Source organism: Kitasatospora cinereorecta (genome assembly GCF_024172095.1).
In the GTDB taxonomy this organism is placed as follows: domain Bacteria; phylum Actinomycetota; class Actinomycetes; order Streptomycetales; family Streptomycetaceae; genus Kitasatospora; species Kitasatospora cinereorecta.
The window spans coordinates 760001-817671 of the sequence record NZ_JAMZDX010000003.1; the positions used below are offsets into that span (position 1 = coordinate 760001).

Annotated in this window: 43 protein-coding genes and 2 rRNA genes (1 of these 45 cut by a window edge); 33 read left to right on the forward strand and 12 right to left on the reverse strand. The window is 72.6% G+C overall.

Features of this window, described 5'->3' with window-relative positions; genetic code table 11:
• Positions 1-202 precede the first annotated feature (202 nt).
• From FHR36_RS17010 to FHR36_RS17060, 11 genes are all read left to right on the forward strand, one after another.
• Positions 203-3308 (forward strand): 23S ribosomal RNA (locus FHR36_RS17010).
• Positions 3309-3379: 71 nt separating this feature from the next.
• A 5S ribosomal RNA gene (gene rrf, locus FHR36_RS17015) occupies positions 3380-3496 on the forward strand.
• Positions 3497-3692: 196 nt separating this feature from the next.
• The gene (locus FHR36_RS17020; RefSeq protein WP_253798059.1) at positions 3693-5129 is read left to right on the forward strand and encodes a sensor histidine kinase; all 1437 of its coding nucleotides are present in this window, start codon (positions 3693-3695) and stop codon (positions 5127-5129) included.
• A complete protein-coding gene (locus FHR36_RS17025) occupies positions 5081-5743 on the forward strand; it encodes a response regulator transcription factor (RefSeq protein WP_253798060.1) in 663 nt (220 codons plus the stop codon). The genes FHR36_RS17020 and FHR36_RS17025 overlap by 49 nt, the downstream gene beginning before the upstream one ends.
• Positions 5744-5944: 201 nt before the next feature.
• Positions 5945-7537, forward strand: a complete 1593-nt coding sequence (locus tag FHR36_RS17030; RefSeq protein ID WP_253798061.1) for a DUF2637 domain-containing protein — start codon at positions 5945-5947, stop codon at positions 7535-7537.
• A gap of 100 nt (positions 7538-7637) precedes the next feature.
• The gene (locus FHR36_RS17035) at positions 7638-8927 is read left to right on the forward strand and encodes a DUF6986 family protein (RefSeq protein ID WP_253798062.1); all 1290 of its coding nucleotides are present in this window, start codon (positions 7638-7640) and stop codon (positions 8925-8927) included.
• A gap of 88 nt (positions 8928-9015) precedes the next feature.
• Complete coding sequence (locus FHR36_RS17040; protein ID WP_253798063.1) at positions 9016-9642, forward strand: YigZ family protein; 627 nt, start codon at positions 9016-9018, stop codon at positions 9640-9642.
• Between the two features lie 186 nt (positions 9643-9828).
• Entirely contained in the window at positions 9829-11643 is a 1815-nt protein-coding gene (locus tag FHR36_RS17045) for a hypothetical protein (RefSeq protein WP_253798064.1), read from the forward strand.
• A gap of 141 nt (positions 11644-11784) precedes the next feature.
• Positions 11785-13539, forward strand: a complete 1755-nt coding sequence (locus tag FHR36_RS17050) for a restriction endonuclease (RefSeq protein ID WP_253798065.1) — start codon at positions 11785-11787, stop codon at positions 13537-13539.
• 104 nt (positions 13540-13643) lie between these two features.
• On the forward strand, positions 13644-14171 hold the full coding sequence (locus tag FHR36_RS17055) for a DUF6278 family protein (RefSeq protein WP_253798066.1): 528 nt from the start codon (positions 13644-13646) through the stop codon (positions 14169-14171).
• 307 nt (positions 14172-14478) lie between these two features.
• Entirely contained in the window at positions 14479-15189 is a 711-nt protein-coding gene (locus FHR36_RS17060) for a ZIP family metal transporter (protein ID WP_253799353.1), read from the forward strand.
• Between the two features lie 171 nt (positions 15190-15360).
• On the opposite strand, the gene FHR36_RS17065 is transcribed toward FHR36_RS17060, so the two are convergent.
• The 3 genes from FHR36_RS17065 to gabT all read right to left on the reverse strand — a co-directional run bounded on the left by FHR36_RS17065 (position 15361) and on the right by gabT (position 18393).
• Entirely contained in the window at positions 15361-15939 is a 579-nt protein-coding gene (locus FHR36_RS17065; protein WP_253798067.1) for a MarR family winged helix-turn-helix transcriptional regulator, read from the reverse strand.
• Positions 15940-16036: 97 nt separating this feature from the next.
• Positions 16037-16657: a phosphatase PAP2 family protein gene (locus FHR36_RS17070; RefSeq protein WP_253798068.1), complete on the reverse strand. Its 621-nt coding sequence runs from the start codon at positions 16655-16657 to the stop codon at positions 16037-16039.
• A 395-nt stretch (positions 16658-17052) separates the two neighbouring features.
• The gene (gene gabT / locus FHR36_RS17075) at positions 17053-18393 is read right to left on the reverse strand and encodes a 4-aminobutyrate--2-oxoglutarate transaminase (protein ID WP_253798069.1); all 1341 of its coding nucleotides are present in this window, start codon (positions 18391-18393) and stop codon (positions 17053-17055) included.
• Between the two features lie 228 nt (positions 18394-18621).
• Between gabT and FHR36_RS17080 the strand changes: the two genes are divergently transcribed.
• From FHR36_RS17080 to FHR36_RS17115, 8 genes are all read left to right on the forward strand, one after another.
• The gene (locus FHR36_RS17080) at positions 18622-20643 is read left to right on the forward strand and encodes an ATP-binding protein (protein ID WP_253798071.1); all 2022 of its coding nucleotides are present in this window, start codon (positions 18622-18624) and stop codon (positions 20641-20643) included.
• 213 nt (positions 20644-20856) lie between these two features.
• The gene (locus FHR36_RS17085) at positions 20857-22422 is read left to right on the forward strand and encodes a PucR family transcriptional regulator (RefSeq protein WP_253798073.1); all 1566 of its coding nucleotides are present in this window, start codon (positions 20857-20859) and stop codon (positions 22420-22422) included.
• Positions 22423-22563: 141 nt separating this feature from the next.
• The gene (locus FHR36_RS17090; protein ID WP_253798075.1) at positions 22564-24006 is read left to right on the forward strand and encodes an aldehyde dehydrogenase family protein; all 1443 of its coding nucleotides are present in this window, start codon (positions 22564-22566) and stop codon (positions 24004-24006) included.
• Positions 24007-24148: 142 nt separating this feature from the next.
• Entirely contained in the window at positions 24149-24556 is a 408-nt protein-coding gene (locus FHR36_RS17095) for a hypothetical protein (protein WP_253798077.1), read from the forward strand.
• 86 nt (positions 24557-24642) lie between these two features.
• Complete coding sequence (gene dxr, locus FHR36_RS17100) at positions 24643-25872, forward strand: 1-deoxy-D-xylulose-5-phosphate reductoisomerase (RefSeq protein WP_253798080.1); 1230 nt, start codon at positions 24643-24645, stop codon at positions 25870-25872.
• 37 nt (positions 25873-25909) lie between these two features.
• Positions 25910-27214, forward strand: a complete 1305-nt coding sequence (locus tag FHR36_RS17105) for a M50 family metallopeptidase (RefSeq protein WP_253798081.1) — start codon at positions 25910-25912, stop codon at positions 27212-27214.
• Positions 27215-27368: 154 nt separating this feature from the next.
• Entirely contained in the window at positions 27369-28529 is a 1161-nt protein-coding gene (ispG, locus tag FHR36_RS17110; protein ID WP_253798083.1) for a flavodoxin-dependent (E)-4-hydroxy-3-methylbut-2-enyl-diphosphate synthase, read from the forward strand.
• Positions 28530-28656: 127 nt separating this feature from the next.
• Entirely contained in the window at positions 28657-29532 is an 876-nt protein-coding gene (locus tag FHR36_RS17115; protein WP_253799356.1) for a GNAT family N-acetyltransferase, read from the forward strand.
• Positions 29533-29556: 24 nt separating this feature from the next.
• On the opposite strand, the gene FHR36_RS17120 is transcribed toward FHR36_RS17115, so the two are convergent.
• The 3 genes from FHR36_RS17120 to FHR36_RS17130 all read right to left on the reverse strand — a co-directional run bounded on the left by FHR36_RS17120 (position 29557) and on the right by FHR36_RS17130 (position 32235).
• Positions 29557-30102 carry a GNAT family N-acetyltransferase gene (locus tag FHR36_RS17120; RefSeq protein ID WP_253798085.1) on the reverse strand — a complete coding sequence of 182 codons (546 nt, stop codon included), beginning with the start codon at positions 30100-30102 and terminating at the stop codon, positions 29557-29559.
• Between the two features lie 70 nt (positions 30103-30172).
• Positions 30173-31099 (reverse strand): aminoglycoside phosphotransferase family protein, encoded by a 927-nt coding sequence (locus FHR36_RS17125; RefSeq protein ID WP_253798087.1) that lies wholly within the window; start codon positions 31097-31099, stop codon positions 30173-30175.
• Between the two features lie 71 nt (positions 31100-31170).
• Positions 31171-32235: a ferritin-like domain-containing protein gene (locus tag FHR36_RS17130; RefSeq protein WP_253798089.1), complete on the reverse strand. Its 1065-nt coding sequence runs from the start codon at positions 32233-32235 to the stop codon at positions 31171-31173.
• A gap of 242 nt (positions 32236-32477) precedes the next feature.
• Here FHR36_RS17130 and rimP point away from each other — a divergent pair, with 242 nt between their 5' ends.
• The 8 genes from rimP (at position 32478) to truB (ending at position 40774) form a co-directional block, all read left to right on the forward strand.
• Positions 32478-33026 (forward strand): ribosome maturation factor RimP, encoded by a 549-nt coding sequence (gene rimP / locus FHR36_RS17135; RefSeq protein ID WP_253798090.1) that lies wholly within the window; start codon positions 32478-32480, stop codon positions 33024-33026.
• A 2-nt stretch (positions 33027-33028) separates the two neighbouring features.
• Positions 33029-34030, forward strand: coding sequence for a transcription termination factor NusA (gene nusA / locus FHR36_RS17140; RefSeq protein WP_253798092.1), 1002 nt, complete (start codon positions 33029-33031; stop codon positions 34028-34030).
• An 82-nt stretch (positions 34031-34112) separates the two neighbouring features.
• Positions 34113-34406 (forward strand): YlxR family protein, encoded by a 294-nt coding sequence (locus FHR36_RS17145; RefSeq protein ID WP_253799359.1) that lies wholly within the window; start codon positions 34113-34115, stop codon positions 34404-34406.
• A 183-nt stretch (positions 34407-34589) separates the two neighbouring features.
• A complete protein-coding gene (gene infB, locus FHR36_RS17150; RefSeq protein ID WP_308199399.1) occupies positions 34590-37682 on the forward strand; it encodes a translation initiation factor IF-2 in 3093 nt (1030 codons plus the stop codon).
• A gap of 121 nt (positions 37683-37803) precedes the next feature.
• Positions 37804-38100 (forward strand): DUF503 domain-containing protein, encoded by a 297-nt coding sequence (locus tag FHR36_RS17155; protein WP_253798094.1) that lies wholly within the window; start codon positions 37804-37806, stop codon positions 38098-38100.
• Positions 38101-38244: 144 nt separating this feature from the next.
• On the forward strand, positions 38245-38688 hold the full coding sequence (rbfA, locus tag FHR36_RS17160; protein WP_253798095.1) for a 30S ribosome-binding factor RbfA: 444 nt from the start codon (positions 38245-38247) through the stop codon (positions 38686-38688).
• 2 nt (positions 38689-38690) lie between these two features.
• The gene (locus tag FHR36_RS17165) at positions 38691-39782 is read left to right on the forward strand and encodes a DHH family phosphoesterase (RefSeq protein ID WP_253798097.1); all 1092 of its coding nucleotides are present in this window, start codon (positions 38691-38693) and stop codon (positions 39780-39782) included.
• Positions 39783-39862: 80 nt separating this feature from the next.
• Positions 39863-40774, forward strand: a complete 912-nt coding sequence (truB, locus tag FHR36_RS17170; RefSeq protein WP_253798099.1) for a tRNA pseudouridine(55) synthase TruB — start codon at positions 39863-39865, stop codon at positions 40772-40774.
• Positions 40775-40799: 25 nt separating this feature from the next.
• On the opposite strand, the gene FHR36_RS17175 is transcribed toward truB, so the two are convergent.
• A complete protein-coding gene (locus FHR36_RS17175) occupies positions 40800-41303 on the reverse strand; it encodes a GNAT family N-acetyltransferase (RefSeq protein ID WP_253798101.1) in 504 nt (167 codons plus the stop codon).
• Positions 41304-41561: 258 nt separating this feature from the next.
• On the opposite strand from FHR36_RS17175, the gene FHR36_RS17180 reads away from it, so the two are divergent.
• Together FHR36_RS17180 and FHR36_RS17185 are read left to right on the forward strand one after the other, a co-directional pair.
• Positions 41562-45254 carry a hypothetical protein gene (locus tag FHR36_RS17180; protein WP_253798103.1) on the forward strand — a complete coding sequence of 1231 codons (3693 nt, stop codon included), beginning with the start codon at positions 41562-41564 and terminating at the stop codon, positions 45252-45254.
• 63 nt (positions 45255-45317) lie between these two features.
• The gene (locus FHR36_RS17185; protein WP_253798105.1) at positions 45318-46262 is read left to right on the forward strand and encodes a bifunctional riboflavin kinase/FAD synthetase; all 945 of its coding nucleotides are present in this window, start codon (positions 45318-45320) and stop codon (positions 46260-46262) included.
• Between the two features lie 99 nt (positions 46263-46361).
• On the opposite strand, the gene FHR36_RS17190 is transcribed toward FHR36_RS17185, so the two are convergent.
• From FHR36_RS17190 to eccE, 3 genes are all read right to left on the reverse strand, one after another.
• Entirely contained in the window at positions 46362-48455 is a 2094-nt protein-coding gene (locus FHR36_RS17190; protein WP_253798107.1) for a nucleotide-binding protein, read from the reverse strand.
• 206 nt (positions 48456-48661) lie between these two features.
• A complete protein-coding gene (locus tag FHR36_RS17195) occupies positions 48662-49423 on the reverse strand; it encodes a hypothetical protein (protein ID WP_253798109.1) in 762 nt (253 codons plus the stop codon).
• Positions 49423-50667, reverse strand: a complete 1245-nt coding sequence (eccE, locus tag FHR36_RS17200) for a type VII secretion protein EccE (protein WP_253798111.1) — start codon at positions 50665-50667, stop codon at positions 49423-49425. Before eccE ends, FHR36_RS17195 begins: the two co-directional genes overlap by 1 nt.
• Positions 50668-50994: 327 nt before the next feature.
• Here eccE and eccB point away from each other — a divergent pair, with 327 nt between their 5' ends.
• The 4 genes from eccB (at position 50995) to mycP (ending at position 54846) form a co-directional block, all read left to right on the forward strand.
• The gene (gene eccB, locus FHR36_RS17205) at positions 50995-52590 is read left to right on the forward strand and encodes a type VII secretion protein EccB (RefSeq protein ID WP_253798113.1); all 1596 of its coding nucleotides are present in this window, start codon (positions 50995-50997) and stop codon (positions 52588-52590) included.
• Positions 52591-52770: 180 nt separating this feature from the next.
• Positions 52771-53073, forward strand: a complete 303-nt coding sequence (locus FHR36_RS17210) for a WXG100 family type VII secretion target (RefSeq protein ID WP_253798114.1) — start codon at positions 52771-52773, stop codon at positions 53071-53073.
• Between the two features lie 75 nt (positions 53074-53148).
• Positions 53149-53445 (forward strand): WXG100 family type VII secretion target, encoded by a 297-nt coding sequence (locus FHR36_RS17215; protein WP_253798116.1) that lies wholly within the window; start codon positions 53149-53151, stop codon positions 53443-53445.
• A gap of 117 nt (positions 53446-53562) precedes the next feature.
• On the forward strand, positions 53563-54846 hold the full coding sequence (mycP, locus tag FHR36_RS17220; protein WP_407660837.1) for a type VII secretion-associated serine protease mycosin: 1284 nt from the start codon (positions 53563-53565) through the stop codon (positions 54844-54846).
• A gap of 75 nt (positions 54847-54921) precedes the next feature.
• On the opposite strand, the gene FHR36_RS17225 is transcribed toward mycP, so the two are convergent.
• Both FHR36_RS17225 and eccCa read right to left on the reverse strand, forming a co-directional pair.
• Entirely contained in the window at positions 54922-56331 is a 1410-nt protein-coding gene (locus tag FHR36_RS17225; protein ID WP_253798120.1) for an APC family permease, read from the reverse strand.
• Between the two features lie 454 nt (positions 56332-56785).
• Positions 56786-57671, reverse strand: the 3' end of a protein-coding gene (eccCa, locus tag FHR36_RS17230; RefSeq protein WP_253798122.1) for a type VII secretion protein EccCa. 3062 nt of this gene lie beyond the right edge of the window; only the last 886 of its 3948 coding nucleotides appear in the window; its start codon lies beyond the right edge, outside the window; the stop codon is at positions 56786-56788.

The window sequence follows — 57671 nt, forward strand, 5'->3', positions numbered from 1 at the left end:
ACGTTGACTATTCGGCACAGGAAGTGAACAGAGAGCGCTAGTACTGCTTCGGCGTGGAACGCGGATTCTGGGATCGACTGTGTCGGGCACGTTGTTGGGTCCTGAGGGAACGGAAGTTGCCTCATGGAGTGCCGGTCCCATGCCTGTTCGGGTGGGTGTCTGGTCGTTGTTTGAGAACTGCACAGTGGACGCGAGCATCTGTGGCCAAGTTTTTAAGGGCGCACGGTGGATGCCTTGGCACCAGGAACCGATGAAGGACGTGGGAGGCCGCGATAGGCCCCGGGGAGCTGTCAACCGAGCTTTGATCCGGGGGTGTCCGAATGGGGAAACCCGGCAGTCGTCATGGGCTGTCACCCATACCTGAACACATAGGGTATGTGGAGGGAACGCGGGGAAGTGAAACATCTCAGTACCCGCAGGAAGAGAAAACAACCGTGATTCCGGGAGTAGTGGCGAGCGAAACCGGATGAGGCTAAACCGTCATGGTGTGAGACCCGGCAGGGGTTGCCGTGACGGGGTCGTGGGAGTGAGCTTGATCGGTCTGCCGGCCGGTCGGCGAGTCAGAAACCGTATGGATAGTCGAAGGACATGCGAAAGGTCCGGCGTAGAGGGTAAGACCCCCGTAGACGAAATCTGTACGGCTTGCTTGCTCATTTCCCAAGTAGCACGGGGCCCGAGAAATCCCGTGTGAATCTGGCGGGACCACCCGCTAAGCCTAAATATTCCCTGGTGACCGATAGCGGATAGTACCGTGAGGGAATGGTGAAAAGTACCGCGGGAGCGGAGTGAAATAGTACCTGAAACCGTGTGCCTACAAGCCGTGGGGGCAGTCTTCGGACTGTGACTGCGTGCCTTTTGAAGAATGAGCCTGCGAGTTTGCGGTGTGTAGCGAGGTTAACCCGTGTGGGGTAGCCGTAGCGAAAGCGAGTCCGAATAGGGCGTTTGAGTTGCATGCCCAAGACCCGAAGCGGAGTGATCTAGCCATGGGCAGGTTGAAGCGCGGGTAAGACCGCGTGGAGGACCGAACCCACCAGGGTTGAAAACCTGGGGGATGACCTGTGGTTAGGGGTGAAAGGCCAATCAAACTCCGTGATAGCTGGTTCTCCCCGAAATGCATTTAGGTGCAGCGTCGCGTGTTTCTTGCCGGAGGTAGAGCACTGGATAGGCGATGGGCCTCACCGGGTTACTGACCTTAGCCAAACTCCGAATGCCGGTAAGTGAGAGCGCGGCAGTGAGACTGTGGGGGATAAGCTCCATGGTCGAGAGGGAAACAGCCCAGAACACCGACTAAGGTCCCCAAGCGTGTGCTAAGTGGGAAAGGATGTGGAGTCGCAGAGACAACCAGGAGGTTGGCTTAGAAGCAGCCACCCTTGAAAGAGTGCGTAATAGCTCACTGGTCAAGTGATTCCGCGCCGACAATGTAGCGGGGCTCAAGCACATCACCGAAGTCGTGTCATTGCAGCAATAGGGCCAACGCCCGCTGTGATGGGTAGGGGAGCGTCGTGTGCCGGGTGAAGCAGCCGAGGAATCGAGTTGTGGACGGTTCACGAGTGAGAATGCAGGCATGAGTAGCGATACAAGAGTGGGAAACTCTTGCGCCGATTGACCAAGGGTTCCTGGGTCAAGCTGATCTGCCCAGGGTAAGTCGGGACCTAAGGCGAGGCCGACAGGCGTAGTCGATGGACAACGGGTTGATATTCCCGTACCCGCTTTGAAGCGCCAACGCTGAACCCTCTGATGCTAAGCCCGTGAAGCCGGCCCGGAGTCTTCGGACAAAGGGACGTGGTGGAGCCGGTGACCCGACGGGGTAGTAGGTGAGCGATGGGGTGACGCAGGAAGGTAGTCCAGCCCGGGCGGTGGTAGTCCCGGGGTAAGGGTGTAGGACGAACGGTAGGCAAATCCGCCGTTCACATAGTCTGAGACCTGATGCCGAGCCGATTGTGGTGAAGTGGATGATCCTATGCTGTCGAGAAAAGCCTCTAGCGAGTTTCATGGCGGCCCGTACCCCAAACCGACTCAGGTGGTCAGGTAGAGAATACCGAGGCGTTCGGGTGAACTGTGGTTAAGGAACTCGGCAAAATGCCCCCGTAACTTCGGGAGAAGGGGGGCCATTGCTGGTGACGGGACTTGCTCCCCGAGCTGGTGGTGGCCGCAGAGACCAGCGAGAAGCGACTGTTTACTAAAAACACAGGTCCGTGCGAAGCCGTAAGGCGATGTATACGGACTGACGCCTGCCCGGTGCTGGAACGTTAAGGGGACCGGTTAGTCACGATTCGTCGTGGCGAAGCTGAGAACTTAAGCGCCAGTAAACGGCGGTGGTAACTATAACCATCCTAAGGTAGCGAAATTCCTTGTCGGGTAAGTTCCGACCTGCACGAATGGCGTAACGACTTCTCGACTGTCTCAACCACAGGCCCGGTGAAATTGCATTACGAGTAAAGATGCTCGTTTCGCGCAGCAGGACGGAAAGACCCCGGGACCTTTACTATAGCTTGATATTGGTGTTCGGTTCGGCTTGTGTAGGATAGGTGGGAGACTGTGAAGCGGCAACGCCAGTTGTCGTGGAGTCGACGTTGAAATACCACTCTGGTCGTGCTGGATGTCTAACCTGGGTCCGTGATCCGGATCAGGGACAGTGTCTGGTGGGTAGTTTAACTGGGGCGGTTGCCTCCTAAAGAGTAACGGAGGCGCCCAAAGGTTCCCTCAGCCTGGTTGGCAATCAGGTGTTGAGTGTAAGTGCACAAGGGAGCTTGACTGTGAGACTGACGGGTCGAGCAGGTACGAAAGTAGGGACTAGTGATCCGGCGGTGGCTTGTGGAAGCGCCGTCGCTCAACGGATAAAAGGTACCCCGGGGATAACAGGCTGATCTTCCCCAAGAGTCCATATCGACGGGATGGTTTGGCACCTCGATGTCGGCTCGTCGCATCCTGGGGCTGGAGTAGGTCCCAAGGGTTGGGCTGTTCGCCCATTAAAGCGGTACGCGAGCTGGGTTTAGAACGTCGTGAGACAGTTCGGTCCCTATCCGCTGTGCGCGTAGGAGTGTTGAGAAGGGCTGTCCCTAGTACGAGAGGACCGGGACGGACGAACCTCTGGTGTGCCAGTTGTTCTGCCAAGGGCATGGCTGGTTGGCTACGTTCGGGAGGGATAACCGCTGAAAGCATCTAAGCGGGAAGCCTGCTTCGAGATGAGCACTCCCACCTCCTTGAGAGGGTAAGGCTCCCAGTAGACGACTGGGTTGATAGGCCGGATATGGAAGCCTCGTGAGGGGTGGAGTTGACCGGTACTAATAGGCCGAGGGCTTGTCCTCAGTTGCTCGCGTCCACTGTGTTGTTCTGAAACAACGACCGCCCTGCCGGCGGGTCGACAGTTTCATAGTGTTTCGGTGGTCATAGCGTGAGGGAAACGCCCGGTTACATTCCGAACCCGGAAGCTAAGCCTCACAGCGCCGATGGTACTGCAGGGGGGACCCTGTGGGAGAGTAGGACGCCGCCGAACAATTCTTCAGAAATAGCCCCTCCCGGGGAGACCGGGAGGGGCTTTTCGCATTTCCGGGCCTGTACCTCGTACCCGCCCCAAAGGTGGTCCTAGGTCCACCTCAAAGACGGGTGACACAGCCAGTGATTCCCCCTGGCGTTCCCGGAAGACTGTGGGAGCCGGCGGAGCGGTCCGCCCCGACAGTCAGGAGCACGCGGTGGCAGCGACCAGTCAGTTCGGTGGTCCCGGTGGGGGCAGGGCGGGCAAACCGTCGCTGACCGAGGGCATGGGGGTCCGTCTCCAGCAGTCGTTCGTCGCGGCCGGTCGGGCGGCGGCCGTCCTGGCGGGTGCGTTCGCCGGCGTCTTCGTGCCGGGCCTCGTCACGGTCCTCGCGGTGCTGTTCGTCGCCAAGCAGTACTGGTACGTCGATGCCCTGCCGCTGCTCGGCCTGTTGACCGCTGTCCTGGTCGGTGTTCCGACGGCGCTCTGGTGCGCGCGACGGTCCGCCCGGCTGACACGGTCGCAGGTCGGGCGCTGGTCGGGTGTTGCCCTGGAGCCGGGGTACATGCCGAGGCAAGCACTGGAGCAGGACGATCGCGGCCACTGGTGGACGGGGTACTCGTACCACCGGGACCAGACCGTCGCCCGGCTGTTCGGCTACGTGCACTGGGCGGTGCGCGACCGGGCCACCCGGAACGAGGCGGCGTGGCTGGCGGCCAATCCGGTGGTGGCGGGTTCGCTGCTCGGGCCGCCGATGGTGCTGATGGTCGGGGGCGCCGGCTTCCTGCTGACCATGGGCGTGGACGAGCGCACCTACGGCGCGCTCTCCAGCGAGAACCCCCTCGGCTACCTCTTCTCCATCCTTCTCGGGGGCACCGCGCTGCTGGCCGGCCTGCTGGCGATGCCGTACGCAGTGCGGGCGCACGGTGATGTGGCCTGCCGGGTGCTCGGTCGGGGTGTCCGTCCGAGCCACGCGCAGCTCAGCCGACGGGTCGAGGAGCTGACGGTGACGCGGGCGGATGCGGTGGACGCCCAGGCGGCCGAGCTGCGGCGGATCGAGCGCGACCTGCACGACGGTGCTCAGGCGCGGCTGGTCGCGATCGGGCTGACCCTGGGGACGATCGAGCACCTGATGGAGACCGACCAGCCCGCGGCGCGGGTGCTGCTGGCGGAGGCGCGGCAGTCCTCGGCCCAGGCCTTGCAGGAGCTGCGCGACCTGGTGCGCGGAATCCACCCGCCGGTGCTGGCCGAGCGGGGTCTGGCGGACGCGGTGCGGGAGCTGGCGTTGCGGAGCGCGGTGCCGACCGAGGTGACGGTGAGTCTGCCGGGCCGTCCGGAGGCGCCGATGGAGGCGGCGGCGTACTTCAGCGTGAGTGAGCTGCTGGCCAACGCGGGGAAGCACTCGGGTGCCGAGCAGGTCTGGGTGGACATCATGTTCCGGGCGGGCCTGCTGCGGGTGACGGTCACGGACGACGGCCGAGGCGGAGCCCACTTCGAGGGCGGTGGTGGGTTGCTGGGGATCGAGCGGCGGTTGGGTACCTTCGACGGTGTGCTCTCGCTGAGCAGCCCGCCGGGCGGGCCGACGACCATCACCATGGAGCTGCCGTGCGCGTTGTCCTCGCCGAGGATCTCTACCTCCTCCGAGAAGGGCTGACGCGGCTGCTGGAGGCGCACGGGTTCACCATCGCGGCAGCGGTCGAGACGGGTCCGGATCTGCTGTCGGCGCTGCTGGAGCACCGACCGGAGGTGGCGGTGGTGGACGTACGGTTGCCTCCGACCTTCACGGACGAGGGTCTTCAAGCGGCGCTGGCGGCACGCCGTCAGATCCGCGGGCTCCCGGTGCTGGTGCTCTCGCAGCACGTGCAGCAGCTGTATGCGCGTGAGCTGCTGGCCGACGGCTCCGGCGGGGTGGGGTACCTGCTGAAGGACCGGGTGTTCAACGCGGGGCAGTTCATCGACGCGGTCCGCCGGGTCGCGGCCGGCGGAACGGCGATGGACCCGGACGTGATCGGCACGCTGCTGCAGAGCAGCGCGCGGGCCGAGCCGCTGCAGCGGTTGTCGCGGCGGGAGCGGGAGGTCTTGGGGCTGATGGCGGAGGGATGCTCCAACTCGGCCATCGCGGGCCGGTTGACGGTCAGCGACGGGGCGGTCGCCAAGCACATTGCCAATATCTTCACGAAGTTGGAGCTGGCGCCCGACGAGGACGCCAACCGCCGTGTCCTGGCAGTCCTGGCCTACCTCAACGGGTCGCCGACGACCTCCCGATAGGCGCTCGAGCCGTCAGGCAGGGGAAATGGTTGAACGCTCGTGCGAGTAGTATCCGGTGGGCCGAGACGGTCCACAGCGCAGCTCTCCTGCGCCCGGCGGTGATCCCGCCCGGGCGGGAGAGCGGGTCGGAACTGGGCTCGGCGTCGACAGGTCGCGTTCGGCAGCAACGGCAGCAGCCGAGTCCCAGGGGTTGATCAACGAATGGCACGTCCATCCCTTACCCGAGCCCACCGGGCCCTGCTGGGCGTGGTCGCCGCCGGCGCCTGCGTGATCTCGGGCATCGGCTTCGCCGGCTCGTACAACGCGGTGCGGGAGCTCGCGCTGCAGAAGGGCTTCGGCGCCTTCTCCTACGCGTTCCCGATCGGTGTCGACGCTGGCATCGTGGTGCTGCTGGCACTCGACCTGGTGCTGACCTGGCTGCGGATCCCGTTCCCGCTGCTGCGTCAGACCGCGTGGCTGCTGACGGCCGCGACGATCGCGTTCAACGCGGCGGCGTCCTGGGGCGACGCGCTCGGCATGGCGATGCACGCGGTCATCCCGGTGCTGTTCGTGGTCGTGGTCGAGGCGTCCCGGCACGCCGTGGGCCGGATCGCGGCGATCACCGCCGACCGGTACATGGAGTCGGTGCGTCTGATGCGCTGGGTGCTCTCCCCGGTGCCGACGTTCCGGCTGTGGCGCCGGATGAAGCTGTGGGAGCTCCGCTCGTACGACGAGACGGTGCGACTGGAGCAGAACCGGCTGGTCTACCGGGCCCAGCTCCGGTTCCGGTACGGGCGGGGTTGGCGCAGGTCGGCGCCGTTCCAGGCGCTGCTGCCGCTGAAGCTGGCCAAGTACGGCGTGCCGCTGGACCCGGGCATCCTGGACCGGATCGACGGTCCGCTGGAGGCGAACCACGCGATGGCCGGTGCGGCGCTGGAGGCCGGCGGGCAGCAGGCGGTGTCGGCGGTGTCCGCCGCGGTGGCGGTGCCGACGCTGGCCAAGCTGGCCGCGGTGCGGCTGCGCGACGCGCAGGACCCGCAGGCGGCCGAGCCGGGGGTGGCGCACCCGGCGGCGGACGAGGTCAATGACGTGTGGACGTCGCGGGCCGTGCGGATGTCGGCGGAGCAGCCGTCGGGCGAGGAGTACGGCGCGCGGGTGCCGGGCCAGGCGTCCCCGTGGTTCAAGCCGCCGCGGGTCACTCGCCCGGGTGCGGCGCCGGTCGCCCCGGCCCAGAGCCCTCGCCCCCAGCAGTCTCAGCAGTCCCGTCAGAGCCAGCAGGCCCAGCTGCCCCGCCAGGCGCGCCCGGCCCAGCAGGAGCTGCAGGACCAGCAGGCTCAGCAGCGGCGGATAGCCCAGATGGTGCAGGAGCAGCAGCGCCGGATGCCGGAGCCGCCGCTGGGCGCGGTGGACGAGGTGGAGGCGGAGCCGATCCTGATCGGTCACCGGCCGATGAGGCTGGACGGCGAGATGACGATGGAGCAGGAGTTCCCGCTCCCGTCGTCGCAGGCCGCGCACGCGGAGCCGCTGCCGTTCGACGGGGCTGAGGGCGTCGACGGTGCGGATGACGCGGGTCAGGACGCTGCGGGCGGTCGGCGCGGTTCGGCCGAGCCGCTGGATCTGGACCTCTGCTACGACGCGCTGATCGGCTACATCGACACCTACGACCACCACCCGACCCCGGAGATCTTCGCCGAGTACCTGACCCACGAGGTGGGCATGGTCGGCTCCCGTCCGAACGGCTCGGTGGGTCCGCGTGACCTGGAGAGCGTCTGGACGAAGCTGCAGGATCGTTACGTCACCTCGGGCCGCGACTGAGCGAGTCCCACAGCCGGGCAGTCATTGACGGGCCCGGCGCGGCGCCACTACCTTCACATCAACAATTTGTTGAACGGTATGCCGCGGTGGAGGAGTCGGGATGGCGCAGGCCCAGGTGGACGGTAGCAAGCCCGAGGACGGGGCGTCCTTCTCGTCCGCCGCTCGGGCCGCGGTGGAGGCGCTGCTGGCCCCGGTCGACGCCGACCTGGCCCGCCGCTACCCGGGCGAGCCCGGGACCCGGCAGCCGGTGCACACGGTCTACGTCCCGGCCGACGCCTTCGACGCGGACACCGTCCGCAGCTGGGGCAGCCAGGCGTTGGAGGCGTTCGACACCCACGCCGCCACGCCGGAGCAGCTCGCCGCCGCGCTGGGCGTGCCCGCCGACGCGCTGCTGGCCGACGTCCACGCCCGGGTGCGCGCCAAGCTGGAGCGCGAGCCGATCGAGGACCTGCGCATCGACTTCGAGGACGGCTACGGCCCCCGTCCGGACGCCGAGGAGGACGCGGCCGCCGAGCGCGCCGCCCGTCTGGTGGCCGCCGCGGTGGCCGACGGGACGGCGCCGCCGTACATCGGCCTCCGGATCAAGTGCATGGAGGCGGCGGTCCGCGACCGCGGCATCCGCACCCTGGAGCTCTTCCTGGCGACCCTGCTGGCCGAGGGGAGCCTGCCGGACGGCCTGGTCCTCACCCTGCCCAAGGTGACCTACGCCGAGCAGGTCACCGCGCTGGTGCGTCTGCTGGACGACTTCGAGCAGCGGGCCGGCCTGCCGGCGAAGCGGATCGGCTTCGAGATCCAGATCGAGACCACCCAGGCGATCCTCGGCCCGGACGGCCGCGCCACCGTGGCCCGGATGATCGAGGCCGCCGAGGGCCGGGCCACCGGTCTGCACTACGGCACCTTCGACTACAGCGCGGCCTGCGGCGTCAGCGCCGCCTACCAGTCGATGGACCACCCGGTCGCCGACCACGCCAAGGCCGTGATGCAGGTCGCCGCCGCGGGCACCGGGGTGCGCCTGTCCGACGGTTCGACCAACGTCATCCCGACCGGTCCGACCGAGCAGGTGCACGCGGCCTGGAAGCTCCACCACGGGCTGGTCCGCCGCTCGCTGGTCCGTGCCTACTACCAGGGCTGGGACATGCACCCGGCCCACCTGCCCACCCGTTACGTCGCGGTGTACTCCTTCTACCGCGAGGGCCTGCAGGCCGCCGCCGCTCGCCTGGCGGCGTACGTGGCCAAGGCCGGCGGTGACGTGATGGACGAGCCGGCCACCGCCCGGGCGCTGAGCGGCTACGTGCTGCGCGGCCTGGACTGCGGCGCGGTCGACCTGGCCGAGGTCACCGGGCTCACCGGCCTGGACCGCGCCCGCCTGGACGAGCTGGCCAGCCGCTGACCGACCCGCCGACCTACCTGCCGACCGGCCGTTGACCGACCCGCCGACCGGCGCCGGGACGCGGCGCCGGCGGCGTTAGGGTGGCGGGGTGTACCTGACCATCCGGCGCCCCCTCTCGCACGAGATCGAGATCAAGAAGTCGCGGTTCATCTGCCACCTGGCCCGGGTCTCCGACGAGGAGGAGGCGCAGGCGTTCATCGCCTCGGTCCGCAAGCAGTACTGGGACGCCCGGCACAACTGCACCGCCTTCGTGGTCGGCGACGACCAGCGGCGCGAGCGCTCCAGCGACGACGGCGAGCCCGGCGGGACCGCCGGGGTGCCGATGCTGGAGGTGCTGCGCCGCCGCGGGGTGACCGACACGGTCGCGGTGGTCACCCGCTACTTCGGCGGCATCAAACTGGGCGCGGGCGGCCTGGTCCGGGCGTACGGCGGCGCGGTCTCCGAGGCGCTGGACGAGGCCGGCCTGCTGGAGCGGAGGCCGGTGGCGCTGCTGGCGGTCTCCACCGACCACACCAGGGCGGGCCGGCTGGAGAACGACCTGCGGGCCGCCGGGTACGCGGTGAACGGCATGGCGTACGAGCCGGACGGGGTGCGGATCGAGGTCGGCGTACCGGAGCCGGAAGTGACGGGATTTCACACCTGGCTGGCCGAGGCCACCGGCGGCGGCGCGCAGGCGGTGGCGGCGGGCCGGACCTTCGTCGAGGTCCCGGTCTGACACCGTCCCGCAGCAGGTGGGCGGCGCCCGGTCGGCAGGCAAGAACTTCGCCCGAGTAACACTCGAACGAATGAACAGCGCCCGGAGTCGGAACTTCCACTCCGGGCTGATTCGTCATTCCCCACAAGAACCCGACCCAGATGGAGGACTTCAGGCCCCACCGCCGCGCCACGGGAGGTATCGAGCATGACAACCGACCACACCCCGCCGCCCTACCGGATGACGGCCGCCACACCACGGCCGCACCGCGACACGCTCTCCCTGGTGGACGAGCTCCTGGCCGCCTGGCTCAAACAGGAGGGCCACGAGGAGCCGCCACCCCCAGCGGCGGACGCCCCGCCCGAGCGCCTCCGACTCGGCGAGCGCATCCTGCTCGACCGCGACTCCGGTCCCCTGACCACGAGCCTCGCGTCGGTCACACCCGCACCGCCCGCACTTCCGGTACAGCCGACACCGCTCGCATCTACCGCATCGACCGCCACCTCCGATGCCCTGGCGGCCCGTTTCAGCCGCCGTCGGCTGCGCACCCCCGCCCCGCACGGCACCGCCCAGCTGACCGTGACCGTCGCGTCCGAGCATGCCGACGGCCCCTCACTGGTCCGCCTGGAGGCCGAACACCTGCCCGCCGGCCAGGGCGTCCGGACGGCCGGCCGGGTCCACGTCCCCGAACTCGCCCACACCCTGCTGCCCCTGCTGGACGCCGCCGACGGCCCGGTCCTGCTCTCCACCGTCCCGCAGACCGTCCGGCCCGAGGATGTGGACGACCTGATCGACGAACTCTGCGACCCGGCGCGCCGGCTGCCGGTGGTGGTCGCCAGCGTCCCGCCGGCCGTGCCGGTGGAGACCTGGGCGGCCGAGGTCCTCCACCCGCTGCTGCGCCAACTGCCGGGCCTGGCCTCGCTCTACGTCCTCGGCCACACCGCGCTGCCCCGCTTCAACCTGGCGCTGGAGTACCACAAGGTCTACGGCGGCGCGGTCCGCACCTACCTGCCGGAGGTCGACCCGGCGTCCCGGTACGACAGCGTGCGCCACCCCGTGCTGCCCCGGCAGCGGATCGACGAGGACGTCCGCCGGGCCGCCGCCCTGCTGGCCCGCGAGCCGCGCCGGATCGCTGCCGAACTCCCGCTGCCCGCACTGCTGGCCGCCGTCCCGGTACTCCAGCTCCCGCCCGAGGCCCGGCGGCATCCGGCCGAGGGCCGTCGGCCGCACCCCGCGGCCGTGCCGCGGGAGGCCGCCGACACCCTCCGGTCGGCAGCGGACGGGTACGAGTGCACGGAGCTCGACCGCCGCGAGCGGCAGGCCAGGGCGGACGAGCTCCAACGGGCCCACCGCAGCCTCCACCGCGCCCGCCGCCGGGAGGTCCGGCTGCTGGCCGAGACGGACGAGCAGTACGCGGCGCTGCGCCACGTCAGCGCCCAGGTCCGGGTGCTGACCGGCCGGCTGCGGACGGTCGCCGGAGCGGATGCGGTCGACCTCGCCGGGCTGACCGCCGAGGCGCTGGCGGACGAGGGCTCGGCACCCGGCAGCTTCAACGAACTGGTCGGACGCTTCACCGAGTTCCCGCTGCTCGAATTCACCGGCGACAGCAAGGAGACCCTGGCGCTGGACGGCCAGTGCGACGGCGTCGGCTGGGCCCGGCTGACCTGGGAGGGCCTGACGGCGCTCCAGGAGTACGCGGCCGCCGCGGTCCGCGGCGAGGCGGGCGGCGATTTCAAGCAGTGGTGCGAGCACACCCCGCCGGGCTGTCACCGCTTCCCGCCGCGCAAGGCGGTGCGCGGCGAGTCCCGGACGGTCACCAGCCACGCCAAGTGGAAGCGGCAGCGGATGCTGCCCGTCCCCGCCTGCGTGGATTCCTCCCGGCGGGCCTTCATGGGAGCGCACCTGCGGATCGGCGGCGGCGGCACCGCCCCGCGTGTCCACTACCTCGACGACTGCTCCGGCAGCGGCCGGATCTACGTCGGCTACATTGGCCTGCACCTGAGCAACACCCGTACCAACTGAGGAGGCTGACCAACTGTCCGGCTTGGCTGACCCGGGTCGGCCGCACGGGGGACAATGCTGCACGGGGCCGCCGCGCGCGGACCGCGGACGACCGCGCGGCCCCGCCGACCAGCGCCGGACGAGCAGGGGGAGCGACCGCCGATGCAGTACGCAGCCGAGGACCGCCCGGACGGCACCGCCGCGGTCCTCCAGCCCGGCTTCCTGGCCTCGGTCTTCCGCGACCTCGGTGCCGAGCTGCCCGAGCACGCCCTGCCCGAGCAGGCCGCACGCGAGCAGGCCGTAGCTGCGGAGGTAGCGCCCGCGCCCGACGGCTCGGAGTCTCCGGCCGGGCAGGCTGGTCAGCCCGGGAGTCCGCCGGACGACGAGGTCGCCGCCCACGGCCGGGCCGCCGCGCTGACCCACCACCGCACCCTCACCGTCCGGGCCGAGCACGAGCACCTCGCCGACCTGCTGCGCCGGGCCGCCCTGCCGGTCTCCGCCATGGACTTCGAGAGCCAGCTGCGCCGCTACGAACCGCGCCTGTTCGCGGACGGTTCCGAAGGCGCGGCGGGCGCGGAGGACCCCGAGCCGGCCTGGGCCGACTTCGCGCCCGCCGAACCGGTCGACACCGACCCGGACCAGCCGCCCTCCCGCCGCCTGCTCGACTCCGGCTACCAGCGGGAGCTGGCCCAGGCCCGGCTGGGTCACCAGCGCGCCCTGCGTGAGTGGCGCACCCGCCGGGCGGAGGCCGCCGACAGCGGCACCCAGGTGGCCCGGGCCGCCCATGACGAGGCCGAACGGTCCCGGGCCCGGGCCGTCCAGGAGTACAACGAGTCGCTGGAGGAGTGCCGCCGCGCCTACCGGCTGGGCGAGCCGGCGGCCGTGGAGTCACTGCTGGAGCGGGCGCTGGCCGCCGCCGAGGGCTCCACCCAGGACCTCCCGGCCCCGTGCCGGGCACTGTTCCGCCCGCTCACCCGCACCGCCGTCCTCGACCTCGACCTGCCGCCGCTGGACGTGGCCCCCTCGCTCGACGGCTACCGCCTGGTCGCCGACGGCCGGATCGAGCCGGTGCCCCGTGCCGCGGCCGATCGGGCCTCCGACTACCTCCGGCTGGCCGCCCGGCTCGCCCTGCGCGCGCTCCAGGCCGCCGACGCGGTCGACACCGACGAGGTGTTGTCCGGCGTGGTCCTCAACGGTTGGCTGCGCGTCCTGGGAGCCGAACCGCTCTGCCTGCTCAGCGTGGACGCCGACCGCGACGCCCTGGCCCGCACCCGCCTGGTGCTCACCGCTCCGGACACCGCCGCTGGCTCTGCCGGCCCTGCTGGCCCCGCCGACCGCACCGACCCGACCCCCCACGGCGAGGAGGACGGCACCGGCCACGGCGTCTACGCCGACGCCGAGCAGGACGAGGCCCTGGTACGGCTGCGCGAACTCTCCGCCGTGGTCACCCCCGACCCGTACACCGGCGAGCCGGTGACCCCGTGCGCCACCGTCGGGGCAGCGGTGCCCGCCACCGCAGAGCTGTCGCCCAACGAGTTCGCCCACCTGGTCCGCACCGTCCTGACGGCAGGCGGCCTGACCGGCTGGAGCGTACGGCTGCGCGGCCCGGCCGGCCTGGTGGCCACCGCCGAGGGCGCGCGGGGCAGCGCGCTGCCCGGCCGTTGGGTGGTGTGGGCCTCGCGCGGGTCCGACGAGGTGGCCGCCGAGGAGGTGCGGACGCTGGCGGAGGCGGTCCGCGAGGAGGGTGCCGAGCGGGGGCTGCGGCTGACCACCGGCCGGTTCGCCGAGGAGGCGCTCGACCTGGCCGCCGCCGAGGGCTACCAGCGGATCCACCTGATCGACGGTCCCGGCCTGCGCGAGCTGGCGCAGACCCACCTCGGCCTCCCGCTGACCACCGCCGACCGAGCCGACGACTGAGCAGCCGACCGAGCCGACAACTGCCGTGTCGACCGCGGCGTCAACCGCAGTGTCCACCGTGGTGTCGGCGGGCGACAGCGGGCACGGGCTGTCAGTCTGGGGCGGTGGGAATCGGATTCATGGACCGCTGGCGGGCCCGGCACCGTGCCGGGGCCGCGCCCGACGCCGCGGCGCCACCCACCGGCCCGAGCGGCCACGCGGAATCGACGGCCTGGACCGCGGATCCGCCCGAGGAACCGGCCGGGGATGCCGTTGCGGGCACCGTCGCGGACCGGGAGCGGTCGATGGCCGAGCTGTTCGGCGAGTGCGGGCTGCTGCGCGAACTGGCCGAGGACGCCGGCGTGGCCCTCGACGACAGCGTCACCTCACTGACCGCGCTCGACCAGCTGCTCCCCGCGTGGCGGGACGATCCGCAGGTGTCGGAGTGGCTCGGCAACGACGCCGGCCTCTACCTGGGCACGGTGCTGCACCGCACCGTCCCCGGCGCCCACTGGCGGATCGGTGAGCAGGGCCGCCCGATGCTCGTCCTGCCCAGCGGGCGGGAGGTGGACGTCACCGTCCTCGGCCACGGCTGGGCCGACCAGGGCACCCCGCAGCTGGCTGCCGCCTACCTGGCCTCCACCGAGGTCTGAGTGTCCACCTCCCGGCCGTCCGACCCACCCCGTGTCCCGGGCATCCACCGGGCCGCATCCCGGTCGTCTCCGCCGCTGTCACCCTGACGGACCGTCCGCCGAGCGCGTCCGCCCCGCGGCCGGGAGGGTGGGGCGCAGGGCTTCGGCACTGCCGGCCCCGGGTCGGGCGACTGCGCCCGTGGGCAGCGGTTCGCGCGGCCGCCCGACCCCTCGGACCACCGCCGGACCGCCGCGCAGCCGTGGGGCCGGCGAGCCGTGTGGGGAGGCCGCTGTGACCGCCGTGCTGGTCGCCGCTGGCGCCTTCCTGATGACCCTGGTCGGCGGTTGGGTGGCGCACCGTACCGGCGACCGCCGCCACCTGGTGCTGGGCCTCGCGGCCGGTCTGATGCTCGGCGTGGTCGCCTTCGACCTGCTGCCCGAGGCGCTGGCGGCGGCCCCGGACGAGCTGCACGGTGTCCCGCAGGCGCTGCTGATGTTCGCGGCGGGCTTCCTGGTGATCCACGTGATCGAGCGGGCGGTGGCCATCCACCGCGGCCACGAGGGCGAGTACGCCGCCCACACCCACCACCACCGGCCGCGCGAGCAGGGGATCGGGCTCACCGCGGCCGCCGCGCTGGTCGGGCACAGCGTGATGGACGGCTTCGCGATCGGCGCGGCGTTCCAGGCGGGCGGCACGGTCGGCACCGCGGTGGCGATCGCCGTGGTCTCGCACGACTTCGCGGACGGCTTCAACACCTACACCATCACCCGGCTGTACGGGAACAACCGGCGGCGAGCGCTGACCCTGCTGGCGGCCGACGCGCTGGCGCCGATCACCGGCGCGGCGATCACCCTGCTCTTCACCATCCCGGAGCAGTTGCTCGGGCTCTACCTGGGCTTCTTCGCCGGATTCCTGCTCTACCTGGCCACCTCCGACATCCTGCCGGAGGCGCACAGCCCGCACCCCTCCCGGACCACACTGCTGTGCACCCTGCTCGGGGTGGCCTTCATGTGGCTGGTGATCGGCCTCGCCTCCTGAGGCCGGTCAGGCCGGTCGGGCCGACTCCGACCCGATCGGGGCGTTCACACTGGTCGTCGTCGTCGCGGCGGGCCGGGGCCTGTCCAACGTGCTCACCCGCCAGGGCCGGGGGAGCGGTTCAGGCCGGTACGGCCGGGGCAGCCGCGCTGCCGGCGATCGCAGGGATCGGACCTACGGCGCTGCAACCCCGCCGGCCGCGGGCCGGTCGGACGCTGCCGGGTCGGGCGTCGTCCGGTCCTGGTGGGCCACTGCCGGAGTCGCCGCCGTGGCTGCGGTAGCCGCACCGTCGGCGGACGCCTCGTACGCGGCCTCGGCCGCCCGCAGGGCGCGCAGCAGCGCGTCCTGCTCGGCGGGGCCGACCGGACCGAAGTACTCCTGCGCCACCTCGTGCCGGACCTGGCCGATCCGCTCCAGTGCGCCCCAGCCGTTCTCGGTCAGCACCAGCCGGACGGCGCGGCGGTCGGCCGGGTCGGGGGTGCGGGTGACCAGGCCGGCTTCCTCCAGGGCGTCCACCACAGTGGTCGCCGACCGCGGCGCGATGTGCAGCCGCTCGGCGAGCTCGCTCAGCCGCATGGTCTCGCGGCCCTCGCAGCCCGGCGCGTGCGCCAGCGTGCGCAGGGCCCGGGCCTGGCCGGGGGTGATGCCGTACGGCTCCAGGCGTCGCATGGTCTGGCGCCGGATCCGCTTCATCGCCCGGGTGAGCGCGTCGGCCAGCTCCGCGGCGGTGTCGGCAGTCGGCGGGGTGGTCATGCGCACAGGTTAGCGCCGGGTCCGCCCCGCCCGGACGCGGCTTCCGCAGGCCGTACCACCGCCCGGGCCATGGGCCGCCGTGCGGCAGTCGCGGAGGTCAGTGGCTGCCGAAGCGGCGGAGGACGGCCGCGAGGGCCTGCAGCAGCAGACCGGCCAGGCACCAGCTGGCCACGACGTCGAGGAACCAGTGGTAGTCGCTCCACACCAGGCCGGCGCCGACGCCGAGGCAGAGCGCAGCCGTACCGGCGATCAGCCGGCGGGCGACGCGGCGGCCGAAGGAGCGGGCGAGCAGCAGGGCGGCCGAGCCGTAGGCGATGGCGGAGGTGGCGGTGTGGCCGGACGGGTACCAGCCCCACTGGTCGGCGGCCAGCGGCAGGCCGTACGGGCCGGGGCGGGCGAAGTAGGCCTTGGCCGGTACCACCAGGAGCGGGATCAGGACGGCGGCGACTGCTGCCGTCGGCAGCGGCAGCCACCAGCGTTGCCGGCCCGCCCGCCGTTCCAGCCGGGCGGCGGCCCCGGCGCAGCCGAGCAGTACCGGAACGGCCGGAATCCCACCGCCCAGGTCGGACAGCGCCACCCCGAGGTGGTTGAGCGGGATGCTGAGCAGCGTGCGGCGCAGGTCGTGGACCGCCCCGCGGACGCCGGTGTCCACCCCGAGCAGCGGGCCGTCGACGGCCACCTGCCAGGAGATCAGGGCGAACAGCAACGCCAGTGCCATGGGCACGACATACGAAAGAAGCCGCCCCGGAGCAGGGGGGAGAGCTCCGGGGCGGCCCAGGTGATCGCCGTCCCGTGCGGTCCGGGGGGTGTGGGCCGGACGGTCGGTCGATCGGTCTGTGATTTCCTCAGCCCCGAGCGGGGCCGAGGACGGCGTCGCTAAGGGTTGCGGTTCGCTGTCCATCTGTCATGACAGTACGTCAAAGCCAGTGCCGGGCAAGAGGGACTCCGGCCATCGTGCACAGCATCTTCACCACCCACCGGGCAACCTCCACGCCCGTCCACGAGTCTGCGCGGAAACGTCGAACGGCCGGCCCCCGAAGGGACCGGCCGTTCGACTGCCGTTCGACTGAAGAGGCCGTCGGGGCCCTCGGGGGCCGTTCGACGAGCGGGCCGTCAGACGCCGGCGAAGGCGTTCTCGATGATGTCGAGGCCCTCGGTGAGCAGGTGCTCGGGCATCACCAGCGGCGGCAGGAAGCGCAGCACGTTGCCGTAGGTGCCGGCGGTCAGCACCACCAGGCCCTCGGCGTGGCAGGCCTTCGCCACGGCGGCGGTCACCTCGGGGTTGGGCTCCTTGGTGCCCGGCTTGATCAGCTCGATCGCGATCATCGCGCCGCGGCCGCGGATCTCGCCGATCACCTCGAACTTCTCCTGCATCGCGTGCAGGCGGGCCTTCATGACCTCGCCGATCCGCTGCGCCTTGGCGTTGAGGTCCAGCTCCTTCATGGTCTGGATCGAGCCCAGCGCGGCGGCGCAGGCCACCGGGTTGCCGCCGTACGTGCCGCCCAGGCCGCCCGCGTGCGCGGCGTCCATGATCTCGGCGCGACCGGTCACCGCGGCCAGCGGCAGACCGCCGGCGATGCCCTTGGCGGTGGTGATCAGGTCCGGGACGATGCCCTCGTCCTCGCACGCGAACCACTGGCCGGTCCGGCAGAAGCCGGTCTGGATCTCGTCCGCGACGAAGACGATGCCGTTGGCCTTCGCGTACTCGACGATGGCCGGCAGGAAGCCCTTGGCCGGCTCGATGAAGCCGCCCTCGCCCTGGATCGGCTCGATGATGATCGCCGCGACGTTGTCCGCGCCGATCTGCTTGTTGATCATGTCGATCGCCTGGGCCGCGGCCTCGGCCGCGCAGTTCTCCGAACCGGTCAGCCAGCGGTACGGGTACGCCACCGGCACCCGATAGATCTCCGGCGCGAACGGACCGAAGCCCTGCTTGTACGGCATGTTCTTCGCGGTCAGACCCATGGTCAGGTTGGTCCGGCCGTGGTAGCCGTGGTCGAACACCACGACCGCGGTGCGCTTGGTGTACGCGCGGGCGATCTTCACCGCGTTCTCGACCGCCTCGGCGCCCGAGTTGAACAGCGCGGTGCGCTTCTCGTGGTCACCCGGGGTGAGCGCGTTCAGCTCCTCGGCCACCGCCACGTACCCCTCATACGGGGTGACCATGAAACAGGTGTGCGTGAAGGCGGCCAGCTGCTCGGACGCCTTGGCGACGACCGCCTCGGCGCTGTTGCCGACGTTGGTCACGGCGATGCCGGAACCGAAGTCGATCAGGCTGTTGCCGTCCACGTCCTCCAGCACGCCGCCGTTGGCGCGCGCCACGTACACGGGCAGCGTGGTGCCGACACCGGCGGCCACCGCGCCGAGCTTGCGAGCCTGCAGCTCCTGCGACTTCGGGCCGGGGATCGCGGTGACCAGGCGGCGCTCCTGCGGGAGCGGCGTTGCAGCGCTCATGGTGTGTCTCCAAATCTCAAGGCGCGGTGTTCGCAGGCTACGGCGGGGCGGCACGGTCGGGCATGCGCCACTCGGTAGTGCTGGGCCGTCCGAATTGTCCTGCGCGGCCAGTGGCCGGAGATCGGCTTGCCCGCCCCTCCACTCCACTACATTGAGCGCGGGCGTGTCGCGGGGCAGGCGGCGCGGGTATGGCACTGCCGGTGGTGGGAGAGGGATCGGGGCCGGGACATGGAACACACGCAGCACACCGCACAGACCAACCGCACCCCTCTTCCGGCCCAACGCCCCCACCCCTTCCACCTCCCCACCTGGGTCGCCGCCCCCCGGCCCCAGACCCCTCCGGGCATCTACCGGCAGAACTACGTGCCGCTCACCGAGTCGCAGGCGGAAGCGGCGGGTGTGCCGGCAGGGGCGTTGTTGCTCCGCGCCGTCCTGAATCTGATCGTGGCCTGGTTCGCCTTCATCTACGGGCGCGGACTGGCGCTCTCGGGCCTCGGTCTCCTCGGCCTCGGGTCGCTGCCGACCTTTCCGACGATCCTGCTCGCGCTGGTCGTGAACCTGCTGGTGCTGTTCGCCGCTGTTGCCCTGTTCGGCCGGATGGGGCGGTGGGCGGAGGTCTGGCGGCGGTGGATCGCCCCGACGCTGGCGCGGACAGTCACCCAGGAACCGGCGGCCCCCGACGCGCCCGCGGTGGTGGGGCCCGCCGATGTGTGGGCGGAGTTGCGCGGGGTGGGGGATGTGGCGGGGCGGCTGGAGGGGGAGGCCGTGGGGGACGTGGACTATGTGCGGATCCATCAGGCATGGCGGTCGGTGGTGGCGGAGCCGTCGTTGGTGGGGGAGTTCGTGGAGCAGGTGGCGGCGCGGGGGGCGGCGGCGTGCGGGCACCCGTCGGGCGCCCGGGACCTGCCGGGGCGGGGTGGGCGGCATGACCTGCTGGTCCGTCAGGTGCGGCTCGGCACCACGCAGGACGTGATCAAGAACCCGTTGTCGCACCGCAGCGCGGGCTTCGCCCTCGACCCCGAGGTGCTGGGCACTTCGCTGCTGGCGGTGGGCCCGGCGGGGACGGGGAAGACGGCGGGGCTGGCGCGGCCGGTGGCGGAGGCGCTGTGCCTGCAGGCGCTGGCGGGTGCGGCGTGTGCCGTGGTGGTCGGGGCGGCCGAGGCGGATCTGGGGCCGGATTCCTGGTACGACGTGGTGATCGCGCCGGGCGACCCCGCGGCGCCGTACGGCCTGGACCTGTACGGGGCGGCGCCGACCGCTGACGAGGCGGCGGCCCGGTTGGCGGATGCGCTGCTGCCGGACGAGCTGGCGTCGCGCGGGGAGAGTGCGCGGACGGCGATGCAGCAGGTGGTGGGCCCGTTCCAGGCGGCGTACGGGCGCTATCCGGGGGTGCGGGAGCTGCGCGGGCTGCTGGGCGGCGAGCCGGAGGGCTGGGCCGCGGTGGCGGAGGGGCTGCGGGCGGCTGGGCGGTACGCGGAGTTCGAGGCGGACCTGCAGCAGCGGGCGGCGCGGCACGGGCGGGCGGACGATCCGGGGGCGCTGCTGGCGGACCGGTTGGCGCTGCTGGACCGTCCGGCGTTGGCGAGCGCCTTCTCCGGTGGTCCGGACGCCAGGCCGGCGTTCGCGATGCGGGCGTTGGAGCATCCGCTGCGGGTCCGGGTGAAGCTGCCCGAGCGCAGCCACCCGGAGGCGGCGCGGATGCTGTCGCGGCTGCTGGTGGGGCAGTTCGTGCAGGCGGTGACGGCGAGGAAGGACCGGACGCTGTTCGCCGGGCTGGTGGTGGACGACGCGACCGCCGCGGTGGACGCGCAGACCGTGCGGGGGCTGCAGGGGATGCGCGGGGCCAATGCGGGGGCGGTGCTGCTGCTGCGGACCCTGGCGGATCTGCCGGAGGCGCTGCGGGCGCCGCTGTTCGGCGCGGTGGGGTGCCGGATGGCCTTCCCCGGGATCGCGCCGTGGGACGGCAAGCTGTTCTCGGAGGCCTGGGGGACGCATCTGGTGAAGGAGACCGCGATCACCCACACCCCGGACACCTCGGGCGGGATGCTGCGCCGGTCGGCCCGGACGGTGCGCAAGCTGCTGTCGGGCACCACCGCGCAGACCCAGTCGGTCACCACCCGGGACGTGGAGCGGCACCGCTGGTCGCCCTCGGACCTGGCGCACGCGCTGCCGACCGGCCACGCGGTGGTGTCGCTGACCTCGGTCGGCGGGGAGCAGGTGCCGCCGCTGCTGGTGGACCTGCGCGGCTAGGGCCGGCTCCGGCTCTGCGGGCGGCCGGTCGTTTGGCTGCTTTGGCCCACTACCCGGTGGGCTACCCGCCAGTAGGGCGGATTGTCATACGAACGGAAGCTCCGGACCGGCGGATTCCGGCACTCGCGCTTGTCCGAGCCGTACATAATGGGTGCTAGATCCCTCACTCGCCCGGCCGCAACGGCGCAGCCGGGTCGAACCACCGAAGGTGCCATGCCCCCCACACTCGCCTCCGTCGTCCGCAACTCCGCGCTCCACCTGACGGTTCTCGCCGGAGCGGACCACCTGGAGCGGCCGGTCCGCTGGGTGCACACCAGCGAGCTGGACGACCCCACGCCGTTCCTCGAGGGCGGCGAGCTGCTGCTCACCACCGGCATCAAGCTGGGCAAGAGCGCCGCCGGCCTGCAGGCCTACATCCACCGCCTGGCCGACGCCGGCGTGGTCGGGCTCGGGCTGGGCGTCGGGCTCTCGCACACCGAGGTGCCGCAGGCGCTGGTCGACGCGGCCGCCCAGCGCGGCCTGCCGCTGCTGCGGGTGCCGGAGGCGACGCCCTTCATCGCGATCTCCAAGGCCGTCTCCGCCGCGCTCGCCGCCGAGCAGTACGAGGCGGTCACCACCAGCTTCGAGGCGCAGGAGGAGCTGACCCGGGCCGCGCTCGGCAAGGACGGCACCACCGCGGTGGTCCGCCGGTTGGCCGCCCGGCTCGGCGGGTGGGCCGCACTGTACGACGGTTCGGGCGCGCTCTCCGCGGTCGCCCCGGACTGGGCCGCGAGACGCGCCGGCCGGCTCGCCGCCGAGGTCGACCGGCTGCGCCGGCGCCCGGCCCCGTCCAGCGCCGCCCTGCAGGGCCGGTCCGGGACGATCGACACCGCCGACGAGGACTACGTGGTGGTCCAGTCGCTGGGCGCCGACCGCCGTCCCCGCGGCTTCCTCGCGGTCGGTACCGAGGACCGCATCACCCCCACCGAGCGCTACGTGCTGAACGCCGCCGTCGCGCTGCTCACCCTCACCCTGGAGCGCTCGCGCGAGCTGCGGGAGGCCGAGGAGCGGATGGGCGCGGCGCTGCTGCGGATGGTGCTGGCCGGCGAGGTCGCCACCGCCCGCCAGGTCGCCGCCGGACTGTTCGGCGGCCTGCCCGAGGGCACCATCAGGGTGCTGGTCGCCGCCGCGAGCCCCGGGCCGGAGGCGGCCGAGGCGCTCGGCGAACTCGGCGACCGGGCCGAGCAGGCCGGCGGCAAGGTCGGCGAGAAGCTGCTGGTGGCCCGCGAGGAGGGGGCCCACGGCCCGCGCCTGATGGTGCTCGCCGGCGACCACGGCGCCGCCCACCGGGCCTGCCTCGGCGCGGTCGAGGAGCAGGAGGGCCTGTCGCTCGGAGTCTCCGCGCCCGCCACCCTGGAGGAGGCCGGTACCGCGTACGCGCAGGCCGAACGGGCGCTCGCGGTCGCGCAGCGCGGCGGCCGGCGGGCGGTGGACCACGAGGAGGTCGGCGCGGGTTCGCTGCTGCCGCTGCTCGGCGAGGAGGCGGTGACCGCGTTCGCGGAGGGGCTGCTGCGGCCGCTGCGCGAGCACGACCGGACCGCCCGCGGCGACCTGGTCGCCTCGCTGCGCGCCTGGTTGTCGCGGCACGGCCAGTGGGACGCCGCCGCCGCGGACCTCGGGGTGCACCGGCACACGCTGCGCTACCGCATGAAGCGGGTGGAGGAGCTGCTCGGACGGTCGCTGGACGACACCGACGTCCGGATGGAGCTCTGGCTCGCCCTGCGGGCGGGCGAGGACTAGCCAGGGCACCCCTGGAGGTTTGCGCCACTGTGTACCGGCCGGCGAGGAGTTCGCTCCACCGCGTCCAATCCGGTTTGCTCCGGCCCGCCCCTACCGTGGGTGCGTAACCCACTGGTTTTCGAGGGAAGGGCCGGTACGACCGTGACCACCACCCATGAGTTCTGGCTGGCCGGCCGCCGGGCGAGCGGCGACGCGGACTTCGAGGTCCGCCACCCGCACGACGGCAGCCTGGTGGCCAAGGTCAGCGTGCCGACCGACGCGCAGGTGGAGGAGGCCGTGGCGGCCGCCGCCGCCGCGGTCCCGGTGTTCGCCGCGACCCCGGCGCACGTGCGCGCCGCCGCGCTGGACCACGTGTCCAAGCGGCTGGCCGAGCGGACCGAGGAGATCGCCCGCCTGATCACCGCCGAGAACGGCAAGCCGATCAAGTGGGCCCGCGGCGAGGTCGGCCGCGCGGTGTCGGTGTTCCGCTGGGCGGCCGAGGAGGCCCGCCGGACCAACGGCGAGACCATGCGGCTGGACACCGACCCGGGCGGCACCGGCCGGTACGCGATCGTGCGCCGCTTCCCGCGCGGTGTGGTGCTGGGCATCGCGCCGTTCAACTTCCCGCTGAACCTGGTCGCGCACAAGGTCGCCCCGGCGATCGCGGTGGGTGCCCCGATCATCCTGAAGCCGGCCCCGGCCACCCCGGTGTCCGCGCTGGTCCTCGGCGAGATCCTGGCCGAGACCGAGCTGCCGGTCGGTTCCTGGAGCGTGCTGCCGGTGCCGAACGAGAAGATGCCGGCGCTGGTGCAGGACAAGCGCCTGCCGGTCATCTCGTTCACCGGTTCCGACAAGGTCGGCTACCAGATCATGGACTCGGTGCCGCGCAAGCACGTCACCCTGGAGCTCGGCGGCAACGCCGCCGCGGTGGTCCTCGCCGACTGGAACTCCGAGGCGGACCTGGACTGGGCGGCCACCCGGATCGCCACCTTCGCCAACTACCAGGGCGGCCAGTCCTGCATCTCGGTGCAGCGCGTGATCGCCGACGCGAGCGTGTACGACGCGCTGGTGGAGAAGGTCGTCGCCAAGGTGCAGGCGCAGGTCACCGGTGACCCGAACGATGACGCGACCGACGTCGGCCCGCTGGTGGACGAGAACGCCGCCAAGCGTGTCGAGGCGTGGGTGGAGGACGCCGTCGCCAAGGGCGCCAAGGTCCTCACCGGCGGTACCCGCGAGGGTGCCGCGTACGCCCCGACCGTGGTCGCCGAGCTGCCCGCGGACGCCATCCTGGCCACCGCCGAGGTGTTCGGCCCGGTGCTGTCGCTGCACCGGGTGGACTCCACCGACGAGGCGTTCGCCGCGGTCAACGACTCCGCGTTCGGCCTGCAGGCCGGCGTGTTCACCCACGACGTGCAGACCGCCTTCCGGGCGCACCGGGAGCTGGAGGTCGGCGGCGTGGTGATCGGCGACGCGCCGTCCTACCGCGCGGACCAGATGCCGTACGGCGGTGTGAAGGACTCCGGCGTGGGCCGCGAGGGCGTCAAGTACGCGATGGACGACTTCACCTACGAGCGCGTCCTGGTGCTCACCGGCCTGGACCTCTGAGCACCCCGAAGCAGGCTGAAGGCCCGTCACCGACCGTCGGTGGCGGGCCTTTGCCATGGTTCGACGGCCATGGGTCGGCAGCCGTGGTTTGACAGCCTCCGGGGCCGGGCGTAGTCCGGAAAGGGAGGAAGGGAGGCCGGTCATGCTCGGAGATCTCATCGGCGAGGAACAGGGCCGAACGACGGTGCAGCGCGTGGTGTCCGGTGCGCACGGACTGCCGCCGACGGTGGAGACCTCGTTCGTGGCGAGCGGCACGCTGCTCGGGGTCGCCGTCAACGACATGGGGACGTACAGCGGACGGTTGCGGGCCGACGGCACCCTGGAGGGCGTCGGTCAGGGCGTCCTGATGAGCCCGACGGGCGCGCACGCGACCTGGAAGGGGCAGGGGGTCGGCAGGTTCACGGAGACCGGCGGCACCAGTTGGCGCGGCTCGATCGTCTACGAGAGCGACTCCGCCGAGTTCGCGGGGCTCCGGGGCGTCGCCGGGGTGTTCGAGTGGGAGGTCGACGAAGCCGGGAAGTCGTCCGGAAAGCTCTGGGCCTGGAAGTAGCCCGGCGAAGGACGCGCTGGCGAACGACACCTCGGCGAACGACACCTCGGCGAAGGACGCCTCGTCGGCACGCCACAATAGGGGGCATGAACTCGCTCGCCCACCCGCAGCTGCGCTTCACCCCGACCGTCAAGGACCCGGACGGACCCCGGGAGCTGATCCTCCTCGGCTCCACCGGTTCGATCGGCACGCAGGCCATCGACGTGGTGCTGCGCAACCCCGACCGCTTCCGGGTGGTCGGCCTGTCGGCCGCGGGCGGCCGGGTCGAACTGCTCGCCGAGCAGGCGCTGACCCTCGGCGTGCACACCGTCGCGGTGGCCGACGAGGCCGCGGTGCCGGCCCTGCGCGCGGCGCTGGCCGCCAAGGCGGCCGGCCGGGCGCTGCCGGAGATCCTGGCCGGTCCGGACGCCGCCACCGAGCTGGCGGCGATGGAGTGCCACTCGGTGCTCAACGGCATCACCGGGTCGATCGGCCTGCGCCCCACCCTGGCCGCCCTGCGGGCCGGCCGGGTGCTGGTGCTGGCCAACAAGGAGTCACTGATCGTCGGCGGCCCGCTGGTGAAGGCACTGGCCCGGCCGGGCCAGATCGTGCCGGTGGACTCCGAGCACACCGCGATCTTCCAGGCGCTGGCCGGCGGCAGCCGGGCCGAGGTGCGCAAGCTGGTGGTCACCGCGAGCGGCGGTCCGTTCCGCGGCCGCAGCCGCGAGGAGCTGGCCGCGGTCACCCCGGCGGACGCGCTGGCCCACCCGACCTGGGCGATGGGCCCGGTCATCACGATCAACTCGGCCACCCTGGTCAACAAGGGCCTGGAGGTGATCGAGGCGCACCTGCTGTACGACGTGCCGTTCGACCGGATCGAGGTCGTGGTCCATCCGCAGTCGATCGTCCACTCGATGGTGGAGTTCACCGACGGCTCGACGCTGGCGCAGGCCAGCCCGCCGGACATGCGGATGCCGATCTCGCTGGGTCTCGGCTGGCCGGACCGGGTCGCCGACGCGGCCCCGGGCTGCGACTGGACCAAGGCCGCGACCTGGGAGTTCTTCCCGCTCGACAACGAGGCCTTCCCGGCCGTGGAGCTGGCCCGCGAGGTCGGCCGGCTCGGCGGCACCGCCCCGGCCGTGTTCAACGCCGCCAATGAGGAATGTGTGGACGCATTCCTGAAGGGCGCGCTTCCCTTCACCGGAATCGTGGACACTGTGGCGAAGGTGGTCGCCGAACACGGCACGCCGGCCGAGGGAACTTCGCTCACCGTCGAGGACGTACTCCACGCGGAGACCTGGGCGCGCGCCCGGGCCCGCGAGCTGGCGGCGGGCTGAGAGCGGACGGACCGAGCGGGACGGCGGAGGAGAAACGGTGGAGCAGTTGATGTGGGTGCTCGGCATCCTGATCTTCGTGGTCGGGTTGCTGTTCTCGATCGCCTGGCACGAGCTGGGGCATCTCTCCACCGCCAAGCTCTTCGGCATCCGGGTCCCGCAGTACATGGTCGGTTTCGGGAGGACCATCTGGTCGACCCGGCGCGGGGAGACCGAGTACGGGCTGAAGGCGGTCCCGCTCGGCGGCTACATCCGGATGATCGGGATGTTCCCGCCGGGTGCGGACGGCCGGATAACCAAGCGCTCCAGCTCGCCCTGGCGCACCATGATCGAGGACGCCCGCGAGGCCTCGTACGAGGAGCTCCAGGAGGGCGACGACACCCGGCTCTTCTACACCCGCAAGCCGTGGAAGCGGGTCATCGTGATGTTCGCGGGCCCGTTCATGAACCTGATCCTGTCGATCGGGCTGTTCCTCACCCTGTTCATGGGCATCGGCATCCAGACCGCGGTGCCCACGGTGAAGGAGGTCAGCCAGTGCGTGGTGAAGGTCGGCGAGCCGACCGACAGCTGCAAGGCCGACGCCACCCCGACGCCCGCCAACCTGGCCGGCCTGCGCGCAGGTGACAAGGTACTGAGCTTCGACGGGACGAAGATCGACACCTACCCGCAGCTGCAGGACCTGATCCGGCACTCGGCCGGGAAGTCGGTGCCGATCGTCATCGACCGCAAGGGCGAGCAGCAGACCCTGAACGCCGCCATCATCACCAACACCCTGGCCGCCCTGGACAAGGACGGGAACCCGATCAAGGGCAAGACCGACGACGTCGGCTTCCTCGGCATCACCCCGGCCAACGGCGTGCGCCACCTGAGCCTGTCCCAGAGCGCCGACCAGATGGCCGGCATGGCCCGCACCGGCGTCTCCTCGCTGGTCGCCCTGCCCGGCAAGATCCCCGGCCTGTGGCACGCCGTGGTGGACGGCACCCCGCGCTCCACCGACTCCCCGATCGGCATGGTCGGCGCGGCCCGGCTCGGCGGCGACGTCTTCTCGATGAACCTGCCGCTCACCCAGAAGCTCGCCATGTCGGTCAACCTGCTGGCCGGCATCAACCTGGCGCTGTTCCTGTTCAACATGCTGCCGCTGCTGCCGCTGGACGGCGGGCACATCGCCGGGGCGCTGTGGGAGTCGGTGCGCCGCACCTTCGCCCGGCTCTTCCGCCGCCCCGACCCGGGCCCGTTCGACGTGGCCCGGCTGATGCCGCTGGCGTACGTGGTGGCCGCGGTCTTCGTCGCCTTCACCGGCCTGGTGATGGTCGCCGACGTGGTCAACCCGGTGCGGATCAACTGAGGGTCCGGCCGGGGCTCGCCGGGCCGGGCGAATGTGCCCGGCCCCCGGGGCGTGGCGTACCGTTGGACGCCGGGCGCGCCTGATTACGACGCGCCCGGCCCGGCCAGGTTCCACCGGCCGGCTCACCGACCTCACCCAGGGGAACCCTGCGCACATGTCCGCGATCTCGCTCGGTATTCCGTCCCTGCCGCTCAAGCCGCTCGCCAAGCGGCGGTACTCGCGTCAGATCATGGTCGGCAACGTCCCGGTCGGCGGCGACGCCCCGATCTCGGTCCAGTCGATGACCACCACGCTGACCTCCGACGTCAACGCCACCCTGCAGCAGATCGCCCAGCTGACCGCCTCGGGCTGCCAGATCGTCCGGGTCGCCGTTCCGTCGCAGGACGACGCCGACGCGCTTCCGATCATCGCCAAGAAGTCGCAGATCCCGGTGATCGCCGACATCCACTTCCAGCCGAAGTACGTGTTCGCCGCGATCGACGCCGGCTGTGCGGCCGTCCGGGTGAACCCGGGCAACATCAAGGCCTTCGACGACAAGGTCGGCGAGATCGCCAAGGCCGCCAAGGACGCCGGCGTGCCGATCCGGATCGGCGTCAACGCCGGCTCGCTCGACAAGCGCCTGCTGGAGAAGTACGGCCGGGCCACCCCCGAGGCGCTGGTGGAGTCTGCGCTCTGGGAGTGCTCGCTGTTCGAGGAGCACGACTTCCGCGACATCAAGATCTCGGTCAAGCACAACGACCCGGTCGTGATGATCAACGCGTACCGCCAGCTGGCCGCCGCCTGCGACTACCCGCTGCACCTGGGCGTCACCGAGGCCGGCCCGGCCTTCCAGGGCACCATCAAGTCGGCGGTCGCCTTCGGCGCCCTGCTCGCCGAGGGCATCGGCGACACCATCCGGGTCTCGCTTTCTGCCCCGCCGGCCGAGGAGATCAAGGTCGGCAACCAGATCCTGGAGTCGCTGGGCCTGCGTCAGCGCGGCCTGGAGATCGTCTCCTGCCCGTCCTGCGGCCGCGCCCAGGTCGACGTCTACAAGCTCGCCGAGGAGGTCACCGCCGGCCTGGAGGGCATGGAGGTGCCGCTGCGGGTCGCGGTCATGGGCTGCGTCGTCAACGGCCCGGGCGAGGCCCGCGAGGCCGACCTCGGCGTCGCCTCCGGCAACGGCAAGGGCCAGATCTTCGTCAAGGGCGAGGTGATCAAGACCGTGCCCGAGTCGAAGATCGTCGAGACCCTGATCGAGGAGGCCCTCAAGCTGGCCGAGCAGATGCAGGAGGAGGGTGTCGAGTCCGGCGCCCCCGTCGTCGTGGCGGCCGAGTGACGGCCTGACGTCAGGCGGGGCCGTCCGTCCACGGACGGCCCCGCAGTCTTGCCTGCGGCCGAATGGGGAGTAGGGTCCTGCGGCAGGAGTGAACCAGAGAGGTACGCCCGTGCTCGACCGAGGTGTGATGCTCCCCGGCCCCTTCCAGGTCGCCCGGGCCCTGTCCGCGACCAGGATCCTGGACGCCCCCGATCTCGACGACGCCCTGGAGATCCTCCACCGCGACCCCGTCGCCAACGCCTTCGTGGCCACCCGGGTGGAGGCCGTCGGCCTCGACCCCTGGCGGCTCGGCGGCGAGATGTGGGGCTGGCACGACGAGGACGGCCGACTGGAGTCGCTCTGCTACGCCGGCGCCAACCTGGTCCCGGTCAACGCCGGGCCTCAGGCCGTCCGGGCCTTCGCCGAGCGGGCCAAGCGCCAGGGCCGCCGCTGCTCCTCGATCGTCGGCCCGGCCGAGTCCACCGCCGCCCTGTGGGCGCTGCTGGAGCGCAGCTGGGGACCGGCCCGTGAGGTCCGCGCCCACCAGCCGCTGATGGCCACCGCCACCCGCGCCACCGGGGTCGAGCCCGACCCGCTGGTGCGGCGGGTGCTCCGGAACGAGGTCGAGGCGGTGATGCCGGCCTGCGTCGCGATGTTCACCGAGGAGGTCGGGATCTCCCCGCTGGCCGGCGACGGTGGCCTGCTGTACCAGGCCCGGGTGGCCGAACTGGTCGCCGCCGGAAGGTCGTTCGCCCGATTCGGCGAGGACGGCGAGGTGGTGTTCAAGGCCGAGATCGGCGCGGTCACCGCCGGGGCCTGCCAGGTCCAGGGCGTGTGGGTCGCCCCCGAGTTCCGCGGCCGGGGCCTGTCCGAGACCGGGATGGCCGCCGTCCTCGACTTCGCGCTGACCGACGTGGCCCCCGTGGTGTCGCTCTACGTCAACGACTTCAACGTCCGCGCCCGCGCCGCGTACCACCGGGTCGGCTTCCGCGAGGTGGGCGCCTTCATGAGCGTCCTGTTCTGACGGCGCCCGGCACCGCCGCGGTGCTCAGCGCGGTTCGTTGAGCGGCAGCGGGGCGCCCATCACCGCGTACGGGCGCACGGTGTTGGGGAAGCGCACCGCGCGGGCCAGGTCCTGGTAGCCGAGCGCGCGGTACAGCCGCCGGGCCGGGGTCTCGGCGTCGATCGCCGACAGGATCGAGCGGGGCCGGCCGGAGCGCTCGCACAGGGTGCGGATCAGCGAGCTGCCGATGCCGCGGCCCTGGTAGTCGGGCAGCACGTGCAGCTCGGTGACGGCGAAGACGTCGTCCAGCCAGTGGTCGTTGCCGCGGGCCGCCAGGTACGGCTCGATCACCGTGCTCCACCAGTGGTCGCGCCGGTTGGGCATCCCGTAGCCGAAGCCGACCAGCCGGCCCTCGGCGAGCGCGCCCAGCGCGATCACCCCCGGCTGCAGCGCGTGGCGACCGACGATCGGCAGCCGGATCGCCACCTCCTCCGGCAGCAGCCCGAAGGCGACCGCCTGGACCTCCAGGACCGCCGGCGCGCACGCCGCCAGGTCGATGGACTCGATCGTCACCTCGGTGAGCTGCTCCATGACCGGGACGTTACTACTTGGACGCGCCGCCCGACGATCACTCCGGGAGGTCGGCCGCACCCGCCCGCCGTCACAGCCAGCCGGCGAACTCCAGGCAGAGTTCGCCGGTGCCGCGGTCGCCCGCGGCGAGGGCCGCGAGGCCGGCGTCCACGCTGCGCAGCAGCGTCCAGCCGCGCACCCGGTCGCCGTCGAGGTCGACGGCGTCGGCAAGGCGGGCGAGGCGGCGGCGGACGGCGGCCCGGGGGCCGGGGGAGCCGGCCAGGGTGTCCACCCGGTCCCGGACCAGCCGGGCCAGGTCGAAGGCGCGCTCGCCGACCAGCGGGCGGGGACTGATGGCCAGCCACGGCGCGCGGTCGGCGGCCAGCACGTTGCCGTGGTGGAAGTCGCCGTGCAGCAGCTGGGCCGGTCCGCCGCCGCCGTCGGCGAGCAGGGCAGCGGCGGTCTCCAGCGCCTCGTCGACCAGCGGGACGGCGTCCGGGGCGAGCGTCCGACGGTCGAGGATCCGCTCGGTGCGCAGGGCGACCCGGTCGGCGAGGGTGGCGAAGGGGTGGCCCTCGGCGGGGTCCACCCACAGCCGCCGGAGCAGCCCGGAGGCCTCCAGCATCGCCTTGTCCTCGGCCAGCGAGCGCAGCGGGATGTCGCCGTGCAGCCGCTCCAGCAGCAGGACCCCGGCGGCCGGGTCGGCGTTGAGCAGCAGCGCGGCGCCGCGGCCGGCCCACTGGCGCAGCGCGGCGTGCTCCTGCTCGGTCTCCGGGGTGCGGACACCGACCTTCAGGACGGCGGGGGAGAGGTCGTCCTCGCGGTGGACGTAGCCGATCAGGCTGACCCGGCCGCCCGGCTCGGCGATCCGCTCCAGGGTGAGGCCCCAGCGGCGCAGGTGCTCGGTGAAGCGCTCGGGCAGGGCGTCCAGCCAGGCCAGTCCGGGCTCGCCCGCTTCCGCGCGGACGGTCTCGGTCAGCCGCTCGGGGATGGTGATCTGCCCAGGTTGTGCCGACATGCTGGCCTTTCGGTCGGTCCGTCCCCCCGAGGTGCTGCCGCCATTGTCGGACATCGGGCGAAGCGCGCTGGTCAGGCGCTCGGCGACGCGCTCTGCGACACCCCCGGGGAGGTGCCGTCGGTGGACGGGAGGCCCGGCAGCGCGGGCAGGTCGGCGCCCCAGTGGACGGCGCGCAGCGCGGTCTCCCGCAGGGCGGCGGCCGCCTCGGCGCGCAGCGGGCCGGTGGCGGCGGCGACCAGGTCGGCGTAGACGGCGGTCAGCTGGGTCTCGATGTGGGCGGCCAGCTGGCCGGCGGTGGCGGCGTCCTTCACCTGGAAGGGCAGCTGGTAGCCGGGCGCGGCGGCGGCGGGCGAGGTGCCGGCGGCGGCGAGCATCCGCTGCCAGGCGTCCCGCCGGGCCTGGTGGGCGGCGTACGAGGTGCGGCCGTCCTCGCGCTGCGGGCCCGCGGCCAGGAACGCGCCGACCACGCCGTAGCCGTACACGGCCGCGTGCTCGGCGCCCAGCGCAGCCTGCAGGGCCGCCGCGCCGGCCGAGGGGTACGGCGAGGGCTTGGCGCTCTCGGGGGTGGCGGCGCCGCCCGAGCCGGCCGGGGTGCCGGTGCCGGTGCCGGTGCCCGAGGCGGAGGCGGACGGGGACGCGGAGGGCGCGGCGGCCGGGGTGAGCGGCGCGGTGTCGCCGAGCGCGGCGGCGTGGGCCGCGTCGGACGCGGAGACCGAGGCCAGCAGCCGGGCCAGCGCGGGGGAGGCGGCGTCCAGGTCGGCCAGCCGGGCAACGGCGGTCTGCCGCTCGGCCGCGGCCAGCGCGGCGACGCTTGCGGCGGGGGCCGTCGTGCCGGCCGCCGGGGACGCGGACGGCGGGTTCGAGGGCAGGCCCTCGGCGAGGGCGTCGCGGTGCTGGGCGACATCGTCGCGCAGGTCGTTCAGGGTGTCGGCCTGGGCCGCCCCCGGCCCGGCGATGACGGCGTCGTACGAGGCGAGCAGCGCGTCGGTGGCGGCCACCGCCCGGACGCGGACCGCCCGGTCGGTGTCCTCGGCCTGCTTGCGCTCGGCCTCGTGCTCGTCGGTGCAGCCGCTGAGCAGCTGGACGCCGGTGAGCGCGCCGAGAGCCAGGAAGGTCCGCCTGGTGGGGGACGGCATGGACACGCTCCCTGGTGCTCGTGGGGGACCCTGTGTCCCCGGTGTGATGAACCATGACCGGACCCTCACGGCTCCGGAGCAACGATGGAGGTTATCCGCCGCCTGTGACCTTGCTCGCAGCGGGGGTGGCCCGACCGGGGGCCCCGACCGGCCGGAATCGGCGGTTCCGGGGTTGACCGGATAGGCTTCGCCATGAGTTAGCACCTTCTGACAACAGCAGACGCGGCCGAGGAGTCACCCGGATGAGCACCACCCCCACCGACCGGCTGCGCGCGCTGCTTGAGCCGCTCGCCGCCGAGGCCGGGTTGGACCTGGAAGAGGTCAAGGTCACCCAGGCCGGCAGCCGCCGCCAGGTGCAGATCGACGTGGACGCCGACGGCGGCGTCGACCTCGACACCATCGCCGAGTTCTCCCGCGCGGTCGGGCAGGCCCTGGACGACTCCGACCTGATGGGCAGCGCCGCGTACCTGCTGGAGGTCGGCTCCCCGGGCGCCGAGCGCCCGCTGACCGAGCCCCGCCACTGGCGCCGGGCGACCGGCCGGCTGGCCGCGGTCAAGCTGGTCGACGGCGGTGAGCTCACCGCGCGGATCCTGGAGAGCGACGAGGACGGCGCCCTGGTCGAGGTGCAGCCGGTGAAGGGCCGCGGCCGTCCGAAGGAGCGCCGCCTGGAGTTCGCCGAGGTCGCCAGGGCCCGCGTGCAGGTGGAGTTCAACCGCAAGGACGAGGAGCTGCTCGATGCCGCCCCGGACTTCGAAGGTGCGGACAACGACGTAGAGGAAGAGGAGGCGTAGCCGTGGACATCGACATGAGCGCCCTGCGTGGGCTGGTTACCGAGAAGGGCGTTCCGTTCGACCTGCTGGTCGAGTCGATCGAGTCGGCGCTCCTCATCGCGTACCACCGCACCGAGGGCTCGCGCCGGCGCGCGCGGGTCGAACTGAACCGCAAGAGCGGCCACGTGACGGTGTGGGCGCTGGAGGACGCGGCCGAGCTGGACGAGGGCGTGGAGCCCAAGGAGTTCGACGACACCCCGAGCGGGTTCGGCCGGATCGCCGCGTCCACCGCCAAGCAGGTGATCCTGCAGCGGCTGCGTGACGCGGCCGACGACCAGACCTTCGGCGAGTACGCCGGCAAGGAGGGCGACATCGTCACCGGTGTCGTCCAGCAGGGCAACGACCCGAAGAACATCCTGGTCGACATCGGCAAGCTGGAGGCCATCCTGCCGCCGCAGGAGCAGGTCCCCGGCGAGGAGTACAAGCACGGCACCCGGCTGAAGTGCTACGTGGTCGGCGTGCGCCGCGGCGTGCGCGGCCCGTCGGTGACGCTGTCGCGCACCCACCCGAACCTGGTGAAGCGCCTGTTCGCGCTGGAGGTGCCGGAGATCGCGGACGGCTCGGTGGAGATCGCCTCGATCGCCCGCGAGGCCGGCCACCGCACCAAGATCGCGGTCTGGTCGCGCAAGCCCGGCCTGAACGCCAAGGGCGCCTGCATCGGCCCGAACGGCATGCGGGTGCGCACCGTGATGTCGGAGCTGCACGGCGAGAAGATCGACATCGTCGACTGGTCGGAGGACCCGGCGGACATGGTCGCCGCCGCGCTGTCCCCCGCCCGGGTGACGAAGGTGGAGATCGTCGACTACGCCCAGCGCTCCGCGCGGGTGATCGTGCCCGACTACCAGCTGTCGCTGGCGATCGGCAAGGAGGGCCAGAACGCCCGCCTGGCGGCCCGCCTCACCGGCTGGCGGATCGACATCCGCCCGGACACCGAGGTGCCCGTCGGGGAATCCCAGGACCAGTAGTCGGCGTTGTAGATGTCCTCCGGCGATCGCGTGCGCGATCAACCGGGCGGCAGCATGACCCTTCGGAGGGGTAGACTTGAGCGTGTCTGGCCGGACGCATGTCCGCGCATGCCCTGAACGCACCTGCGTGGGCTGCCGCAAGCGCGCGGCCAAGCACGAGCTGTTGCGTGTCGCGGCGGTCGAGGACGCATGCGTCCCAGACCCCCGCGGCACACTGCCGGGCCGGGGTGCACATCTGCACCCCGACCCGAGCTGCCTCGATCTCGCGGTACGCCGACGGGCGTTCCCCCGGGCCTTCCGGCTCCAGGGAGCACTCGACACCGCCGTGCTGCGGACCTTCGTCGAGGAGAGGGCCGGCCTCACGTCCACGCCCTGAGTGACGCAGCACCGCAGCACGCACCAGCGCACGGCATCGGCACGCCGTGCGACATGTCAGGTACCTCGCGAGATGGAAGTAGGTCGAGATTGCGATGAGCACTCGATGAGTACGCGATGAGTACGCCCATGAAGTAGCGACAGTCCGGCGGACGATTACCCCGGACTCATAGACAGGAGTGAAGTGGCTAAGGTCCGGGTTTACGAACTCGCCAAGGAGCTTGGCTTGGAGAGCAAGGCCGTCATGGCCAAGCTCACCGAGCTCGGTGAGTTCGTGCGTTCGGCGTCCTCGACGATCGAGGCGCCGGTCGTGCGCAAGTTGACTGACGCTTTGGGAGCGACGCCGCCGTCCGGTGGCGCGTCCGCCAAGCCTGGCCCGCGGAAGCCCGCGGCGCCCAGCCCCGCCGCCTCCGGCGGGGCCGCACCCAAGCCGGGTGCGCCCACCCCCGGCCCGCGTCCGAGTGTGACGCCGGGCCCCCGTCCCACCACCACCCCGGCCGCCGGTCCCGCCGGTTCGGCCGCCAAGCCCGGTGCGCCGACCCCCGGTCCGCGTCCGGCTGCCCGCCCGGCTGCGCCGGCCGCCCCCGCGGCGCCCGCTGCCGAGTTCTCCTCGCCGGCTCCGGCCGCCGAGGCGCCGAGCCGTCCGGCCGCCGCGCCGCGTCCGGCTGCGGCGAACCCCGCGGCCCGTCCGGGCCCGCGTCCGGCCGGTCCCCGTCCGGGCAACAACCCCTTCACCTCCAGCGGTGCCTCCGGCATGGCCCGTCCCGGCGCCCCGCGTCCGGGTGGCCCGGCCGCCGGTGAGCGCGGTCCGCGTCCGGGTGGCGCCCCGCGTCCGGGTGCTCCGGGTGCCGGCGAGCGCGGTCCGCGTCCCGGTGCCGGCGAGCGCGGCCCGCGTCCGGGCGGTGCCCCGGGTGCCGGTGGCGAGCGCGGTCCCCGTCCCGGTGGCGCTCCGCGTCCGGGTGGCGCTCCGCGTCCCGACGGTCCCCGTCCGGGTGCCGGTGCCCCGCGTCCCGACGGTCTGCCGCGTCCGGCCGGCCCGCGTCCGGGTGGGCCGAGCCCGTCCGGCATGCCCCGTCCGAACCCCGGCATGATGCCGCAGCGTCCGGCCGGTCCCGGCCCGCGTCCGGGCCCGCGTCCGGGTGGCCCCGGTGCGCGTCCGGGTGCTCCGGGCGGTGCCCGTCCCGGCTTCCAGGGCCGTCCGGCCGGTCCGGGCTCGCGTCCGGCCGGTGGCGGCTTCGGCGGCCCCCGTCCGGGTGGCGGCGCCGGTGGCGGCGGCGGCTTCGGTGGCGGCGGTGCCCGTCCCGGTGGCTTCGGCGGTCGTCCCGGTGGCCCGGGTGCCCGTGGTGGCACGCAGGGTGCCTTCGGCCGTGGCCCCGGTGGCCGTCCGGCCCGTGGTCGCAAGTCGAAGCGGGCGAAGCGCCAGGAGTACGAGGCCATGCAGGCCCCGTCCGTCGGCGGTGTGATGCTGCCCCGCGGCAACGGCCAGACGGTCCGCCTGTCGCGTGGTGCCTCCCTGACGGACTTCGCCGAGAAGATCAACGCCAACCCGGCTGCGCTCGTCTCGGTCATGTTCAACCTCGGTGAGATGGTCACCGCCACCCAGTCGGTCTCCGACGCGACCCTCGAGCTGCTGGCCGGCGAGATGGGCTTCGTCCTGGAGATCGTCAGCCGGGAGGACGAGGACCGCGAGCTGCTCGAGTCCTTCGACATCGACTTCGGTGCCGACGAGGGCGACGAGGAGATGCTGGCGCCGCGTCCGCCGGTCGTGACCGTCATGGGTCACGTCGACCACGGTAAGACCCGCCTGCTGGACGCCATCCGCAAGACCAACGTGGTGGCCGGCGAGGCCGGTGGCATCACCCAGCACATCGGTGCCTACCAGGTGGTCACCGAGGTGAACGGCGAGCAGCGTCCGATCACCTTCCTCGACACCCCGGGTCACGAGGCGTTCTCCGCCATGCGTGCCCGTGGTGCCAAGTCCACCGACATCGCGATCCTGGTGGTCGCGGCCAACGACGGTGTCATGCCGCAGACGATCGAGGCGCTGAACCACGCCAAGGCCGCCGGTGTGCCGATCGTGGTCGCCGTCAACAAGATCGACGTCGAGGGCGCCGACCCGACCAAGGTCCGCGGTCAGCTGACCGAGTTCGGCCTGGTGGCCGAGGAGTACGGCGGCGACACCATGTTCGTCGACATCTCCGCGCGCCAGGGTCTGAACATCGACTCGCTGCTGGAGGCCGTGGTCCTGACCGCGGACGCCTCGCTCGACCTGCGGGCCAACCCGGAGCAGGACGCGCAGGGCATCGCGATCGAGGCCCACCTCGACAAGGGCCGCGGCGCCATGGCGACCCTGCTGGTCCAGCGCGGTACCCTCCGCGTCGGTGACTCGGTCGTCGTCGGTGACGCCTACGGCCGCGTCCGCGCCATGCTGGACGAGAACGGCAACAGCCTCGCCGAGGCCGGCCCGTCCCGTCCGGTCCTGCTGCTCGGTCTGACCTCGGTGCCCCGCGCCGGCGACAGCTTCATCGTCGTCGACGAGGACCGCACCGCCCGCCAGATCGCCGAGAAGCGCGCCGCCCGCGACCGCAACGCGTCCTTCGCGCAGCGCCGCGTGCGGGTCTCGCTCGAGGGTCTGGAGGCCGCCCTGGCCGCCGGCTCCATCGAGAAGCTCAACCTCATCATCAAGGGTGACGTCTCCGGTTCCGTCGAAGCCCTCGAGGACGCCCTCGTCAAGCTCGACGTGGGCGAGGAGGTCGAGCTCCGGATCCTGCACCGCGGTGTGGGTGCCATCACCGAGTCCGACGTGGACCTGGCGATGGGTTCGGACGCCATCATCATCGGCTTCAACGTGCGCGCCGAGGGGCGTGCCCGTACCGCGGCCGAGCGCGAGGGCGTCGACATCCGGTACTACTCGGTCATCTACCAGGCGATCGAGGAGATCGAGGCCGCGCTCAAGGGCCTGCTCAAGCCGGAGTACGAGGAGGTGCGCCTCGGCGCCGCGGAGATCCGCGAGGTCTTCCGCTCCTCCAAGTTCGGCAACATCGCGGGTGTCATCGTCCGCGAGGGCCTGCTGCGCCGCAACGCCAAGGCCCGCCTGCTGCGCGACGGCAAGGTCGTGGCGGAGAACCTCTCGATCGAGGGTCTGCGCCGCTTCAAGGACGACGCGACCGAGGTCCGCGAGGGCTTCGAGGCCGGTGTCACGCTCGGTTCGTTCAACGACATCAAGGTCGAGGACGTCATCGAGACCTACGAGATGCGCGAGAAGCCGCGCGCATAAGTGAGTGGCTGACGGGGCCGGTCGGCGGGGTTTTTATCCCGTCGACCGGCCCCGGTCTCGCTGTTAGGGTCCCAGTGCTGGGAATCCTTCGAGGCCTTCAGGTCGGCGAGACCTGCCCTTCATGTTCGTAGGAACACTCACGTTCGACCTGCTCCTCGGCGACGTCCACTCGCTCAAGGAGAAGCGTTCGATCGTGCGGCCCATCGTGGCCGAACTGCAGCGCAAGTACAGCGTCAGCGCCGCAGAGACCGGAAACCAGGATCTGCACCGCAGGGCCGAGATCGGCTGTGCGGTGGTGGCCGGCGACGCCGGCTACGTCACCGAGATCCTGGACAGTTGTGAGCGGCTCGTCGCCGGCCGCCCCGAGGTGATGCTGCTCTCCGCACGGAGGCGCTACCACCACGACGACGATGACTGAGCGCGGGTGCGGGAGTCACCACTCTCACACCCGCCAAGGACCGAGAGCGCCCACAAGGCTGGGCGCGGGCGGGTACGTTGGGGGATGGGCCCCACCGGGAGAGGTCATGACCCGGGTACCGCGCTCACTGCACGAGGAGGCAACGTGACCGACACCGCAAGGGCGCGCAAGCTCGCCGACCGGATCCAGGTGGTCGTGGCGGAGACCCTGCAACGCCGGATCAAGGACCCGCGACTGGGCTACGTGACCATCACCGACGCCCGGGTCACCGGGGACCTGCGCGAGGCCACCGTCTTCTACACCGTCTACGGCGACGAGGCCGAGCGGCAGGCCAGCGCGGTCGCGCTGGAGAGCGCCAAGGGCATCCTGCGCTCCGAGGTCGGCAAGCAGACCGGGGTGCGGTTCACCCCGACCCTGACCTTCGTCGCCGACGCGCTGCCCGACAACGCGAAGAACATCGACGACCTGCTCGACCGGGCGCGGCTCTCCGACGCCGCCGTCCGTACCGCCGCCGCGGGCGCCACGTACGCCGGCGACGCCGACCCGTACAAGTCGCCCGCCGAGCGCGACGCGGACGAGGACGAGTAGCCATGGCCGGCGAGCCGGTCCCGTCCGGCACGTCGAGGGCGGTCTCCACGGTCGACGTGGAGGCCGCCCTCGCGGTGCTTCCGGGGCCTCGCACTGAGTCATCGGTCGGTTTCGAGGCGGCATGGCAGGGCGCGCTCGCGGCGATCGCCGCAGCCGGCGAGATCGACCTGATCTGCCACATCACCCCGGACGGGGACGCGCTCGGCTCCGCGCTCGCGGCCGGCCTGGCGCTGCGCTCGCTCGGCCACCGGGTGCGGGTGTCCTTCGGCGACGACCCGCAGATCATCCCGGAGTCGCTCTCCTTCCTGCCGGGCCAGGACCTGATCGTCCCGGCCGACGCGGTGCCCGACCGGCCCGAGCTGGTGCTCTGCTTCGACGTGGCCGCCGAGAGCCGGCTCGGCCTGCTGCACGACAAGGCCTTCGCCGCGCGCACCCTGGTCGTCTTCGACCACCACGCGTCCAACCCCGGCTTCGGCACCCACCGGCTGATCGATCCGGGCGCCCCGGCGACCGCCGTCCTGGTCGACGAGCTGCTGCGCCGGCTCGGCGTCGAGCTCGACCAGGACCTCGCCACCTGCCTCTACACCGGCGTCGCCACCGACACCGGCTCCTTCAAGTACGCCGCCACCACCCCGGCCACCCACGAGCTGGCCGGCCGGCTGCTGGCCACCGGCATCCGCCAGGACCTGATCTCCCGCCAGCTCTGGGACACCTCCTCCTTCGGCTACCTCAAGGTGCTGGCCGGCGCCCTGGAGCGGGCCGTCTTCGAGCCCGAGGAGGCCGACGGCCGCGGCCTGGTGTGGACCTGGGTCCCGTACCAGGACCTGGTGCTCTTCGGCGTCACCGTCGAGGAGATCGAGGGCCTGATCGACGTGCTGCGCCGCCCCGCCGAGGCGGAGGTCGCGCTGGTGCTCAAGCAGGACCCGGACGGCACCCTGCGCGGCTCCTGCCGCTCCAAGGGCACCATCGACGTCGCGGCCGCCTGCGCCCGACTCGGCGGCGGCGGGCACGTGTACGCGGCGGGGTTCTCCTCGCGCGAGGACGTGCCCACCGTCCTGGACCGCTTCCGGGCCGCGCTCGGCTCCGCCGACTGACCGCCTGCGGGACCGCTCGGGCGGGACGGCCCACCTGACACAGCTCCGCCATCCGACGGAGTCCGACAGAGAAAGTACCCATGAAGCGCAAGGGCACCGGGCCGGACGGCCTGGTCATCGTGGACAAACCGGAAGGCATCACCTCGCACGGAGTGGTCGCCAAGCTGCGGTGGCTGGCCGGGACGCGGAAGGTCGGCCACGCCGGCACCCTCGACCCGATGGCCACCGGCGTGCTGGTGATCGGCGTCGAGCGGGCCACCCGGCTGCTCGGCCACCTGATGCTCACCGCCAAGACCTACGAGGCGACCATCCGGCTCGGCCAGACCACGATCACCGACGACCGGGAGGGCGAGGTCACCGCCTCCGCCGCCGCCGACGGCGTCACCCGGGAGGCGATCGACGCCGGGATCGCCGCACTGACCGGCGAGATCATGCAGGTGCCGTCCAAGGTCAGCGCCATCAAGATCGACGGCAAGCGCTCGTACGCCCGGGTGCGCGAGGGCGAGGACTTCGAACTCGCCGCCCGGCCCACCACCGTGCACGCCTTCACCGTGCACGCGCAGCGCGCGGCGGTCGCCGAGGACGGCACCCCGGTGATCGACCTCGACGTGACCGTGGAGTGCTCCTCCGGCACCTACATCCGGGCGCTCGCCCGCGACCTGGGCGAGGCGCTCGGGGTCGGCGGCCACCTCACCGCGCTGCGGCGCACCCGGGTCGGCCCGTACACCGTCGAGTCGGCGCGGACGCTGGAGCAGCTGGAGGAGAAGCTGGAGGTGCTGCCGATCGCGGACGCGGCCGCCGCCGCCTTCCCGCGCTGGGACATCGACGCCGAGTCGGCCCGGCTGCTCTCCAACGGCATGCGGCTGAAGGCCCCCGGGCTCGGGGTCGACGGACCGATCGCGGTCTTCGACCCGGACGGCCGCTTCCTCGCCCTGGTGGAGGAGAAGGGCGGCACCGCCAAGCCGGTCGCCGTCTTCGTCGGGCAGCCGTAGGGTCCGTCGCGCGGCCGGAGGAGGGTCACGGCGCCGACAGGTCGAGGCGCCAGTCGTTGCTGCGCAGGTGGCGGCCGCTGCCGGCCGGGTACTCGAAGTCGCACGGGCCCCGGAGGGTGAAGCCGAGGCGGCGGCAGAGCGCGTTGGACGGGTCGTTGTCGACCGACGGGAACGCGTGCAGGTGGCGGTGGCGGCCGTCGGCGCGGACGGCCTCGACCAGGGCCGCCCCGGCCGCCGCCGCCACGCCCCGGCCCTGGTAGGGCGGCAGCACGTTCCAGCCGGTCTCGTAGACCGTCCGGCCCTGCCAGTCGCGGACGTGGAAGCAGATCGAACCCGCCCGCTCACCGTCCAGCAGGACCGCGAACATGGTGCCGAGGCCGCGCCCCGGCATGGCCAGGTAGCGGTGGTGCCGGGCGAGCAGCCGCTCCTCGTCCTCCGGGCCGCCGACGTGCGCCCGCATCTGCGGCGTGTTGATCCGCCGCAGCAGGTCGAGGCAGTCGTCCGTCCAGGGTTCGAGGCTCACCGTCATGGCGGGAAGGGTGGCAGGCGAACCCCTCCGGGTCCACCGGTTTTCGGACACCCGGAGGGCGTCACCGGGACGCCGGGCGGGCGCCCTGGGCCGATCTTCACCCGGGCGAGGGAGCGCGCGGAGTGAACCGGTGGGGTGAACGGGGCGCGTGAGGTGCCAATGCGGCTGGTGGGGGCAAGTCTCCCGGCGGTGAGTACGGCGGCCGCGGCCTCCCCGCCGCGCGGCGGGCCCGTCCGGCCCGGCGGGAGGACGGCGTGGATGAGCGACGAGGTGATCGCGGCGGACCCGGCGGCGGCGCTGCTGCGGATCCGCGACCTGCACGGGCGGCTGTACGGACTCGGCTTCCTCGCCGACCGGCAGGGCACCGTGGTCACCGCCCACGAGACGGTGGCCGGACTGCCCCGGGTGGTGCTCAACACCCCCGGCGGCCAGGCCAGGGTGCTCGGACCCGACTCCATCGACCTGCTGCCCGACCGCGGACTCGCCCTGCTGCGCACCGAAGCCGTCGGCGGCCTGCCCGGACCCGCCCTGCCGATCGCCGCCGACGCGGGCGGACGGCTGATCGCCGTACCGCACCAGCGCTGGGAGGACGGCGAGCCGGTCCTGGTCCAGGGCGGGGTGCTCGGCCGAGAGACCGTCAGGTACCCGCACGGCGAGGCGTTCCACCTGGTCGAGGGCGCCCTGCTGCTCGACGTGGCCGGTACGCCGGTGGCCGGCGCCCCCGTGCTCGACGCCGAGACCGGCGCGGTGATCGGGGTGGTCGCGCCCCGGCTGCGCGGCGGGCCCGAGGGCGTGGTGCGGGCCGCGGCCATCGGCGGCCCGGCGGGCGGTACTGCTGCGGCCGGTGCCGGTGCCGGTGCGGGCGGTGCCGCTGCGATGGGGGACGGCCGCACCACCGACGTCCTGGCCGCGCTGCTCGCCCGGAACGCGGCCGAGGTGCCCGCCTTCGGACGAGCCCTCAACCTCGGCGGCGTCCTGCGGATCGCCACCGCCCAGCTCGCCGCCGCCACCGCCGGGCCCGGGCGGATCGCCGACCTCGCCGCCGACCGGGTCGACCGGGACGACGGCATCAGCGGGGAGGAACCCCAGCACCCGCTCACCGTCCTGCTCGGCGCCGCCGGCAGCGGACGGACCACCGAACTGGCCGCCCTGGCCGTCCGCCGGGCGGGCGCCGCCCACCCGCTGCCCACCCTGTGGCTGCGCGGCGCCGACCTCGCCCCCGGCGACCGCTCCCTCGCCGACACCGTCGACCGGGCCCTGGCCCGCGCCGCCGGGACGCTCGGCGTACCGGCGCCCCGGGCCGACGCCGTCGCCGCGCTCTGCGAGAGCGCCGGACGGCCGCTGCTGGTCGTCCTGGACGCACCGGAGGAGGCCCCGCTCGCCCTCGGCGGGAGCTGGCTGGGCGCAGGCACCCGATGGCTGGGACGGAGCGGGGCGCGGCTGCTGGTCGCCTGCCGCCCCGACGGCTGGGAGCAGCTCGGCGGCTGGCACGGCGACGCCCGGCTGCTCTGGCTCGGACCGCTCCCGCCGGAGGCCGCCGTCCGCGCCTCCCGGCGGTACGGGCTCCCCGAGCAGTACCTGGACGCGCGGGCGGCCGGACACCCGCTCACGGTCCGGCTCGGCGGCGAACTCCACGCGGCGGGCGTCCACGGGCCGCTGCCGGGGAAGGGCGACGCCTTCGCGGGATGGCTGGATCTGGCCTGTCTGCGGGTCGCCCGCCGGGTCGCGGCGGCCGGCACCGCCCGGCGGCACGGCGCCCACCGGCGCGGCGCACCGCCCCCGGCGGCGGAGGACGCCCGGCAGGTCCGGCGCCTCGCGGCGGTCGCTGCCGGGCGACTGCACGAGGCCGCCCGGCTGATGCTCGGCGCCGGGCACGGGGCGCTCGGCGCAGCGGAGTTCGCGCAGCTGTTCCCGGTGGCCGGGGGGTGGGCGCGGGCGGTGCTGGAGGAGCGGGTGCTGGTCGCCGCGGGCGAGGGCTACCGGCCCGGCCACGAGGAGTGGGGGGAATGGCTGGAGGCGCAGCACCTGGACCTGGACGCGGCGCTGCGGCTGCTCCTGGCGGAGCCCGGTGCGGACGGTGCGGACGGTGCCGACGCGGGTGACGGGCGGGTGGTGCAGCCGGTCCGCGTCGTGCGGGAGGGGGCGTCGGCGGCGGGACCGGGTGGGGGGCAGGAGGACGGCGGGGCCGGGGACGGCGTGCGGTCGCGCGGGCCGGTCGCTGCGGGGGAGGTCGCGACCGTTCAGGCAGTACAACCGGTCCAGGTGGTCCGGGCCGTGCGGGACGGCGAGTCGACGGAAGGACCGGACGGGGCCGCGCACGGCGTGGGACGCGGGCGGGTGGGGGTCGTGGTGGCGGCGCTCGGGCGGGTGGGGGAGGTGCGCGGCGCGCCCGCACTGGACGTGTGGCTGCACCGGATCCGGCTGGCGCTGGACCGGGCCGAGCCCGGCGGGGACGTGGACTGGTGGGCGGGCCGGCTGCTGGTCGCCGGGGTCGCGGGCAGTCCCGAGCCGGCTGCGCACCACGCGCTGCTCGTCCTGCTGGCCGAGCGGGCCGGTGCCGACCCGCGGTTCGGTCCGGCCTTCTGGGCGGCGCTTCCGCTCACCCCGGCCGAGCGGCTGGACCTGCTGCGCCGGCTGGTCCCGGCCGACCCGGCGTTCCGGACCGCGGCCGCCGAGCTGCTGACTGCCGACCCGGGCGCCGCCGTACCGCTGCTGTGCCGCTGGTTCGACGACACCGACCCGGCGGTGGCCGACCTCGCCGAGGAGCTGCTGCTCGCCCATCGGGCGCTCGCGCTGGACGAGTTGACGGAGGCGCTGGTGGCGGCCGGGCACCCGCGGGCGGACGGGCTGCTGGCCCGGCTCGCCGAGCAGGAGCCCTCGACCCTGTGCCGCGCGGTCGACCGCTGGAGCCACGATCCCCGGCCCGAGCGGCACGTCGCCGCCGCGGTGCTCGCGCTGCGCACCGCCCCGTACGCCTCCGACTCGGGCCGGGGGCTGCTCCGGCACGCGGCCCGGACCCTGCTCGCCCGGGAGGACGAACCGGCGCTGCACGGCGCCGCGTTGGCGCTGCTGGTGGGCGATCCGCAGAGCCGGGCCGGGTACCTGTCGGCCGCGCTGGCGGCCCACCGGGCGGGCGACCCGTTCCTGACGCCGGAGGTCCTGGCTGCCGCGGCGGCGGACCATCCGCAGGAGGTGCTGGACGCGCTGCGCGCCCGGCTGACCACCTCGACATCGGCGTCGGCACCGGGGACGGCACCGGAGTCGGCGGAGTCGGTGGGGCAGGTGCTGCGGGTGCTGGCCGGGGCGGCGGAGCCGCAGGTGGCGGGCGGCTGCGCCCGGCTCGCCGCCGAGCTACTGCGCGAACGGCCGGAGCTGGCACCGCAGATCGCCGGCTGCCTGGACCGGCTGCTGGCCGCCGGCCACGACGCCCGGCCGCTGCTGGCGGACGTGCTGACCGCGGCGCCGGAGGTCCGCAGCCCGTTCGCCGCGGTGCTGGCCGCCCCCAGCGAGGAGCCGCAGCCGGCCGGCACCGAGGCCGCGGTCGCGGTGGTGGGTGCGGTCGCGGGCCGGGCCCGGCTGCTGGACACCCTGCTGGCCGCCGAGCGCGACCCCGAGGTGCTCACCGCCGTCCTGGAGGCGCTCGCCGACGGTCACGCCGGTCACGCCCCGGTCCGCCTGTGCGAGCTGCTGCGGCGGATCGCGGCGCGCTGGTCCGGTGCGGACGAGGCGCTGGTCCGCTGCGCGGGCCGGGTGGCCGGATTCGCCCGGCTGCTCGCCGACTGGCCCGAGGCGGGCCCGCCGCTGCCGGACGGTCCCGCGCTGGCCCGGATGCGCGCGCTGGCCGGGGAGGGCCGCGACCCGCAGTACGCCGCGGCGGAGGCGGAGCGTCGGGCCCGTCACACCGAGACGGTTCCGGTGCCTGGACAGGGGCGGGCGCATGGCACGCTATAGGGGTTCAGGTTTGGATGTTCGAGTGCACCGCATGTGCACGGCATAGAACGAGGAGCGGTCAGGGTGCAGCGCTGGCGTGGCCTGGAGGAGATCCCCGGGGACTGGGGGCGCAGCGTCGTCACCATCGGATCGTTCGACGGAGTGCACCGCGGTCACCAGCTGATCATCAGCCGGGTGGTGGGACGCGCCCGGGAGCTGGGGGCGAAGTCCGTGGTGGTCACCTTCGACCCGCACCCGAGCGAGGTCGTCCGGCCGGGCAGCCACCCGGCCCTGCTGGCGCCGCAGCCGCGCCGCGCCGAGCTGATCGAGGCGCTGGGGGTGGACGCGGTGCTGGTGCTCCCGTTCACGGCCGAGTTCTCCAAGGAGTCGCCGGAGTTCTTCGTCCGCTCGGTGCTGGTGGACGCGCTGCGCGCCCGGCATGTGATCGAGGGGCCGAACTTCCGCTTCGGGCACCGCGCGGCGGGCAACGTGGCGCTGCTCGCGGAGCTCGGCCGGGCGGACGACTTCGAGGTCGAGGTGGTCGACCTCCAGGTGCGCGGCGCGGCGGGCGACGGCGAGCCGTTCTCGTCCAGCCTGTGCCGCCGACTGGTTTCGGAGGGGGACATGACGGGCGTGGCGGAGATCCTCGGGCGGCCGCACCGGGTCGAGGGCGTCGTGGTGCGGGGAGCCCAGCGCGGGCGCGAACTCGGCTACCCGACGGCGAACGTGGACACCGTGCCGCACAGCGCCATCCCGGCGGACGGGGTGTACGCGGGCTGGCTGACCGCCGACGGCGAGCGGATGCCCGCCGCCATCTCGGTCGGCACCAACCCGACCTTCGACGGCACCGCCCGGACGGTGGAGGCCTACGCGATCGACCGCATCGGGCTCGACCTGTACGGGTTGCACGTGTCGGTCGACTTCCTCGCGTACCTGCGCGGGATGGAGAAGTTCGACTCGATCGAGGCGCTGCTGGACCGCATGGCGGACGACGTCAAGCGGGCGCGGGAGCTGACCGAGACGGTCTGACGAAACGACGAGGGGCGCGGGGTGCCGCGCGCCCGGCCGTGCACTCACCGAGTGCGGTGGTCGGTCGCGCGGCGCCCCGCGCCCCTGTCGGTGGGCGTCTCAGTGCTGCGGCGGCGGGTAGCCGTACCCCGGCGGCGGAGGCTGCTGGCCGTCCTGCTGCGGCGGGTAGCCGTATCCGGGCGGCGGGGCCTGCCCCGGGTAGGGCTGCTGCGGCGGGTACTGCTGGCCGCCCTGCGGGCCCCACGGGGCGCCGGGCTGGCCCGGGTAGCCGCCCTGCTGCGGGTAGCCCTGCTGGGGGTACTGCTGCTGCGGGGCCTGCTGGGGCTGCTGCTGCTGCCAGCCGCCCTGCTGCGGGTATCCGCCCTGCTGCCCCTGCCAGCCGGCCGACTGCTGGGCCCGGGCGATGTCCTCGCCGACCAGCGCGGCCAGCTCGAAGTACGCCTCGCGGACCTTCGGCCGCATCATGGCGAGGTTGACCTCGGCGCCGGCGGCCAGGCTCTCGTCGAACGGCACCACCACGACGCCGCGGCAGCGGGTCTGGAAGTGCGCCACGATGTCGTCGACCTTGATCATCTTGCTGGTCTCGCGGACACCCGAGACCACCGTGATGGAGCGCTGCACCAGGTCGGCGTAGCCGTGCGCGGACAGCCAGTCCAGCGTGGTGGACGCCGAGCTGGCGCCGTCCACGCTGGGGGTGGCGACCACGATCAGCTGGTCGGCGAGGTCGAGCACCCCGCGCATCGCGCTGTACAGCAGGCCGGTGCCGGAGTCGGTCAGGATGATCGGGTAGTGCTGGCCGAGCACCTGGATGACCTGGCGGTAGTCCGAGTCGTCGAAGGTGGTGGAGACCGCCGGGTCCACGTCGTTGGCGACGATCTCCAGGCCCGAGTGCGGGTCCTGCGAGGTGAACTGACGGATGTCCATGTAGCTGCGCAGGTGCGGGATGGCCGTCACCAGGTCGCGGATGGTCGCGCCGGTCTGGCGCTTGATCCGGCGGCCGAGGGTGCCGGCGTCCGGGTTGGCGTCGATCGCGACGACCTTGTCCTGGCGCTCGCTGGCCAGCGTGGCACCGAGCGAGGTGGTGGTCGTGGTCTTGCCGACACCGCCCTTGAGGCTGATCACCGCGATCCGGTAGCAGGTCATCACCGGCTGGCGGATCAGTTCCAGCTTGCGCGCCCGGTCGGCCTGCGCCCCCTTGCTGCCGAACTGGAAGCGCGGGCTCTGCCGCTGCGCCTTCGGCTGGCCGCGCAGCAGCCGGTCCGAGGAGAGCTCGACCGCGGCGGTGTAGCCGAGCGCCGCGCCGTGCGCGGTCTGCGGCGGGGCGGCCTGCTGGAACGCGGCCGGCGCCTGCGGGGGACCGGCCTGCTGGCCGTACGGGTTGTGCTGCGGCCAGCCGCCCTGGCGCGGGTCGGCGACCGGCGGCGGACCCTGGTGCGGCTGCGGACCGGGGTGCTGCGGCTGCGGGTGCGCGGGCTGCTGCTGGTGCGGCGGCTGCGGGCCCCAGGGCTGGCCGGGCTGCGGCTGCGGCGGGTACGGCTGCGGTGCGACCGGCTGCTGCTGCACGGGCGGCTGCTGGACCTGCTGGACCTGGGGGGCGACGGGCTGCTGCTGGACCGGCGGCTGCGGCGCGGCCTGCTCGGCGGGCGGCCAGGTCTGCGGCGGCACCTGCTGCTGCTCGGGAGCGGGAACGGACGGCGCCTGCTGGGCCACCGCGGGGGCCTCCGGCTGCGGCTGCGGGACGGCCTGCGGCACGGTCGGCGGGACGGCCTGCGGCTGGGCCTGCTGCGGCTGGGCGGGCGGCGCCGCGGCCCCACCCGCGGCCTGGACCTGCTCGGCGGGCTGGACCTGCTCCGGGGCCGGGACGTGCTGCTCGACGGCCGGGGCCTGCGGCTGGGCCTGCTGCGGCTGCTGCGGCTGCTGGGGCTGCTGGGGCTGCGGCGCGGCGGTCTCGGCGGCGGGAGCGACCGGAGCGACCTGCGGCTGGGCCTGCTGCGGTGCCTGCTGCTGGGGTGTGGCCTGCTGCGGTACCGGCGCCGCCGGCTGGCCGGCCGCGCCGACGGACCCGCCGGCCTGCGGCGGCTCCGCGCTCTGCGTGTACCAGGACGGGGGCGTGTAGTCAGGGGCGTCGGACCAGTCGTCGTCGTCCTCTGCCGCGTTGTCGCCGACGTAGACGCCGTCCCGATCGCTGCTCACTTGGGGCTCCCTCGTATTCGCCGCCGCTGTTCGCGGTGCCGTCGGGCATCAAGACTAGGCCGTGCGGGGCGCTCGCCTGAAGCCGGTATCCGCCCTCGCACGGGTGTGCGCAGGCCAGGGGCCGGAGTGCGTCTACCCGTCAGGGAGACGATGTCACCCGATGTTCACTCCGGCCCCGGCCGCGGTGCGCGTCAACGCGCGGGCAATCAGTCCATCCGGCGCGGGGCGCCGAGGACCTGCGACTCGGCGTCGCCGGGGTTGGTCATCACGTACTGGCGGCGCATCCGGGTGGCCCAGAGGGTCACGTTGTCGGGGACGGTCGGCAGGTAGGACAGGTCCTCGGGGCCCAGCGACAGGATCCGGCCGATCACCTCGGCCTCCTGCGGCGAGATCCGCTGCACGCCGACCAGGTCGGCGGCGTTGAGCACCCGGGTGGCGTTCGGGCCGAGGTACGGCATCAGGGTCAGCGTGGTCTGCCACGGCGCGGCGGAGAGCCGGCTGCGGGACGGCCGGGCGCCGAGGTCGCGGACCACCAGCACCGGGGAGGCCACCGAGGCGCCCTGGGCGCCGAGTCGGCCGACCTGGTGGACGGTCACGCAGGGCTGGCCGCCACCGGCGGCCTGCGCCATCGGGGCCCACGCCTGCGGACGGCCGGTCTCCACGGCCACCCGGGCACCGATCGCGGCCGCCCGGAGCGCCAGGATCTGCGCGGTCCACAGGCCGCCGACCAGGACCACCTCGTACGCGGTCGGCCGGAACAGGCCGATCACGGCGGGCTGCTGGTGCTGGTCGGTGCCGATCAGGACGCCGTCGTCGCCGACCGGGAAGGACAGCGCGCCGAGGTCCTCGACGGTCAGGACGTGCTTCTCGCGGTGCGGTCCGCGCAGGCCGAAGCCGGGACGGATGCGCGGGGCCGGGCCCGTCTCGACGGGCTGCGGGGCCTGGCCGCCGTAGGTCTGGTAGGCCATCAGGAGGTCCCTCCCAGGGGCAGCGTCGCGAGCAGACCGGGCGTCTGCTCCAGGTCGAGGCTGGTCAGATGAGTGCCGGACTGCTGGGCCCGCTGCTCGACCATCCGGCCGACCTGGGCGACCTCGCTCTCGTTGCGTCCGGTGAGCCGCACGTGGCCGCTGATCGCGGTCGCGCCGCCGAAGCCGCGGCTCGCGGTCAGGCTGAAGGTGGAGGTGAAGGCGGGGGTGCCGGTGAGCTGGTTGATCAGCTCGGGCGCGGAGATCCGGCCGCCGCTCTCGCCCGGGCGGACCAGCTGGGGCCACTTGGAGATCCAGTAGGTGGCGTGCCAGCGGTCGTCGATCCGGCAGAACTTGGTCGACTCCTGGCTGCGGCGCACCACGGTGCGGCTGCTGCTGCCCTGGCGGCCGGCGACCGCCATCGGGTTGGCGCAGACCGAGATGGCGAGGGCGGAGATCAGCTCGCGCTCGTCCAGGACGGTCGCGGTGAAGCCGGCGCCGTTCAGCCGGCCGGCCAGCTGGTCGGTGACCCGCTGGAGGGCCTTGCGGGCGCCCTCCTCGCCGCCGCCGCGGGCCAGCACGGCGGTCGCGCTGGCCTCGGGGTTCAGCTTGAGGGCGACCCAGGTGAGCCGCAGACCAGGGGTGTTCACGCCGCCGGGCAGCTGCTGGTAGGCGCGGTAGGCCAGGGCCGGCTCCGGCAGGTGCGGCGCGGGAGCAGGCTGGGTGTGCTGGATCAGCTGCACCGACTCCAGCGTGATGTCGTCCACCTGGAGGGCCGAGCAGATCACGTCGAGCGGGACCGAGGCCCGGTTGGGCCGCAGCGGCTGGTCCTTGGCCTGCACCAGCAGCACCGAGGTGAGGAAGGTGCCGTCGCCGACCATGCCGGTCTCCCGGCGCAGCGGACGGCCGTCCCCGAGGTCGGTCTCGGTGACGTGGGTGTACGTGCGCAGCGCCGGCTCGAGCTCGAGCACCGGGGCCAGCGCCGGGTCGGTGCCGGGCGGCGGCACGTTGAACTTGGCCTGCTTGCGCCGGGCGTTGAAGGTCGCGCGGACACCGAACGCCTCGCCGGCGGTCCGGCCGCCCAGGCGCAGCAGCGCCACCACGACCAGCACCACGGCGGGCACCGCGAAGACGCCCGCCATCATCGGATTGATCGCCCAGCCGACCGCGACCAGGGCGGCGGCGACCTCGAGCTGCACCAGCTGCTGCAGTTGGAGGCGACGGCCCAACAGGCCCGGACGGGGCATCACCTTCACTGTCACCGGGCCGGTTGCCGCCGTCTGCGCGGGGCGGGCGGCGCGCCGTCCCCCGCGGCCCTCCGGCCGCCGGCCCTGTGGTGTGCGGCGTTGCGCTGGAGCGGACTGGCTTGACATCCCCCGTATGGCCCTCTCTGCTCTGTTCCCACGGCCCGGTTGGCCGGTCGGCGAACCGTACCCGTACCGTACATACCGTCTGCTGCCGCATCGTAGAGGGTTGACTGCCGCCCTCGCCCGCCGGGTGGCAGACTCACGCACTGCGGAAGCGCGTTGACGCCCGCACAGATGGTCGGTCACACAGGGGAGACGGGGACGAGCATGGCATCACGCCGGGACGAGCTGAACGCCTACACCTTCGCGCGCAAGCGCATGGTCGGGGCCTTCCTCCAGCCCAGCGGAGGAGGGAACGACGAGGACGCCCCCCGTCCGGTCCGTGCCGTGCTGCCCAGCATCGTGGTGGGTGCCGTCATCGTGGCGGGCTTCGGCATGTGGGGTGTCATCAAGCCCGCGGCGCCGCTGCACTGGGACGAGGGCAAGAACATCATCCAGGGCAAGACGTCCACCACCCGCTACGTGCTGCTGCCGGAGGGCGAGGGCGCCAACCGGCACATGGTGCTGCACCAGGTGCTCAACATGTCCTCGGCGCGGCTGGTGCTCCCGGCCGGCGCGCAGGTGATGATCGTCGCCGACGACGTGCTGGACAAGTACAAGTGGCGCGGCGCCACCATCGGCATCCCGTACGCCCCGGACAAGCTGCCCAAGGACACCGACGCCGGGCAGACCAAGACCTGGTCGGTCTGCGACCGGCTGACCGCCGACGCCAACACCCAGGCCGCCGTCAACCAGGCGGTGTTCGTGGCGGCCGGCGACGAGCAGAAGACCCTGGCCGACCCCAAGCGGAGGGTGGGTGACGGGCAGTCGCTGTTCGTCATGGGACCGAACACGGGCAACCCCCCGGACAACCCCAGCAAGTTCCTGGTGGACGGCAACGGCGTGCGGCACGCGGTGGGCACGGACGGCAGCAAGGACACCAAGAGCTCGCTGGAGCGGGCGCTGTTCGGCGACGGTGCGCAGGCGCAGCAGGTGACCGCCAACTGGCTGGAGACGCTCGTCAACGGCAGCGCGATCACCTTCCCGACCATTCCGGGATTCGACCCCGCCAAGCAGGTCGCCTCCAGCCTCACCCAGATCTCCAAGCCGGAGGACCGCAAGGTCGGCCGCCTGCTGTCGTTCCAGAAGTCGGCCTACTACGTGGTCGGTGTGGACCGGCTGTTCCAGGTCACGCCCTTCCAGGCCGAGCTGATCCGCCTGGACCCCGCGCTCAAGCTGGTGTACGGCGGCTCCTCGCCGACCTTCGCGGACATGTCGCCGGCCGACCGCGACGCGCTGCAGAGCAAGATCGACCCCGCCGGGATGGCCGCCGCGAAGGACCTGCCGACCGACAAGGCGCCGGCCATCAACATCGGCAAGGACGCCCGCAACGTGATCTGCTCCAGCTTCGACGGCATGGACAACAAGACCATCAAGCGCTCGGTGTGGGCCGGCACCGAGTACCCGGCGACCTTCTCGTCCGGCTCGGCCAGCGCCCATGTGACGCCCGGCCACGGCGTGCTGTACCGCGCGTTCGACGGTGACAACCCCCAGGACAGCTCCGGCAGCGACTTCCTGATCACCGAGACCGGCCTGCGCTACTCGCTGCCGGCCAACAACGACGGTGGTCAGGGCGGCGCCTCGCCCACCGCCCCGGCCGCGCCGGACCAGGCGCCGGGGGACAAGAAGGAGGCCAACGAGTCCCAGGCCCGGCTCGGCTACAAGTCGGTGGCGCCGGTCATGGTTCCGGGCCCCTGGTCGCGCCTGGTGCCGGCCGGTCCGGTGCTCGACACCAACACCGCAGTTCAGGCGCAGAACGCCTGACGTATCGTCAGAAGTCCGCAGCGGGGCCGAGTGTCATGGTCTGGTAACTACCCGCAACCCGGTGTTGGGCACTCGGCAGTTGACGGATACAGTGGCTCAGGACCCACACCGTGGTGTCCGGACGGGTGGTCAGAACCACGGCCACCCCGACGAAGTCTGTCTCATGGGGGACGGTGGATCATGTCTGGTCAGTTCACGACTACCGCTGAAGAAATGAATGCCTTCGCCAACCGCATCGGCGAGGTGAACGCGCAGGTTCAGCAGGAGATCGGTCGACTGAACAACCTGGTCAGTGAGATTGCTGTCGGCTGGAAGGGTGCGGCTGCGACCGCGTACCAGCAGATGCAGGAGCGTTTCAACAAGGACGCTCAGGACCTGAACAAGGTGCTCGACGAGATCAAGCAGGCCATCGAGGCCACGACCAAGGCCTACCAGCAGACCGAAGAGGACCAGCGTTCCTCGGTCGGCGGCATCGGCGCCTAAGTCCCTGGGCCCAGCCCGGAGCTTGAATCTGCGGTTCATTGAGAACCGTTCGACTTCCATCGACAAGGAGACACCGTGTCCGACGGCAACATTCTCGTTAATTTCCAGACGATCCAGAACGCGAGCAGCGAGGTTCGTCAGACCGCCGCGCGCATCCAGTCGCAGCTGGACGACCTGAAGTCCGGCGTGCAGCGCATCGCGCAGTCCTGGGCCGGTTCGGCGCAGGAGGGCTACCAGGCCCGCCAGCGCGAGTGGGACACCAAGGCGGCCGACCTGCAGCAGGTGCTCGGCCAGATCGCCTCTGCGCTGGAGAACGCCGCGCAGAGCTACCAGGACACCGAGCGTTCCAACGCGAACGTCTGGGGTGCCTGATCCCGGTCTAGGGATCTCAGCACAGCGCTGAAGCGGGGCGGGCGTCCGGACGGGCGCCCGCCCTCGCGCATGGCGCCACGGGGGCAGGAACAACGGGTGGATCAGAGGGGTAGACAGGTGTCGTTGGGGACGTACCGAAGGGCAGCCGCCGTCCTGGTCGTGCTGGGGGTGGTCGGGGGCACCGCGGCCGTCCCGGCGTACGCGGCCGACCCCTCGGGCGGCACGCACTGGTCGCCGATCTCGATCGCCGCGGCCGGTGAGTGCACCTTCCCGGCCGCGCCGGTACAGAGCAGGCCGTGGGCGCTGCAGCGGGTGCTGCTGAACGAGCTGTGGGCGAGCGGCACCGGCATCGACGTCAGCACCAAGGCCCCGGTCAAGGTCGCGGTGATCGACACCGGGGTGGACAACAGCAACCCGCAGCTGTCCGGTCCCGGCAAGGTGATCGACGGCGGCACGCTGCTCACCGACAAGCAGACCGGCAAGCCGGTCGACGGCAGCGGTGTCACCGACACCGTCGGCCACGGCACCAAGGTGGCCGGCATCATCGCCGCCCGGCCGATGCCCGGGGTGACCGGGTTCGTCGGGCTGGCTCCGGACGCGGTGATCTACTCGGTCCGGCAGAACGACAGCGAGGGCAACGGCGACGTCGGCACGCTGATCAAGGCGATCGACCTGGCGGTGGCCGCCGGCGTCCAGGTGATCAACATCTCGCAGGACGTCCGGTCCGACAGCGAGGACGGCAAGTTCAACCAGAAGGACGACCTGCAGAAGGCGCTGCAGCGCGCCGAGGACAAGCAGATCGTGGTGGTCGCCTCGTCCGGCAACGACGGGCACGAGGGCGACACCTTCCCGGCCGCCTTCGAGACCGTGCTGGCGGTCGGCGCCTCGGACCGCAACAACGAGCGCGCACCGTTCTCGCAGTACGGCGACTTCGTGGACGTCGCCGCCCCGGGTGTGGACATGCTCTCCACCGTCCCCAAGGGCGGCCAGTGCGTCGACAACGGCACCAGCTTCTCCTCGCCGTACGTGGCGGGGCTGGCGGCGCTGCTCAAGGGCATGTACCCGAAGTGGTCGGCGGCGCAGATCCGGGCCCGGATCGAGCAGACCGCGCAGCGTACCCAGCGCGGTCGCAACAAGTTCATCGGCTGGGGCGTGGTCGATCCGGTGAAGGCCGTCCAGGCCACCGGCAACCAGCCGGACAAGCCGCACGAGGACGCCCCGGTGAAGCTGGACACCGTCCCGATCGTCGCCCAGCCGCTCGGCCTCGCCGAGACCCAGGCCGACCGGGACCGCCGCACCGGCACCTACGTCCTCGGCGTGGGCGGCCTGACGGTCGCCGCGCTGGCCGGCGGCGCGGTGGTACTGCGCGACCACCGGCGGCGCCGCCGCGACCACGTCTGACGGCGTTCTTGGAACGCGGAACGGCCCACCGGAGAGTCTCCGGTGGGCCGTTCGCCGTTCGGGCGGCTCGGCGGCTCAGTCGAGCTGCTCGTCCTCGGGGAGGGTGATGACCCAGCGGGTCTCCTGGCGGGGACGGAGGTAGAACACCCAGTAGAGGCTGGCCAGGACCGTGATGGCGCCGGTCCACACCAGGGCGGTGACATCCAGCTGGGTCAGCGTGTAGGCGAGCACCACGATCACCAGGACCGGCAGCGCGGGCCACAGCGGCTGGCGCCAGGCCGGGGCGTCCTTGTGGTGCTTGCGGCGGGAGAACAGCGCGGCCACCGCGACCAGCAGGTAGAGGGCGGCGACGGCGACACCGGTGATGTTGGTCAGCAGGTCCTGCGGGACGAAGCAGAGGGCGGCACCGGGGATGCCGACCGCGAGGGTGGAGATCCACGGGGCGCTGAACTTGTTGAGGGTGCCGAAGGCCTTGTTCACGCTGTCCGGCCAGGCGCGGTCGCGGCCGGAGGCGAACAGCACGCGGGAGTTCTGGATCACCATCACGATGCCGGCGTTGATGATGGCCAGCGCGATGCAGAGGCTGATGAAGGTGCCGACGCCGGAGCCCGCCCAGCCGGTGACCAGGCCGGAGATGTCGCCGCCGGTCAGGGTGGCGAGGTCCGGGGCGCCGACGGTGATGGCGATGACCGGGACGGTGATGATGGCGACCGAGAGCGCCAGCGTCCACAGCACGGTGCGGGCGACGTTCTTGCGCGGGTTCTCCAGCTCCTCGGAGAGGTAGATGGCGGTGGAGAAGCCCTGGGTGACGAAGAGCGCGGTGCCCATCGCGGCCAGGACGGCGGCGAAGCCGACCGAGGAGGTGCCCGAGGTGTCCGCGGTCACGCCGTGCAGCAGGCTGTCCAGGCCGCGCTGGCCGTTGGCGAAGCCGAGGAAGGAGACCACGGCGCAGGCGATGACCTCGAGGACCAGGAAGATGCCGGTGATCCAGGCGTTGGCCCGCAGGTCGAGCAGACCGGCGATGGTGGCGGCGATCATCACGGCGGCGCCGGCCACAGCCGGGTTGATCTTGAACACCGGGGCGAGGTAGTCGGCGGTGCCCATCGCGATGATCGAGGGCACGATCATCACCACGATCAGCGACTGGATAAAGACCAGCCAGCCGGCGAAGCGGCCGGCCAGGGTGCCGACCATGGCGTACTCGCCGCCGGCGCTGGGGATGAGGGTGCCCAGCTCGGAGTAGCAGAACGCGACCGCGATGCAGATGACCGAGCCGATCGCGATGGCCATCGCGGTGTAGGTGCCCAGCGCGTTGAACAGGTCCGGCACGATCACGAAGAGCGAGGAGGCCGGCGTGACGCACGACAGTGTGAGCAGGGTTCCGCCCACGACGCCGATCGAACGGGAGAGCTTCTTGGGGGAGTCCGCAGCTGACGCGCCGCCCTCCGGGGCGGCGGAGTGCTGTGGCTGAAGCGTGTCGGTCATGAGGCTTCCGATCGGCTGAGCGGTGTGGGGATGGGAGCGGTATCGCCTCCGAAGAGCTGGTCGGGCGTCCTGTTCTCGTCGCTCCCGGTTGGCCAGGTTGCCCGTACGGATTGCCTCCGTCAACGCGGGAATCGCTACGGAATCCGTTGCGTAAGACGGCATATCCATGCGGGCGGCGGCCGAGCGCAGATGTGCCCCATGTGGTTGACGCAGGCAAACTGCACATGAATCAAAGATGAACCGATCAGCTCACCTTCGATCCGAAGGTGGTCGCACGGCGTGGCCATACGGTCTGGTGAAAGCCGGACCAACGCCCGCGAAGCTACGGGAATCGCAGCTCGACGGCAGAAAACCGAAGATAACGTTCTGGCACATTCCGGGGCCCGAGATGCCACGAGGGCCGGGTTCGTCGGAACCCGGCCCTCGTCCTTACAACCTGTGACTTGCCATCCGGCTACGGCGTGGGCAGCCAGCCGGTCTGGACCGTCTGGCCCGCCGCGATCCGGCGCGAGACGAAGACGCCTCGACCCGGCGGCAGCGGCTGCGGCTTGACCGTGCCGAGCAGCGCGCCCTCGTTCTTGTCGCCGGAGAGCAGGATGCCCTGGCCGCCGAGCTCGCGCATGCGCTGCATGACCGGCTCGAACAGCGAGCGGCCGGCACCACCGGAGTTGCGCGCGATGACGATGCGCAGACCGATGTCGCGGGCGAACGGCAGGAACTCGGCGAGCGGCGCCATCGGGTTGCCCGACTGGGTCGCCACCAGCTCGTAGTCGTCGACCACGACGAACATGTCCTTGCCGCTGTACCAGCTGCGGTTGCGCAGCTGCTCCGGGGTGACGTCCGGACCGGGCAGGCGCCGCGAGCAGGCGCCGCGCAGCATCTCCACGATCTGGGACATCGCCGGCGCCGCCGCCGCGTACTCCACCAGGTACTCCGGCGGCACCACGCCCAGCAGCGAGCGGCGGAAGTCGCCGACCACGATGCCGGCCTGGTCCGGGGTGTACCGCTCGGTGATCTGCTTGATCAGCATCCGCAGCATCGCCGACTTGCCGGACTCGCTCTCGCCGAAGACGACGAACAGCGGGTCGGTCTCGAAGTTGACGAAGACCGGGGCCAGCTCGACCTCGTCGACACCGAAGGCGACACCCAGCTCGGGGTGCTCGAAGCCCTTGGGCAGCGACTGGCCGTCCAGGACGGCCGGCAGCATGCGGACCTGCGGGGCGCGCGGCCCGGTCCAGGCCGCGTTGATCTGCGCGACCAGGTCGGTGACGCCGTCCACCAGGTCCTCGGTGGTGGAGGCGCCGTCCAGACGCGGCAGGCCGGACAGGAAGTGCAGCTTG

Bases quoted from the DNA above. Each gene is read 5' to 3' on its own strand.
- FHR36_RS17030 (WP_253798061.1), top strand. From the start codon at position 5,945: ATGGCACGTCCATCCCTTACCCGAGCCCACCGGGCCCTGCTGGGCGTG.
- FHR36_RS17035 (WP_253798062.1), top strand. From the start codon at position 7,638: ATGGCGCAGGCCCAGGTGGACGGTAGCAAGCCCGAGGACGGGGCGTCC.
- FHR36_RS17045 (WP_253798064.1), top strand. From the start codon at position 9,829: ATGACAACCGACCACACCCCGCCGCCCTACCGGATGACGGCCGCCACA.
- FHR36_RS17050 (WP_253798065.1), top strand. From the start codon at position 11,785: ATGCAGTACGCAGCCGAGGACCGCCCGGACGGCACCGCCGCGGTCCTC.
- FHR36_RS17060 (WP_253799353.1), top strand. From the start codon at position 14,479: ATGACCCTGGTCGGCGGTTGGGTGGCGCACCGTACCGGCGACCGCCGC.
- FHR36_RS17065 (WP_253798067.1), bottom strand. From the start codon at position 15,939: ATGACCACCCCGCCGACTGCCGACACCGCCGCGGAGCTGGCCGACGCG.
- FHR36_RS17070 (WP_253798068.1), bottom strand. From the start codon at position 16,657: ATGGCACTGGCGTTGCTGTTCGCCCTGATCTCCTGGCAGGTGGCCGTC.
- gabT (WP_253798069.1), bottom strand. From the start codon at position 18,393: ATGAGCGCTGCAACGCCGCTCCCGCAGGAGCGCCGCCTGGTCACCGCG.
- FHR36_RS17080 (WP_253798071.1), top strand. From the start codon at position 18,622: ATGGAACACACGCAGCACACCGCACAGACCAACCGCACCCCTCTTCCG.
- FHR36_RS17085 (WP_253798073.1), top strand. From the start codon at position 20,857: ATGCCCCCCACACTCGCCTCCGTCGTCCGCAACTCCGCGCTCCACCTG.
- FHR36_RS17095 (WP_253798077.1), top strand. From the start codon at position 24,149: ATGCTCGGAGATCTCATCGGCGAGGAACAGGGCCGAACGACGGTGCAG.
- dxr (WP_253798080.1), top strand. From the start codon at position 24,643: ATGAACTCGCTCGCCCACCCGCAGCTGCGCTTCACCCCGACCGTCAAG.
- ispG (WP_253798083.1), top strand. From the start codon at position 27,369: ATGTCCGCGATCTCGCTCGGTATTCCGTCCCTGCCGCTCAAGCCGCTC.
- FHR36_RS17115 (WP_253799356.1), top strand. From the start codon at position 28,657: ATGCTCCCCGGCCCCTTCCAGGTCGCCCGGGCCCTGTCCGCGACCAGG.
- FHR36_RS17120 (WP_253798085.1), bottom strand. From the start codon at position 30,102: ATGGAGCAGCTCACCGAGGTGACGATCGAGTCCATCGACCTGGCGGCG.
- FHR36_RS17125 (WP_253798087.1), bottom strand. From the start codon at position 31,099: ATGTCGGCACAACCTGGGCAGATCACCATCCCCGAGCGGCTGACCGAG.
- FHR36_RS17130 (WP_253798089.1), bottom strand. From the start codon at position 32,235: ATGCCGTCCCCCACCAGGCGGACCTTCCTGGCTCTCGGCGCGCTCACC.
- rimP (WP_253798090.1), top strand. From the start codon at position 32,478: ATGAGCACCACCCCCACCGACCGGCTGCGCGCGCTGCTTGAGCCGCTC.
- FHR36_RS17155 (WP_253798094.1), top strand. From the start codon at position 37,804: ATGTTCGTAGGAACACTCACGTTCGACCTGCTCCTCGGCGACGTCCAC.
- FHR36_RS17165 (WP_253798097.1), top strand. From the start codon at position 38,691: ATGGCCGGCGAGCCGGTCCCGTCCGGCACGTCGAGGGCGGTCTCCACG.
- truB (WP_253798099.1), top strand. From the start codon at position 39,863: ATGAAGCGCAAGGGCACCGGGCCGGACGGCCTGGTCATCGTGGACAAA.
- FHR36_RS17175 (WP_253798101.1), bottom strand. From the start codon at position 41,303: ATGACGGTGAGCCTCGAACCCTGGACGGACGACTGCCTCGACCTGCTG.
- FHR36_RS17180 (WP_253798103.1), top strand. From the start codon at position 41,562: ATGAGCGACGAGGTGATCGCGGCGGACCCGGCGGCGGCGCTGCTGCGG.
- FHR36_RS17195 (WP_253798109.1), bottom strand. From the start codon at position 49,423: ATGGCCTACCAGACCTACGGCGGCCAGGCCCCGCAGCCCGTCGAGACG.
- eccE (WP_253798111.1), bottom strand. From the start codon at position 50,667: ATGCCCCGTCCGGGCCTGTTGGGCCGTCGCCTCCAACTGCAGCAGCTG.
- eccB (WP_253798113.1), top strand. From the start codon at position 50,995: ATGGCATCACGCCGGGACGAGCTGAACGCCTACACCTTCGCGCGCAAG.
- FHR36_RS17210 (WP_253798114.1), top strand. From the start codon at position 52,771: ATGTCTGGTCAGTTCACGACTACCGCTGAAGAAATGAATGCCTTCGCC.
- FHR36_RS17225 (WP_253798120.1), bottom strand. From the start codon at position 56,331: ATGACCGACACGCTTCAGCCACAGCACTCCGCCGCCCCGGAGGGCGGC.